Annotated in this window: 60 protein-coding genes, 1 tRNA gene and 1 riboswitch (2 of these 62 running past the window's edge); of the genes, 27 read left to right on the top strand and 34 right to left on the bottom strand. The window is 64.2% G+C overall.

The window, feature by feature from the left end; all coding sequences use genetic code 11:
* The 4 genes from ABIA42_RS20060 to ABIA42_RS20045 form a co-directional block, all read right to left on the bottom strand.
* Positions 1 to 467: the 5' portion of an inner membrane-spanning protein YciB gene (locus ABIA42_RS20060; protein ID WP_028181201.1), read on the bottom strand. The gene continues 88 nt to the left of window position 1, outside the view; 467 of the gene's 555 nt are visible here — the first part of the coding sequence; the start codon lies at positions 465 to 467; its stop codon lies off the left edge, out of view.
* Positions 468 to 479: 12 nt separating this feature from the next.
* On the bottom strand, positions 480 to 1,055 hold the full coding sequence (locus ABIA42_RS20055) for a hypothetical protein (protein ID WP_370122025.1): 576 nt from the start codon (positions 1,053 to 1,055) through the stop codon (positions 480 to 482).
* A 77-nt stretch (positions 1,056 to 1,132) separates the two neighbouring features.
* Positions 1,133 to 1,396, bottom strand: a complete 264-nt coding sequence (locus ABIA42_RS20050; protein ID WP_370122028.1) for a hypothetical protein — start codon at positions 1,394 to 1,396, stop codon at positions 1,133 to 1,135.
* Positions 1,397 to 1,503: 107 nt separating this feature from the next.
* The gene (locus ABIA42_RS20045) at positions 1,504 to 2,895 is read right to left on the bottom strand and encodes a carotenoid oxygenase family protein (RefSeq protein ID WP_370122031.1); all 1,392 of its coding nucleotides are present in this window, start codon (positions 2,893 to 2,895) and stop codon (positions 1,504 to 1,506) included.
* A gap of 105 nt (positions 2,896 to 3,000) precedes the next feature.
* Here ABIA42_RS20045 and ABIA42_RS20040 point away from each other — a divergent pair, with 105 nt between their 5' ends.
* Entirely contained in the window at positions 3,001 to 3,726 is a 726-nt protein-coding gene (locus ABIA42_RS20040; protein ID WP_271533089.1) for a TetR/AcrR family transcriptional regulator, read from the top strand.
* A gap of 55 nt (positions 3,727 to 3,781) precedes the next feature.
* Here the strand turns inward: ABIA42_RS20040 and ABIA42_RS20035 are convergent, their stop codons facing one another.
* Positions 3,782 to 4,387, bottom strand: coding sequence for a hypothetical protein (locus ABIA42_RS20035; RefSeq protein ID WP_370122034.1), 606 nt, complete (start codon positions 4,385 to 4,387; stop codon positions 3,782 to 3,784).
* A gap of 163 nt (positions 4,388 to 4,550) precedes the next feature.
* Between ABIA42_RS20035 and ABIA42_RS20030 the strand changes: the two genes are divergently transcribed.
* Entirely contained in the window at positions 4,551 to 5,117 is a 567-nt protein-coding gene (locus ABIA42_RS20030) for an SET domain-containing protein (RefSeq protein WP_271533719.1), read from the top strand.
* Positions 5,118 to 5,256: 139 nt separating this feature from the next.
* On the opposite strand, the gene ABIA42_RS20025 is transcribed toward ABIA42_RS20030, so the two are convergent.
* Together ABIA42_RS20025 and ABIA42_RS20020 are read right to left on the bottom strand one after the other, a co-directional pair.
* Complete coding sequence (locus ABIA42_RS20025; RefSeq protein ID WP_370122037.1) at positions 5,257 to 5,655, bottom strand: hypothetical protein; 399 nt, start codon at positions 5,653 to 5,655, stop codon at positions 5,257 to 5,259.
* A gap of 37 nt (positions 5,656 to 5,692) precedes the next feature.
* A complete protein-coding gene (locus ABIA42_RS20020; protein WP_271533084.1) occupies positions 5,693 to 5,923 on the bottom strand; it encodes a hypothetical protein in 231 nt (76 codons plus the stop codon).
* Positions 5,924 to 6,024: 101 nt separating this feature from the next.
* Here ABIA42_RS20020 and ABIA42_RS20015 point away from each other — a divergent pair, with 101 nt between their 5' ends.
* Together ABIA42_RS20015 and ABIA42_RS20010 are read left to right on the top strand one after the other, a co-directional pair.
* Positions 6,025 to 6,846 carry a helix-turn-helix domain-containing protein gene (locus ABIA42_RS20015; RefSeq protein WP_370122042.1) on the top strand — a complete coding sequence of 274 codons (822 nt, stop codon included), beginning with the start codon at positions 6,025 to 6,027 and terminating at the stop codon, positions 6,844 to 6,846.
* 144 nt (positions 6,847 to 6,990) lie between these two features.
* Entirely contained in the window at positions 6,991 to 7,656 is a 666-nt protein-coding gene (locus tag ABIA42_RS20010; RefSeq protein ID WP_370122045.1) for a DsbA family oxidoreductase, read from the top strand.
* 5 nt (positions 7,657 to 7,661) lie between these two features.
* Here ABIA42_RS20010 and ABIA42_RS20005 read toward each other — a convergent pair whose 3' ends face one another.
* Complete coding sequence (locus ABIA42_RS20005; RefSeq protein WP_370122048.1) at positions 7,662 to 8,831, bottom strand: GNAT family N-acetyltransferase; 1,170 nt, start codon at positions 8,829 to 8,831, stop codon at positions 7,662 to 7,664.
* 112 nt (positions 8,832 to 8,943) lie between these two features.
* Positions 8,944 to 9,876 (bottom strand): transglutaminase N-terminal domain-containing protein, encoded by a 933-nt coding sequence (locus ABIA42_RS20000; protein WP_370143626.1) that lies wholly within the window; start codon positions 9,874 to 9,876, stop codon positions 8,944 to 8,946.
* 181 nt (positions 9,877 to 10,057) lie between these two features.
* On the opposite strand from ABIA42_RS20000, the gene ABIA42_RS19995 reads away from it, so the two are divergent.
* A complete protein-coding gene (locus tag ABIA42_RS19995) occupies positions 10,058 to 10,921 on the top strand; it encodes a transglutaminase family protein (protein WP_370124028.1) in 864 nt (287 codons plus the stop codon).
* Between the two features lie 87 nt (positions 10,922 to 11,008).
* On the opposite strand, the gene ccoG is transcribed toward ABIA42_RS19995, so the two are convergent.
* From ccoG to ABIA42_RS19975, 4 genes are read right to left on the bottom strand one after another with little or no spacing between them, the layout of a single operon-like run.
* The gene (gene ccoG / locus ABIA42_RS19990; protein WP_370122053.1) at positions 11,009 to 12,448 is read right to left on the bottom strand and encodes a cytochrome c oxidase accessory protein CcoG; all 1,440 of its coding nucleotides are present in this window, start codon (positions 12,446 to 12,448) and stop codon (positions 11,009 to 11,011) included.
* A 36-nt stretch (positions 12,449 to 12,484) separates the two neighbouring features.
* Positions 12,485 to 12,688 carry a DUF2892 domain-containing protein gene (locus ABIA42_RS19985; protein WP_011088520.1) on the bottom strand — a complete coding sequence of 68 codons (204 nt, stop codon included), beginning with the start codon at positions 12,686 to 12,688 and terminating at the stop codon, positions 12,485 to 12,487.
* Positions 12,689 to 12,713: 25 nt separating this feature from the next.
* Complete coding sequence (trxC, locus tag ABIA42_RS19980; protein WP_271533064.1) at positions 12,714 to 13,157, bottom strand: thioredoxin TrxC; 444 nt, start codon at positions 13,155 to 13,157, stop codon at positions 12,714 to 12,716.
* Positions 13,154 to 14,440, bottom strand: a complete 1,287-nt coding sequence (locus ABIA42_RS19975) for an NAD(P)/FAD-dependent oxidoreductase (protein ID WP_370122058.1) — start codon at positions 14,438 to 14,440, stop codon at positions 13,154 to 13,156. Before ABIA42_RS19975 ends, trxC begins: the two co-directional genes overlap by 4 nt.
* A 116-nt stretch (positions 14,441 to 14,556) precedes the next feature.
* Between ABIA42_RS19975 and ABIA42_RS19970 the strand changes: the two genes are divergently transcribed.
* The 4 genes from ABIA42_RS19970 to ABIA42_RS19955 all read left to right on the top strand — a co-directional run bounded on the left by ABIA42_RS19970 (position 14,557) and on the right by ABIA42_RS19955 (position 19,567).
* The gene (locus ABIA42_RS19970) at positions 14,557 to 14,856 is read left to right on the top strand and encodes an ArsR/SmtB family transcription factor (RefSeq protein ID WP_370124031.1); all 300 of its coding nucleotides are present in this window, start codon (positions 14,557 to 14,559) and stop codon (positions 14,854 to 14,856) included.
* 130 nt (positions 14,857 to 14,986) lie between these two features.
* Complete coding sequence (locus tag ABIA42_RS19965) at positions 14,987 to 15,979, top strand: efflux RND transporter periplasmic adaptor subunit (protein ID WP_271533714.1); 993 nt, start codon at positions 14,987 to 14,989, stop codon at positions 15,977 to 15,979.
* A complete protein-coding gene (locus ABIA42_RS19960) occupies positions 15,976 to 19,200 on the top strand; it encodes an efflux RND transporter permease subunit (protein WP_271533058.1) in 3,225 nt (1,074 codons plus the stop codon). Before ABIA42_RS19965 ends, ABIA42_RS19960 begins: the two co-directional genes overlap by 4 nt.
* Before the next feature lie 10 nt (positions 19,201 to 19,210).
* Positions 19,211 to 19,567 (top strand): carboxymuconolactone decarboxylase family protein, encoded by a 357-nt coding sequence (locus ABIA42_RS19955; protein WP_271533056.1) that lies wholly within the window; start codon positions 19,211 to 19,213, stop codon positions 19,565 to 19,567.
* 78 nt (positions 19,568 to 19,645) lie between these two features.
* On the opposite strand, the gene ABIA42_RS19950 is transcribed toward ABIA42_RS19955, so the two are convergent.
* From ABIA42_RS19950 to ABIA42_RS19935, 4 genes are all read right to left on the bottom strand, one after another.
* Positions 19,646 to 19,978 carry a hypothetical protein gene (locus tag ABIA42_RS19950; protein WP_370122063.1) on the bottom strand — a complete coding sequence of 111 codons (333 nt, stop codon included), beginning with the start codon at positions 19,976 to 19,978 and terminating at the stop codon, positions 19,646 to 19,648.
* A 116-nt stretch (positions 19,979 to 20,094) separates the two neighbouring features.
* A complete protein-coding gene (locus tag ABIA42_RS19945; protein WP_370122066.1) occupies positions 20,095 to 20,565 on the bottom strand; it encodes a PaaI family thioesterase in 471 nt (156 codons plus the stop codon).
* Between the two features lie 10 nt (positions 20,566 to 20,575).
* Positions 20,576 to 21,166, bottom strand: a complete 591-nt coding sequence (locus ABIA42_RS19940) for a bifunctional transcriptional activator/DNA repair enzyme AdaA (RefSeq protein WP_370122069.1) — start codon at positions 21,164 to 21,166, stop codon at positions 20,576 to 20,578.
* A 102-nt stretch (positions 21,167 to 21,268) separates the two neighbouring features.
* A complete protein-coding gene (locus tag ABIA42_RS19935) occupies positions 21,269 to 21,673 on the bottom strand; it encodes a hypothetical protein (RefSeq protein WP_370122072.1) in 405 nt (134 codons plus the stop codon).
* Between the two features lie 152 nt (positions 21,674 to 21,825).
* On the opposite strand from ABIA42_RS19935, the gene ABIA42_RS19930 reads away from it, so the two are divergent.
* Entirely contained in the window at positions 21,826 to 22,050 is a 225-nt protein-coding gene (locus ABIA42_RS19930) for a hypothetical protein (protein ID WP_028181098.1), read from the top strand.
* A gap of 121 nt (positions 22,051 to 22,171) precedes the next feature.
* Here the strand turns inward: ABIA42_RS19930 and ABIA42_RS19925 are convergent, their stop codons facing one another.
* Entirely contained in the window at positions 22,172 to 22,411 is a 240-nt protein-coding gene (locus ABIA42_RS19925) for a PilZ domain-containing protein (RefSeq protein WP_271533047.1), read from the bottom strand.
* 122 nt (positions 22,412 to 22,533) lie between these two features.
* A complete protein-coding gene (locus ABIA42_RS19920; RefSeq protein WP_370122077.1) occupies positions 22,534 to 22,998 on the bottom strand; it encodes a PaaI family thioesterase in 465 nt (154 codons plus the stop codon).
* Positions 22,999 to 23,380: 382 nt separating this feature from the next.
* On the opposite strand from ABIA42_RS19920, the gene ABIA42_RS19915 reads away from it, so the two are divergent.
* Complete coding sequence (locus ABIA42_RS19915; RefSeq protein ID WP_061883069.1) at positions 23,381 to 23,677, top strand: hypothetical protein; 297 nt, start codon at positions 23,381 to 23,383, stop codon at positions 23,675 to 23,677.
* Positions 23,678 to 23,785: 108 nt separating this feature from the next.
* Complete coding sequence (locus tag ABIA42_RS19910) at positions 23,786 to 24,040, top strand: hypothetical protein (protein ID WP_271533045.1); 255 nt, start codon at positions 23,786 to 23,788, stop codon at positions 24,038 to 24,040.
* Between the two features lie 12 nt (positions 24,041 to 24,052).
* Here ABIA42_RS19910 and ABIA42_RS19905 read toward each other — a convergent pair whose 3' ends face one another.
* Positions 24,053 to 24,286, bottom strand: a complete 234-nt coding sequence (locus ABIA42_RS19905; protein WP_035680900.1) for a hypothetical protein — start codon at positions 24,284 to 24,286, stop codon at positions 24,053 to 24,055.
* Positions 24,287 to 24,604: 318 nt separating this feature from the next.
* Between ABIA42_RS19905 and ABIA42_RS19900 the strand changes: the two genes are divergently transcribed.
* The gene (locus tag ABIA42_RS19900) at positions 24,605 to 24,862 is read left to right on the top strand and encodes a DUF2798 domain-containing protein (protein WP_239625028.1); all 258 of its coding nucleotides are present in this window, start codon (positions 24,605 to 24,607) and stop codon (positions 24,860 to 24,862) included.
* A gap of 568 nt (positions 24,863 to 25,430) precedes the next feature.
* On the opposite strand, the gene ABIA42_RS19895 is transcribed toward ABIA42_RS19900, so the two are convergent.
* On the bottom strand, positions 25,431 to 25,601 hold the full coding sequence (locus ABIA42_RS19895; protein ID WP_271533041.1) for a hypothetical protein: 171 nt from the start codon (positions 25,599 to 25,601) through the stop codon (positions 25,431 to 25,433).
* A 487-nt stretch (positions 25,602 to 26,088) separates the two neighbouring features.
* Positions 26,089 to 26,289 (bottom strand): hypothetical protein, encoded by a 201-nt coding sequence (locus ABIA42_RS19890; RefSeq protein ID WP_271533039.1) that lies wholly within the window; start codon positions 26,287 to 26,289, stop codon positions 26,089 to 26,091.
* Positions 26,290 to 26,769: 480 nt separating this feature from the next.
* Here ABIA42_RS19890 and ABIA42_RS19885 point away from each other — a divergent pair, with 480 nt between their 5' ends.
* The gene (locus ABIA42_RS19885; protein ID WP_370122083.1) at positions 26,770 to 26,925 is read left to right on the top strand and encodes a hypothetical protein; all 156 of its coding nucleotides are present in this window, start codon (positions 26,770 to 26,772) and stop codon (positions 26,923 to 26,925) included.
* 31 nt (positions 26,926 to 26,956) lie between these two features.
* Here the strand turns inward: ABIA42_RS19885 and ABIA42_RS19880 are convergent, their stop codons facing one another.
* From ABIA42_RS19880 to ABIA42_RS19865, 4 genes are all read right to left on the bottom strand, one after another.
* Positions 26,957 to 27,157 (bottom strand): hypothetical protein, encoded by a 201-nt coding sequence (locus ABIA42_RS19880; protein WP_370122086.1) that lies wholly within the window; start codon positions 27,155 to 27,157, stop codon positions 26,957 to 26,959.
* Between the two features lie 327 nt (positions 27,158 to 27,484).
* The gene (locus tag ABIA42_RS19875; RefSeq protein ID WP_370157155.1) at positions 27,485 to 28,192 is read right to left on the bottom strand and encodes a hypothetical protein; all 708 of its coding nucleotides are present in this window, start codon (positions 28,190 to 28,192) and stop codon (positions 27,485 to 27,487) included.
* 134 nt (positions 28,193 to 28,326) lie between these two features.
* Positions 28,327 to 29,229, bottom strand: coding sequence for a transposase (locus ABIA42_RS19870; protein WP_370122092.1), 903 nt, complete (start codon positions 29,227 to 29,229; stop codon positions 28,327 to 28,329).
* 161 nt (positions 29,230 to 29,390) lie between these two features.
* A tRNA-Val gene (locus tag ABIA42_RS19865) sits at positions 29,391 to 29,490 on the bottom strand.
* A 126-nt stretch (positions 29,491 to 29,616) separates the two neighbouring features.
* On the opposite strand from ABIA42_RS19865, the gene ABIA42_RS19860 reads away from it, so the two are divergent.
* From ABIA42_RS19860 to recA, 4 genes are all read left to right on the top strand, one after another.
* On the top strand, positions 29,617 to 30,006 hold the full coding sequence (locus tag ABIA42_RS19860; protein WP_370122095.1) for a type II toxin-antitoxin system RelE/ParE family toxin: 390 nt from the start codon (positions 29,617 to 29,619) through the stop codon (positions 30,004 to 30,006).
* A complete protein-coding gene (locus ABIA42_RS19855) occupies positions 29,990 to 30,502 on the top strand; it encodes a helix-turn-helix domain-containing protein (protein ID WP_370122098.1) in 513 nt (170 codons plus the stop codon). Before ABIA42_RS19860 ends, ABIA42_RS19855 begins: the two co-directional genes overlap by 17 nt.
* On the top strand, positions 30,489 to 30,842 hold the full coding sequence (locus ABIA42_RS19850; protein WP_370122101.1) for a hypothetical protein: 354 nt from the start codon (positions 30,489 to 30,491) through the stop codon (positions 30,840 to 30,842). Before ABIA42_RS19855 ends, ABIA42_RS19850 begins: the two co-directional genes overlap by 14 nt.
* A 263-nt stretch (positions 30,843 to 31,105) precedes the next feature.
* Complete coding sequence (gene recA / locus ABIA42_RS19845) at positions 31,106 to 32,194, top strand: recombinase RecA (protein WP_100176636.1); 1,089 nt, start codon at positions 31,106 to 31,108, stop codon at positions 32,192 to 32,194.
* Between the two features lie 434 nt (positions 32,195 to 32,628).
* Here the strand turns inward: recA and gcvP are convergent, their stop codons facing one another.
* The 3 genes from gcvP to gcvT form a co-directional block, all read right to left on the bottom strand.
* A complete protein-coding gene (gcvP, locus tag ABIA42_RS19840) occupies positions 32,629 to 35,496 on the bottom strand; it encodes an aminomethyl-transferring glycine dehydrogenase (RefSeq protein ID WP_370124035.1) in 2,868 nt (955 codons plus the stop codon).
* Positions 35,497 to 35,769: 273 nt separating this feature from the next.
* The gene (gene gcvH, locus ABIA42_RS19835) at positions 35,770 to 36,138 is read right to left on the bottom strand and encodes a glycine cleavage system protein GcvH (RefSeq protein ID WP_370122105.1); all 369 of its coding nucleotides are present in this window, start codon (positions 36,136 to 36,138) and stop codon (positions 35,770 to 35,772) included.
* A gap of 10 nt (positions 36,139 to 36,148) precedes the next feature.
* Positions 36,149 to 37,297 (bottom strand): glycine cleavage system aminomethyltransferase GcvT, encoded by a 1,149-nt coding sequence (gene gcvT, locus ABIA42_RS19830; protein WP_370122108.1) that lies wholly within the window; start codon positions 37,295 to 37,297, stop codon positions 36,149 to 36,151.
* Positions 37,298 to 37,443: 146 nt separating this feature from the next.
* A riboswitch (glycine riboswitch) is annotated at positions 37,444 to 37,532 on the bottom strand.
* Positions 37,533 to 37,755: 223 nt separating this feature from the next.
* On the opposite strand from gcvT, the gene alaS reads away from it, so the two are divergent.
* Both alaS and ABIA42_RS19820 read left to right on the top strand, forming a co-directional pair.
* Positions 37,756 to 40,434: an alanine--tRNA ligase gene (gene alaS / locus ABIA42_RS19825; RefSeq protein ID WP_370122111.1), complete on the top strand. Its 2,679-nt coding sequence runs from the start codon at positions 37,756 to 37,758 to the stop codon at positions 40,432 to 40,434.
* A gap of 6 nt (positions 40,435 to 40,440) precedes the next feature.
* A complete protein-coding gene (locus ABIA42_RS19820) occupies positions 40,441 to 41,667 on the top strand; it encodes a cyclic nucleotide-gated ion channel (protein WP_370122114.1) in 1,227 nt (408 codons plus the stop codon).
* Between the two features lie 4 nt (positions 41,668 to 41,671).
* Here ABIA42_RS19820 and ABIA42_RS19815 read toward each other — a convergent pair whose 3' ends face one another.
* The gene (locus tag ABIA42_RS19815; RefSeq protein WP_370122117.1) at positions 41,672 to 42,175 is read right to left on the bottom strand and encodes a DUF3455 domain-containing protein; all 504 of its coding nucleotides are present in this window, start codon (positions 42,173 to 42,175) and stop codon (positions 41,672 to 41,674) included.
* A gap of 100 nt (positions 42,176 to 42,275) precedes the next feature.
* Positions 42,276 to 43,490, bottom strand: a complete 1,215-nt coding sequence (locus tag ABIA42_RS19810; RefSeq protein WP_271533023.1) for an NADP-dependent isocitrate dehydrogenase — start codon at positions 43,488 to 43,490, stop codon at positions 42,276 to 42,278.
* Positions 43,491 to 43,827: 337 nt separating this feature from the next.
* Here ABIA42_RS19810 and ABIA42_RS19805 point away from each other — a divergent pair, with 337 nt between their 5' ends.
* The gene (locus tag ABIA42_RS19805; RefSeq protein ID WP_271533021.1) at positions 43,828 to 45,036 is read left to right on the top strand and encodes a TrmJ/YjtD family RNA methyltransferase; all 1,209 of its coding nucleotides are present in this window, start codon (positions 43,828 to 43,830) and stop codon (positions 45,034 to 45,036) included.
* Positions 45,037 to 45,278: 242 nt separating this feature from the next.
* On the top strand, positions 45,279 to 45,665 hold the full coding sequence (locus ABIA42_RS19800; protein WP_370157154.1) for a DoxX family protein: 387 nt from the start codon (positions 45,279 to 45,281) through the stop codon (positions 45,663 to 45,665).
* Positions 45,666 to 45,671: 6 nt separating this feature from the next.
* Here ABIA42_RS19800 and ABIA42_RS19795 read toward each other — a convergent pair whose 3' ends face one another.
* Both ABIA42_RS19795 and ABIA42_RS19790 read right to left on the bottom strand, forming a co-directional pair.
* Entirely contained in the window at positions 45,672 to 45,821 is a 150-nt protein-coding gene (locus ABIA42_RS19795) for a hypothetical protein (protein ID WP_194393097.1), read from the bottom strand.
* Between the two features lie 285 nt (positions 45,822 to 46,106).
* The gene (locus ABIA42_RS19790; RefSeq protein ID WP_271533016.1) at positions 46,107 to 46,760 is read right to left on the bottom strand and encodes a TetR/AcrR family transcriptional regulator; all 654 of its coding nucleotides are present in this window, start codon (positions 46,758 to 46,760) and stop codon (positions 46,107 to 46,109) included.
* Between the two features lie 247 nt (positions 46,761 to 47,007).
* On the opposite strand from ABIA42_RS19790, the gene ABIA42_RS19785 reads away from it, so the two are divergent.
* From ABIA42_RS19785 to ABIA42_RS19775, 3 genes are read left to right on the top strand one after another with little or no spacing between them, the layout of a single operon-like run.
* Positions 47,008 to 47,550, top strand: a complete 543-nt coding sequence (locus ABIA42_RS19785) for an OsmC family protein (RefSeq protein WP_271533014.1) — start codon at positions 47,008 to 47,010, stop codon at positions 47,548 to 47,550.
* A gap of 35 nt (positions 47,551 to 47,585) precedes the next feature.
* Positions 47,586 to 48,740, top strand: a complete 1,155-nt coding sequence (locus ABIA42_RS19780) for an acyl-CoA dehydrogenase family protein (RefSeq protein ID WP_370122125.1) — start codon at positions 47,586 to 47,588, stop codon at positions 48,738 to 48,740.
* A gap of 52 nt (positions 48,741 to 48,792) precedes the next feature.
* The gene (locus ABIA42_RS19775) at positions 48,793 to 49,671 is read left to right on the top strand and encodes a sulfurtransferase (RefSeq protein WP_271533010.1); all 879 of its coding nucleotides are present in this window, start codon (positions 48,793 to 48,795) and stop codon (positions 49,669 to 49,671) included.
* Between the two features lie 212 nt (positions 49,672 to 49,883).
* Here ABIA42_RS19775 and ABIA42_RS19770 read toward each other — a convergent pair whose 3' ends face one another.
* Positions 49,884 to 51,824, bottom strand: a complete 1,941-nt coding sequence (locus ABIA42_RS19770) for a sigma 54-interacting transcriptional regulator (protein WP_271533009.1) — start codon at positions 51,822 to 51,824, stop codon at positions 49,884 to 49,886.
* Between the two features lie 160 nt (positions 51,825 to 51,984).
* Here ABIA42_RS19770 and ABIA42_RS19765 point away from each other — a divergent pair, with 160 nt between their 5' ends.
* Both ABIA42_RS19765 and ntrB read left to right on the top strand, forming a co-directional pair.
* A complete protein-coding gene (locus tag ABIA42_RS19765; protein WP_370122130.1) occupies positions 51,985 to 53,367 on the top strand; it encodes a CmpA/NrtA family ABC transporter substrate-binding protein in 1,383 nt (460 codons plus the stop codon).
* A gap of 64 nt (positions 53,368 to 53,431) precedes the next feature.
* A protein-coding gene (gene ntrB, locus ABIA42_RS19760; RefSeq protein WP_271533005.1) for a nitrate ABC transporter permease crosses the window boundary here: on the top strand, positions 53,432 to 53,676 show its beginning. Its footprint extends 595 nt past the window's final position; only the first 245 of its 840 coding nucleotides appear in the window; it begins with the start codon at positions 53,432 to 53,434; its stop codon lies beyond the right edge, outside the window.

Genomic DNA, 53,676 nt, shown 5'->3' with positions numbered 1-53,676 from the left:
CCTGCGACCACCGTGAGGTAGAACGCCCACAGCTTCAGATCGCCTGTGGAGGCGACCACGATCACGCCGGCGCCGATCACGAACATTAGCGCCGCCCAGGCATAGCCCGCAGCCGTCACATATTCCGGAACGGTCTCGACGACGATCGGCGGCATGTAGCGCAGCATCCAGCCGCGCTTGAGCATGATGAGGCCGATCGCGAAATGCGCGATCGCGGGCTTTGCCAGCATGAAGCGGGGATCATTGGTCAAGAGCGTGACCGTGCCCAGCACGACGACGAGCGCGAGGCTCGCATAGGTCATGTAGTTGAGCTCTTGTCCCTTGATGCGGGCGTAGACCACTTGCGCGAACGCGCCGGCGATCGCCACCGACGTCGCCAGGATGACGTTGTCGGTGATGAGATAGACGACCAGGAAGACGATGGCGGAGAAGAGGTCGGAGGCGAGGCGGGCGAATACGTCCTTCATCGTCGATCCTGTTCAGCGAGCATTGGGCAATGCGCGGGCAGGCGTACCGTACTTGATCTGGCAATGCTCGGGATACCACTTTGTGAAGTAAATCGCACTGTTGCGGGCGGCAAAAGCAACCGCAAGGCTCGACCAGAGCGGCAGGCCGGGGGCGTAGAGCAGCACGAGATTGGCGGCCGTCATCAACAGGGCGGCTGCCGTCCACGCGGCGGTGATGATGTAATTGGCGCGGAGAAAGCCGGGCATCGCCGTGGTCTCGGTCGGCACAGATTCGAGCGCATATTGCAGCGTGAAGGGACGGCGGATCAGCATCGAGCCCAGCGAGATGACGAAGATGCCGACGTCGACCGACAGCTTGACGCCGAGCGTGCCGAGCGCGGGATCGATCAGCGCAAGGTAAAGGCCGATCGCTGCGAATAAGATCGCCGAGCCCGCGGCGAGGATTTTCACGGAGCGGCCGCGCGCGACATCGATCGCGACCGTGCCGAGGCAGATCGCGGAAGCCGCGAACACGCTTGAAGTGGCCGAGGTCACCAGCATCAGAAAAGTGAAGGCGCCGTAGGGCGCAAGGATCACGAAAATCGTCATGGGTCGCCTCGGTCAAGCCGATCTTTACGATGTAAAGATTAGTAGTTCAAGAACGAGGTTTGGGTCAAGCAAAATCTTTACAGTGTCAAAATGACGTAGGCGACCTCCAAAAAGTGAAGTACAGCAACGACTTGGTCGGACAATTCGTCGGCTAGCTCCGCCCATGGCAGGCGCGACAGGATCGGCAGCGCAGAGACGATGAGAAGGCCGGCGGCGAACAGGATGCCGCCGTTGAAGATTGCGTGGCTGCTCCGCCGCAGCCGGATCATTCGGAGGGCGAGCGTGATGCAGGCGAGGGCGAGGAGGGCGAAGCAGCCCGTGGTGATCGAGGGCATGTGCATGGGAAACTCCTCTTTTCGTCATCCGGGGCGACGCCAAGCGTGAACTAGGTGGCGCAATTGCGCATCATGGTTCGCGACTTCGTCGCGCCCCGGAATGACGATGATGGCTACGCCGCGCCCACCCAATTGCCGTGAAAGCCGTCGGGCACACGGTGCCCGAGCTGGACGAGTGCGACCGGGCCGGCCTCGACATCGGTGGCGTTGAACACGGCGAGGTCGCTGCGGTTCTCACGCGCCCGCCAGATCACCGCCAGCAGCCAGCCGTCGCCCTCGGCCGCATCTTTCGATCGCTCGACGAACACCGGTTCGGAGATGGTGTCGCCGGCCGGCAGCAGGTAATGGCCGAGCCTTCGGCCGTTGCCGTCGACATGCACGATGCCCGACAGCGCGCCGAACATCGGCAGTTTCGGATTGGCGCAGGCGTACCAGCCGTGTCGGTTTTTCAGTCCGGCGCGGCGGTCGTCGATGCGGGGGAATTCGCCGGTGAGATCGTCGAGGTATGTCTGCTGGAAGCGGTCGGTATTGCCTGCGAGATCGAACGTCCAGCGGCAGTGGCGGGCCCGCGATTTCTCCGGATCGGTGGGGCGGCCATCGGGATGCGGAAACAGCGGCGCTTCCTCAAACTGCATGACGTCGGCGACGATGCGGTGACCGTCTTCCCACGCATTCATGACGTGGAAGACGTAACAGGCCTCGCTGCGAAACCAGACGATGTCCTTGGCGGTGCCGCTGCGCTTCATCACGCCGACATAGGCGCCCTTGTCCGGCTCCCAGGCATAGGGCGGCCGTCCGCTCATCGCGCGCTCCATGCTGCCCGTGATCGGGAGGATCGGAAACAGCACATGGTTTTCGGTGACGATGAAATCGTGCACCATGCTGGCATAGGGCGCCTCGAAGCGCTCGAAGCGCGTCGCCTTGCCGGATGCGTCGATCGATCCGTAGGAGAGGGCAGGCGTCAACGGTCCCGCGGCGTTGTAGCCGAAGAACACCAGTTCGCCCGTGACGGGATCGATCTTCGGATGCGCGGTAAAACTGCCGGCGACGCGGCCCTGATAGTTGTGATAGCCGCGCGTCGCCAGCGTGCCCGGCTCGATCTCCGTGGGCAGGTGCGCTTCTTCCAGCGCGAGCAGCTTGCCGGCATGGAAGATGATGTTGGTGTTGGCGACGCCACCATCGGTGAGGTTGGCCGGTGCATCCGGCAGCTTGCGGCCGAAGCCGCCGAACAGGGCCCGGCCGGCATCGTGCTCGGCGAGCCATTTCGGCGTGCGGACCCATCGGTTGCGATAGCTTGCGCGGCCGTTTTCGAGATGGAAGGCGTGCAGCATGCCGTCGCCCACGAACCAGTGCGCGCCGGGCGATTCGAACTGCGGATTGGGACCGTTGCGGTAGAGCGTGCCGTTCAGCTCGCGCGGCAATTCGCCGATGATCTTGAGGAAGGGCGCGTCGGCCTCGAACGGGATCGGTGCGATATTGTTGCGGCGCTCGGCGGCCTGCTGCACGGCGTTGCTCCCTATCTTTACATCGTAAAGATCAGATAATGCCGATTGCCGTTCCGGTCAAGCAAAATCTTTACACTGTCAATATCGCGTCATATAGCTTGTCCCATGGGCAAGAGCGAAACCGCGCGTAACCCGCGCACTCCGAAAAAGACATCGTCGGCAGCGAAGGCGCAGGCGCGTCCCGCACGGCGCCCGGCGGCTGCGAGGACCGAGACACCCTATCATCACGGTGCCCTGCGCGAGGCGCTGCTCAAGGCCGCCGAACGCGTGCTAGAGCGAGATGGGCTCGCCGGCCTGACATTGCGCGCGGTGGCGCGCGAGGCGGGCGTCTCGCATGCCGCGCCCACTCATCATTTCGGCGATCTCACGGGGCTTCTCAGCGAGCTCGCCGCCGTCGGCTTCCGCCAGTTCAACGCCGCGATGGCGTCGGCCTGCGATGCCGCCACAACGCCGCTCGAACGCGCGCTGGCGAGGCCGAAAGCCTATGTTGCCTATGCGCAGGCGCATCCCGGCATGTACGGCATCATGTTCCGCACCGAGCGGCTCGACTATTCGAGACCCTCACTGCACGAGGCCGCCGAGGCGTCCTTCGCGGGGCTTGCCAATGCGATCGGCATGATGCGGCAGGAGCAGATCAGCGAAGACGCGCTGACGCTGACCCAGGGCGCGGCGATCGCGCGCGCCTGGTCGATGGTGCACGGCTTCACGATGCTGCTGCTCGACGGGCGGCTCGAGGACATCCTCGATCGCTTGCCTGAGGGGACGACTGCCGAACGCCTGCTCGAGGCGATGCTGACGGCGCCGATCACTGGCAAGCCGACGGGCCCCTGATCCCAACGCAACTCCCGCCATGGTGAGGCGTCTATCGCCGCGCCAAGGCGAGAGGCTAGCGCATCGTGGCCAGCTCGACGGCGCGCCCGCTTGTGCCGATGATCTTCACCTTGTCCTTGCCGCACGTGAAGCCCCGGGCGAAATCGTCCGCGGCCTTGCGGGCGAGCTCATTGGCAGCCGGGTTGGCGATCGCGTCGACATAGGCGACGTGGCAGACCGGGCCCGGCGGGAGCCGGGTCACCACCAGCATGGCTTTGGTCTTCGGCCGTCCCTGCTTGTCGGGATCGGTGTTGTCCGCGATGTGCCAGCGCTGGATGATCGCAAACGGCTTTTCGCCGGCAGTGCGCCATTCGACGGTGCTTTCCGATGAGTTGAACGGCGCGAACCAGACGTCGGCTGCCGGTTCCTCGGCCGCTTGCTTGCGATTGCGGCCGACGGAGACGATCTCGCGCAGATCATCCTCGGCGATCAGCACCACGAGCCCGTCCTTGCCCGGACACACCCGCGTGGTGCTGCCATCGAGGTCGCTGGGCTTGCCGATCTGGCGGCAGTCCTTCGGCGACGTCGAGGTGTAGCTGCTGCCCACGGATTGGGCGTTGGCGCAGCCGAGGCCGGCGCAGATCAGCAGCGCGGTGAGCGATGGGGCGGTCATACGGATCATGATGACACTTCGAGGCAGCTGGAACTTCGTACCATCAGACGCCTTGACTGTGGGCAAGGTTCAAACAGCGCCGCCAGACACCTGACAGCGGCGCGGAATCGTTCTAGAAGAGCGGCTTCGCTTGGGCTCCTCCAGCCTCATTCGCGCCTTCGTACTCCTGATCATGCCAGCCACATCCTCGAACAAACCCTATCGCGTCGGCCGTTCCAAGACCGGGCTCGGCCTCTTCGCCACCAAACCGATCAAGAAGGGCACCCGGATCATCCGCTATTTCGGACCGATCCTGGATTCCAGGATTCCCGAGCAGGACGAGATCGAGAACAAATATCTGTTCGAGCTCAACGGCCGCTGGACCATCGACGGGTCGGTGCGCAAGAACCTCGCCCGCTACATCAACCATTCCTGCCGGCCCAACGCCGAATCCGACGTCCGGCCGCGCGAGCGCAAGGTCTTCATCCGCGCCATCAAGAACATCGAGCCGGGCGAGGAGATCAACTACGATTACGGCACCGACTATTTCAAAGCCTATCTGAAGCCGATCGGCTGCAAGTGCGACTCCTGCGAGAGGAAGCGCAAGAAGCTGCGCGCCGAGGCGCGAGCCGAACGCGCCACGGTGAAGGCGCGGGCCGAGCGCAAGGCCAAGAAGGCGGATACGAAGAGCGCGACGGCGAAAAAGAAGAAGTTGAACGGCAAGCACTTCGCCGGCAAGGTCGGTCGCGCAAGGGCATAACAAGCTCACGCTTCCTGCTCAGGTGTCACGGAGCCGGGACCGAACCATCCTCACGCCGCAGCTTGTCCGCATGGGTTGATTGTCTCTGGAAATTGTCGTCGCCCGGCCGAGCCGGGCGACGATGGCACGTGGTGAGGCCTCACGCTGCCACCACGCTCCCGCTCTTCCGCAATCCCACATATTGCAGCTCGGCGAACACGCCGGTCGCGATCGCCTGCGCCACGACCATGAGCTCGCCGGCGAGGTTCGGCGACACCGCGCCCGAAAGCAGCAATGCGATGCTGCCGACCGTCCAGGCCGCATTGCCGATCACGATCAATAGAACGAGCGGTTTCGCCACGGTGGCCCGCGAGGTGAGCCAACCCACCAGGGCGGTGTAGGCGATCAGGAACAGGCCGGCTTCGAGCAGCAGCATGTCCGGCAGACTGAACAGCCTCGCGAACGCGCCTGCACCGAAGGTGAAGCCGAGCGCGGCGATGCCGCTGAAGACGGCGTCGGCGAGAAGTGCGCGGCGCAGGAAGGTGGATGCTTCGATCATCTTGGGTCTCCTTGGTTGGGGTGGGGTCGGGGTGAAGTCAGCGCAATCCGCGCCACCAGGCGCGAGCGAGGCGGGCGAGGCGGAACGGGCAGAGGCTCCTGCCGACGCCGTGCTCGAAGGCGATGACCCGGGCGACGACATAGTCGCCGGTCGAATGCACCAGCGGCTCCGGCACGTTGAGGCTGCGCGCCAGCATGCGGGTCGCGAAGGCCGTAGCCCAGGGCAAGACGTGGTCTGCGATGGTCCGATAGAGCAGCAGCGCGATCATGGTCATCTCCTGTTGCGACCAAAGATGCGCGCGTCTGCGCCCCAATTCGATTACCTTGCGGGTAATGGAAGGGCGGAAACCCGCGTGGTAGGTTTCGGGTCATGAACGCACATGCTTCCACGGCACGTACCGAACGCAGCCAGCCGGTCCATATCGGCGACCATTTGCGCGAATGGCGGCAGCGCCGCCGCATGAGCCAGCTCGATCTCGCGGGCGAAGCCGAGATCTCGGCGCGGCATCTGAGCTTCGTCGAGACCGGCCGCGCCGCGCCCTCGCGCGACATGGTGCTGAGGCTCGCCGAGCGCCTCGACGTGCCCTTGCGCGAACGCAACGTGCTGCTGGTCGCCGCCGGTTTCGCGCCGGCGTTCCCGCAGCGCACGCTGGAGGATCCCGCCTTGAAATCAGCCCGCCGGGCGATCGACCTGGTGCTTAAAGCACATGAGCCCAACCCCGCGCTTGCGGTGGACAGGCACTGGAACCTGGTCTCCGCCAATCGCATGGTGGCACCGCTGCTCGCAGGCGTCCCGCCGCATCTGCTCGGCCAGCCCCTCAACGTGCTGCGGCTCGCGTTCCATCCCGAGGCGCTGGCGCCTCGCACGGTCAATCTCGCGGAATGGTGCGGCCATCTGCTGGAGCGGCTGCACCGCCAATGCGAGGCCACGGCCGATCCCGAGTTGATCAAGCTCTACAATGATCTGAAGAGCTATCCCATTCCGGCGCGTTCGGCGCCGCTGTCGAGCGACAATGTCGCCATTCCCTTCAAGCTGCGGCACGAGGGCGAGATACTTAGTTTCTTCTCCACCACCATGGTGTTCGGTACGCCCGTGGACATCACGCTGTCGGAGCTGGCATTGGAGACGTTCTTTCCGGCCGACGAGCGCACGGCCGAACGGCTGAAGCAGATCGCGGCAGCCATGACGTAGCGCCCCGTGCCTCGCGCCTGAGCGCGTGCGTCTCGAAGGATGGCCGCAGGGAAAAGCTCTCATATGCGATAGCCCTGCTTGCCTCGGGGCGGGTTCTGCTTATCTTTGGGCGAACCCCGTGACCTGCCCGAAGGAGGCGCTGACATGAGCACGCTGAAACCGCTCCAGATCGACGTCGTCTCCGACGTGGTGTGCCCCTGGTGCTATATCGGCAAGCACCGGATCGAGAGCGCGCTGGCGCTCGTGCCCGACGTTCCCGTCAAGCTCAATTTCCGTCCCTTCTTCCTCAATCCCTGGGTGCCGCGCGAGGGCATCAGCCGCGAGGCCTATCTCACCCAGAAGTTCGGCTCCGTCGAGGCCTATAAGGGCATTGCGGGGCGCGTCGTCGCCGCGGCGGGCGAGGAGGGCCTCGTCTACAAGCCCGAGCTGGTGGCGCGCCAGCCCAACACGACCGACTGCCATCGCCTCATCCTGTGGGCGGAAGCGATCGGCAAGGCGCCCGAGATGAAGCAGCGCCTGATGGAGCTGTACTTCCGCGACGGCGGCGATCTCACCGATGTGAACGTGCTGGTGCAGGCGGCGGCCGATGTCGGCCTCGATGCCGACGACGTGCGCAAGCGCCTCGCCACCGACGAGGACGTCGCACGCGTTTCGGCGGATGCGCAGGAAGCCGCCGAGAAGGGCATCTCCGGCGTGCCGACCTATGTCTTCGCGCAAAAATACGCCGTGTCCGGCGCGCAGGATCCGAACCTGCTCGCGCGCGCCATCCGCCAGGTCTCGGCGGAGATCAACGCGGAGGCGGCGGAGTAGCTGTTCTATCTACGAAGCAGGCGAACTGCGCGGCGCGCCGTTGCGTACGCGATGCCGTGCGCCGCGACCGCCGCGTGAACCAGCGTCACGACCGGATCGTAACGGCGCAGCGGGATCAGCACATCGCCGATCGCGAAGCGTCCGCGCCAGATCGGATTGATCATGGGGTGATCGGCGCTGGCCGTCGAGTCCGCGCTGGCGATGGCGGGATCGGCGCAGAGGTGGCGGGTGAGCTCGAGGGTGAGCTGCACGCCCGGCGAATATTTCGCGAAGTGTTCGTCGATGCCGAGCTTGAAGAAGAAGGCGCGATCCTGGTGGCGCAGCACGATGCCGGCGGCGACCGGTGTCGTGCCGGCGCGAAGCGTGACGATCTCGCATTGCGCGGTCTCTGCAAGCGCGGGGACGGCGCGGCGGATGAAGGTCGCATCGCCCTCATGCTGGACCAGCGCGGTGCCGCGCTTGCCCTTCCAGCCGCCGGCTTCGAGCTGCAAGAATGTCTCGAGCGCCGGCCCGATCTCGTCGGGCTTGCGCGCGACCTCGAACACGACGGCGCCGTGCTCTTCGAGACGATGGCGCTGGCGCCGCAGCTCCTTGAGCTTCTTGGCGCCGAGCGCCTCGCGCAGCAGCGTTTCGCCATCCTGTGTCGCATCGAGGCTGGCGCGGATGTAGGAGGAGAGGATTCGCGGCTTCAGGCCGGCGCGGCTCAGGACCTGCTTGAGCACGTCCATCGCGGCGCCGTCGAGCGCGACGTCGGTCAGCACGAGCGCATGCGCGCCGGCCTCGCGCGCCTGCTGCAACAGCCGCGTGGCGGCCTCGATCGGCGCATCGCCGTCGATCAGCGGGCTGCACAGCGTGCCGTAGGGATGCGCGCTCGCCAGCGCGGGCAGGGGGATCTTCCAGGCGCGCCAGAGCGAGATGACCGGCATCAGTCCGATCAGCCGCGTCGAAGATTCATCGAATGCCGGCAGTGCCGAGGCATTGCTGCGGCCCCGCGCGGTCGCACTGACAGCCAGCTCCCAGGCGGGCAGGTAATATCCGTTCGGCTCGACCGCGCGCTGCGCGAGTGCGCGCCACTGGCCGGGGTCGATCGCCGTGAGCGGGACGAGCGCGCGCGCGGCTCCGGCATCCCTTGCCGATGCCGGATTGATCGCTGCCTGATGCGCGATGTCGACCACGTCCGTCGTCCCCGTTTACGCGGGCAAAGCCCGTCTCAGGAGGATCATCCTTAGCGCAAAGATTGGAAAATAGCGTTGGGACACAGAACCAATTCGAGCGGTCCCGTTAACGTCACGTTGAGGATACCGCAGCCCGATCGGGCGCCGCCGTGCCCGTCTCCTCGGGCTCCGGCATGGTCTCCGTCTTCACGTTGACCGCGACCTCCATTCCGAGCTCGTCGTCCGCCTCCCCCCAGTAGGACCCCGAGAGCGGAATCGCCTGCGCCGGCGTCCGGGCAACTCCGACCCTGATCAGATCGCGGTTTCCGACAATCCCGTTGGTTGGATCGAACTCGACCCAGCCCGAGCCCGGCACGTAGATCGAGCACCATGCGTGGGTCGAGCCTCCGCCCAGTCGTGCCGGGCCGTCGCGGTCCGGCACGTAGACGTAACCGGTGATGAAGCGGGCCGCAAAACCGAGCGATCGGGCGGCCTCCATCATCAGCAGGGCAAAATCGCGACAAGTTCCCTGCTGCAGGTCGAGCGTTTCGGCGGGCGTTTGCGTGCCATGCGAGGTTCTCCTCCGATAGGAGAAACCTTCGGCGATAGCTTCGTTGAGCGTCATCAGCAGTTGCCCCGTCGGCCGGCTCGCCGAGGGTGCAATGAATTTCGACAACCAGTCGTCGACGGCGACGTCGCCGGGATGATGCCGGAGCATGTACGGTGCAAGATCCGGCAACTCGGTCTCGTCGTAGGCGAACGGATGCTCGCGGGCGTATGGCTCGATCCGGAAATCCGGCGCGTTCTCGGGTGTATGCTCCAGCCGGATCGTGGTCTCGAATTCCAGCACGTCGGTTCGGGCCGCAAAATCGACGAGGGTTACGCAATTGCCGAACACATCGTGGATCCAGCGGATTTCCGACGGCTCGGGGCGCACTGCGAGTTGGCATGCGAGCAAGCGCTGATCGAAGCTGTCGCGGGGACGAAACAGCAACTGGTGCTGCCCAAGCCTGACGGGCTGCCGGTAGTGGTAGGTCGTGCTGTGGTGGACGGAATAGAGGGGCATCTGTTGTACTCAGGCTCGCACCATATGAACCTGCTTCTGCATCGGTTCCAAGAGCCCAATTGTGTGTGCACACCGCACAAATGCCTTGCATTTCAGCAGGTTCGCGGTAGCGCACGCGGAACCAATGATCGCCAGCGGAGCTTGTCGATCGACATCAATGGCGATGCGAGAGGACACGATCTTGAGGATCCGGGCAGGCTACGACATTGCGTTCAACTGTTTTCAGGATGTGCCGATGGTCCTGATGCTGACCGTTCATCCGTCAAGGCAAGGCGACCTTCTGACCGACCATGCCATCCGGGTGTCGCCGAACGTTGCGCTCAGGGACTACGAGGATTGGTTCGGCAACATCTGCACGCGGCTCGTCGCCCCTGTCGGTCAGATCAACATTCGAAACGAGTTCATCATCGAGGATGGCGGGTTGCCCGACGAGGTTGTGCCTCATGCCGAACAGATTCCGTTGGACCGGCTTTGCGACGAAGCGCTGGTGTATCTTCTCGGCAGTCGCTATTGCGACACCCAGCGGCTGACGGATCTGGCGTGGTCGACGTTCGGTCACATCAGCGGCGGCTGGCGCCGCGTCCAGGCGATCTGCGACTACGTTCACGGCCATATCAAGTTTGGCTATCAATTCGCACGAAGCGACCGGACGGCTTCCGAAGGCCACCAGGAGCGTATCGGAGTTTGCAGGGACTTCGCGCACCTGGCCGTCACCTTGTGTCGCTGCATGAACATCCCGGCCCGTTACTGTACCGGTTACCTCGGCGATATCGGCGTGCCGCCGGACCCGGCGCCGATGGATTTCAGCGCCTGGTTCGAAGCCTACATCGGCGGGCGTTGGTACACGTTCGATGCACGGCACAATCATCCCCGCATCGGCCGCGTCGTGATCGCGCGCGGCAGGGATGCAGCCGACGTCGCCATTTCGACTGCCTTTGGCCAAGCGGAACTCGTGCACTTCAAGGTGATCACGAATGAAGTGCGGGACTGTGATGCCATTCCGACCCGACCTGCGATGGCGCTGGATCAGCGGCTGTTCGCTTGAGTTGGCGGAGCGCCTGGCGTCTCCGGTTCCGGTCGTAGCGGCTTGACCCTCCATTCCTCCCCTGTGCCGGCGATGTCCAACCGGTGGCTATTTGTCACCCGGGACGAAATGGTCACGGGCAGCAGCGCGCTCGCCGCTGACCGTGTCGGTGATGGCGATATCGATGTCGCGCGAGGCCTTCGGCAGATCGGCCGGGCCGACCTGCACCGACAGCCGGACTTCGCCGGTCTGATCCTGACCGACCTCGACCACGGACTTGCCGTCGGAACTCGGCGCGATGCCCGCAACGCGAAGGGTCGCGCCGGGCAGGCCCGAGACTTCGATCGCGAACGATCGTTGCGGGCCCTTGTTGAGGATGCGGACGGTGTAGTCGTTGCGGACACCTCCATCCGAGAGCTGGACGAACAGCGGATTGCGCTCGTGCAGCACGTTGACGTCCATCGTCGCGCGCGTGGCGAGCGTGTACAGCATGATGCTGCCGACGATGGCGATGGCTGCGGCGTAGACCAGGGTGCGCGGACGGACGACGCGGTAGATCAGCGGCTTGCCTTCGCGCCGGCGCTGCATGTTGATGTCGGTGTCGTAGCCGATCAGGCCCGCGGGCCGGCCGATCTCGCGCATGACGTTGTCGCAGGCGTCGATGCAAAGGCCGCATTGAATGCAGCCAAGCTGGATGCCATGGCGGATGTCGACGCCGGTCGGACAGACGTTGATACACTGATGGCAGTCGACGCAGTCGCCGGCCAGATCACCATGGGCGCGCGCGGCATCCGCCTTCTTCACCGACATGCGCGGCTCGCCGCGGTCGCGGCGATAGGTGACGTTGAGCGCCCATTCGTCGGTCAGCGCCGCCTGGATCCGCGGCCACGGGCACATATAGATGCACATCTGTTCGCGGGCGTGGCCGGCGAAGACGTAGGTGGTGGCGGTGAGAATGCCGATCCAGAGATACGCGATGAAGGGCGCCTGGAAGGTCGCGAGCTCCTTCACCAGCGTCGGTGCGTCTGCGAAATACAGCACCCAGGCGCCGCCGGTCCACCATGCGATCATGATCCAGAGGAAGTGCTTGAGTGCGACCTTCCGGATGTGATCGAACGTCCAGTAACGCTTGTCGCCCTGCATGCGCTCGCGCCGGTCGCCTTCGACCCAGCGCTCGACCGCATAGAACAGGTCGGTCCATACGGTTTGCGGACACAGGTAGCCGCACCACAGCCGGCCGGCGACTGCGTTCATCAGGAACAGCGTCATGGCCGCGATGATCAGCAGGCCGGTGAAATAGTAGACCTCCTGCGGCCACAGCTCGATGAAGAAGAAGTAGAAGCGCCGATGCGGGAAGTCGATCAGCACGGCCTGGTCGGGCAGGCCAGGTCCGCGATTCCAGCGTACGAACGGCAACAGATAATAGGTCCCGAGCGTGACGCAGAGGATCGCCCATTTGATGCGGCGGAAAGGGCCGTGGACCGACTGTGGATAGACCTTCCTCCGCTTCTCGTAGAGGGGTCCCTCGATGAAGGTGTCGTCGGTCATGGCAAGTTCCCCCGCATCACAGGCTGGATTGTGCGTTCAGGAGAACGCGCAACCGCTGCTCAGGCCCAGCTTCTTGAACACGATCGCTGCCGGGCAGAAGCCGGTGAACGAGGCCTGCAACATGTTCAGCCCGGCAAATGCCGTCAGCAGGTACCAATACGCATTCACATAGGTGCCCAGTGCGAGACCGAGCAGGACGACGAATCCCGCAAAGGCGAGAACGGCTTTATCGACATTCATGGCAGGCTCCTTTTTATCTGGCGACTTAAGAACGGGTCAGGTTGGATTCAGTCCAGGCGACGATGCTGCGTGCATCCATCGCGCCGGAATGGCGGGCGATCTCGCGGCCGCCGCGCATCAACAGCAGGGTCGGGATGCCGCTGATGTCGAGGCGCGACGACAGTGCAGGTGCGTTGTCCGAGTTGAGCTTCAACAGCCGGACGTTCGGCTCCAGTTGCTGGGCGGCGCGCTCGAACATCGGTGCCATGGCGCGGCACGGGCCGCACCACGGTGCCCAGACGTCGACCAGCACGGGAATGTCGCTGTTGGCGACATGGCGGCCGAAGGCGTCCTCGTCCACCTCGATCGGATGACCAGTGAACATCGGCTGGTGACAGGCGCCGCAACGCGCACCTTGCGCCGCGCGTTCGGCAGGCAGGCGATTGATGCGTCCGCAACTGCCGCAGACGATCTGGCGTGTCGTGTTCATGTGCCGGTTCGGACCTCCTTGATCTTGGCGATGTTCAGCCGGTCGAGCAGGAAACGCTCATAGAACGGCTCGCTCTCGCCGCGCCGCATCTTGCGCAGGAAATATTTCTCGAAGGCCACCTTGGCGAGGTGCACCCATTCTCCCTTGGAGGACCAATTGACGTTTCGCGGCGGGATCTGCGGCTGCGCAAGGAAGGCGACGCCGGAGTCGCCAAAGTCGGCGAGACAGATCGCGTTCCAGGTTGGCTGCGCCGTGGGCGCGTTGCCGCGAAGCAGGGCGCCGATGTTCATCGCCGTCGCCGTCACCATGGATTCAATCATGAAGCCCGTCTTGGGGACGCCGACCGGCACCGGCGTCGCGCCGACCGGCGCGATCGCGACGCAGACACCGACCGCGAAAACGTTGGGAAAGGCGGGATTCTGCTGGTGCTTGTCGACGACGACGAAGCCACGTGGGTTGGTCAGTTTCTCGATGCCGCGCACCGCCTCGACGCCGCGGAAGGCGGGCAACATCATCGAATAGGCGAATGGCAACTCGTGGGCCTTGCGAGACGTGCCGTCGTCGGCGAACTCCTCCACCGACATCAGGCCGGGGGCGACGTTGTCGACGCGGGCGTTGGTGATCCACTTGATGTGCTTCTCGCGCATCTCGCTTTCCAGAAGCCCCTTGGTGTCCCCGACGCCGTCGAGACCGAGATGGCCGATATACGGCTCCGAGGTGACGAACGTCATGGGGACCCGGTCGCGCAGCTTCCGCCGGCGCAGCTCCGTCTCCAGGATGAAGAGGAATTCGTAGGCCGGCCCGAAACAGGACGCGCCCTGCACGGCGCCGATCACGACCGGGCCGGGGTTCGCCGCGAGCTTCTCGAAGGCTTCACGGGCATGCGTGGCATGATCGACGTGGCAGATCGACTGGGTATGGCCTTTTGGACCGAGACCCGGAATCTCGTCGAACGCCAGTTCGGGGCCGGTCGCGACGACCAGGTAGTCGTAGTCGATCGAGGTGCCGTCGCCGAGCTCGACACGGTTCTCGGTCGGGTGGACGCGCCTTGCGCCCTGCGTCAGCAGTCGCACGCCCTTGCGCTTCATGACGTCCGCGAGATCGATCTCGATCTCTTCGCGCTTGCGCCAGCCGACTGCGACCCAAGGATTGGATGGGACGAAATGATAGACGGCGCCTTGCGAGACGACGCTGAGGCGATCCTCCTTTCTCAACTGCGGCAGCAATTCATAGGCCATCAGCGTTCCGCTCAGACCAGCTCCGATTACGACAACTTCCGCCATGGGTTACCTCCGTTGGGTCAAGCCGCTCCGCCGGTTCAGTTCCGGCTGTCGTGCAGCGCTTGACTATATATTCGTAATTTCGTATATACGCAAGTATGAAGATGAACGTTGAAGTTATGGAGCGGGCGGCGGATCAGGCGAGCGAGCTGCTGAAGGCGCTCGCCAACCGGCATCGTCTGCTGATCATCTGCCAGCTGATCGATGGCGAGCGGTCGGTCGGCGAACTCGCCGAATTCCTGAACCTCCGGGACTCCACGGTGTCCCAACATCTTGCGCTCCTTCGCAAGGACGGACTGGTGTCTGCCCGGCGCGAGGCGCAGACGATCTTCTATTCGATCGCGAGCGAGCCGGCGCGCGAGGTGCTGAAGACGCTCTATCAGGCGTTCTGCTCGCCGAGGTCCGCAAGGACAAAATAAACTTAGGATAGCTCGGGTGAGGGCGCCTTGAGCAGGATCAACACGCCCCATTCCGATGCAGATGAAATGAGCTGCGCAGTGGCGTGGTGATGCTTTGATCATGACACGGAAAAGTTCCATGCGATGTATGATGAGATATCTAGGCCTGCTGGCCGCCTTCGCGGCGATCGGCTCGTCTGGAACACCGGCCACGGCAGCCGAAACACTCGTGGTCACCCCGCAATCGATCGCCGATCAAAAGGCCGTCTTCGCCACGGTCGAAAGCACCAGCGTGGTGCCGGCGCGTGGACGCATCGGCGGCACGGTGGTTCAGCTCAAGGTCAGGGAGGGGGATCGCGTCGCCGCCGGTCAGGCAATCGCGGCCATCGGCGACGAAAAGCTCGTGTTGCAGATGAAATCGCTCGACGCGCAGATCGAGGCGCTGCAGGCGCAGGCGAACCAGGCGCAGCTCGACTTCACCCGGACCGAAGGGCTGGTCGAACGCGGTATCCTGCCCCGGATCAAGCTCGACGAGCAGCGCACCGCGCTGAACGTCGCCGAGAACGGCCTGCGTGCCAAGACTGCCGAACGCGCGGTGATCAACGAGCAGCTCAACCAGGGGCAGGTGCTGGCGCCGGCGGATGGTCGCGTGCTGAAGCGGTTGATCACGATAGGATCCGTCGTGCTCGCCGGCGATCCGATCGTCACCGTCGCCCAACAGAACTTCAAGCTGCGGCTTCGCGTGCCGGAGCGGCATGCGCGCTTCCTCAAGGCGGGCGACAAGATTCGCATCGACGGCGCGGAGTTCGTTGGAGAAGCCGCCAAGGCGGGCGTCATTGACCTCGTTTATCCTCAAATCGAGGAGGGGCGCGTCATCGCGGATGCGACCGTCGAGGGCCTCGGCGAATATTTCGTCGGCGACCGCTTGCGGGTCTGGATCTCCGGCGGCGCGCGACCGGCCTTTGTCATCCCCTCGAGCTATGTGACGACCAGGTTCGGCATCGACTACGTTCGGCTTCAGAAGGACAGCGGAACGATAGACGTGCCAGTGCAGCGTGGCCGCGAACTGCCGACGCCGGCGCTTCCCGACGGGCTCGAGATCCTGTCCGGCATTTCGGCTGGCGACCAATTGGTGCGGCCGTGAATCTCGGGCTCTCAGGACGGTTGACCAAGTCGACCATCGCATCGCCGCTGACGCCGCTGTTCCTGCTCGCGTCGCTCGTCGTTGGGCTGATCGCCGTCGTGGTGATCCCGCGCGAGGAGGAGCCGCAGATCAGCGTTCCCATGGTGGATATCCGCGTCAATGCCGACGGCTTGCGCGGGCCGGACGCGGTGGAGCTGGTGAGCAAGCCGCTGGAGTCGATCGTCAAGGGCATCGACGGCGTCGAGCACGTCTATAGCCAGACCGAGGACGACCGCGTGATGGTCACTGCGCGCTTCCTGGTCGGCACCAAGTTCGAGGATGCCATCCTGCGGGTGCACGAGAAAATCCGCGCCAATCTCGACCGCATTCCCGTGGGTATTCCCGAGCCGCTGATCGTCGGTCGGGGCATCAATGACGTCGCGGTCACGGTGTTGACGCTGGCGCCGAAGCCGGAAGCTGCCAGCCGCTATACCGACAAGGACCTCTACGAGCTCGCTGACAAGCTGCGCGCTGAGCTGATGAAGGTCGACGATATCGGCCTGACCTACATATCCGGCGGCGCGGCGCAACAGATCCGGGTCGAGCCTGATCCGGAGAAGTTGTCGCTGTTCGGCATCACGCTGCAGCAGCTCGTGGCGAAGGTGAAGGACGCCAATCGCTCGTTCCTGGCGGGACAGGTCCGCGATGCCGGCATCGTGCGGAGCGTCGCTGCGGGGCAGACGCTGTCCGGCATTCCCGATATCGGACTATTGCTCATCACGAGCCGCGACGGCCGGCCGGTCTACGTCAAGGACGTCGCCTCCGTCGTCGTCGGCCCGAGCACCATCGAGCATCGCGTCTGGACGGAATCGCGCGACGCAGCTGGACAGTGGACGCGGACGCCCGCCGTCAGCGTGGCGCTGGCCAAGCGGGCCGGCGCCAATGCGGTCGTCGTGTCCGAGAACATCGCCGAGCGCCTCGAAGGATTGAAGTCGCGCCTGATTCCCGAAGATGTCCAGGTGACGGTGACCCGCGACTACGGCGAGACCGCCAACGAGAAGGCCAACGAGTTGCTGTTCCATCTCGGGCTCGCAACGATCTCGATCGTCGTGCTGATTGCGATCGCGATCGGATGGCGCGAGGCGCTGGTGACCTTCGTCGTGATTCCCACGACGATCCTGCTCACGATGTTCGCCGCCAATTTGATGGGCTACACCATCAACCGCGTCAGCCTGTTCGCGCTGATCTTCTCGATCGGAATTCTCGTCGACGACGCCATCGTCGTGGTCGAGAACATCGCGCGGCACTGGGCCATGCGCGACGGCCGGCCGCGCCTGCAGGCGACCATCGAGGCGGTGGCGGAGGTCGGCAACCCCACCATCGTGGCGACGTTGACTGTGGTCGCGGCGCTGTTGCCGATGCTGTTCGTGTCGGGCCTGATGGGCCCCTATATGGCGCCGATCCCGGCCAATGCGTCGGCTGCCATGCTGTTCTCGTTCTTCGTGGCAATGGTGGTGGCGCCCTGGCTGATGCTCAAGCTCGCGCCGAAGGGCGACATTGCGTCGACGCATGCGGGCCACGATGAAGGCCGGCTCGGCCGGCTCTACCGGCGCTTCGCCACGCCGATCGTGCGGAGCAAGCGGTCTGCCTGGATATTCCTGCTCGGCGTCGGCATCGCGACGCTGCTGTCGATGACGCTGTTTGCGACCAAGTCGGTGACCGTCAAGCTTCTGCCGTTTGACAACAAGTCCGAGATCGCCGTTCTCGTCGACCTGCCGGAAGGGGCGAGCCTGGAGGCGACCGAGCGCACGCTGTTCGGCGCGGCCGAGATTGCGCGGCAATTGCCGGAGGTCACCTCGCTGCAATCCTATGCCGGCACGCCGGCTCCGTTCAACTTCAACGGCCTGGTTCGGCACTATTACTTGCGGGAGAGGCCCGAGTTCGGCGAAGTGCAGATCAACCTGACTGCGCGCGGCGAGCGCAAGCGCGCGAGCCATGAGATCGCGCTCGAGCTGCGCGAGAAGCTGAAAGCGCTCGGTCCGCCCACGGGCACCAGCATCAAGGTGGTCGAAGTGCCGCCCGGCCCGCCGGTGCTGTCGACGCTGCTCGCCGAGGTCTACGGTCCCGATGCGACCACGCGCCGGGCGGTCACGGCCGAGCTCAAGAAGATTTTCGCGGAAGTGCCGTTCATCGTCGACATCGACGATTCCGTCGGCGAGAAGCGGCCGAGGCTGCGGCTCTCGATCGATCAGGACCGGCTCGAATTCTTCGGCGTCGAGCAGCGCGACGTCTATGACACCATCCAGACGCTGTTCGGCGGCACCTCGATCGGCTATTCGCATCGCGGCGAGGACCGCAACCCGATCGAGATCGCGGTGCATCTCGGAAAGCGCGACCTGGTCTGGGACGAAGCTCTGGCCTCCACGCCGGTGCCGGCCAATACCGTGCCCGGCAGCAAGACGGTGGTCGAGCTTGGACAGGTCGTGAAGGCGACCATGGAGGAGGGCTCGCCGACGATCTTCCGCCGCGATGGCCGCTTCGCCGACATGGTGATGGCCGAGCTTGCCGGGCGCTTCGAGGCGCCGCTCTACGGCATGCTCGCGGTCGCCGATCGCGTGGATGCCCATGACTGGGGCAAGCTGCCGAAGCCTGCGATCAGCCTGCACGGCCAGCCGTCGGACGAGTCGCGTCCGACGCTGTTGTGGGACGGCGAATGGGAAATCACCTGGGTGACCTTCCGCGACATGGGGGCGGCCTTCGGCGCAGCCATTCTCGGCATCTACGTGCTGGTCGTCGCCCAGTTCAGGAGCTTCCGTCTGCCGCTCGTGATCCTGACGCCGATCCCGCTGACGCTGATCGGCATCCTGATCGGCCACTGGCTGCTGGGTGCGCCGTTCACCGCGACCTCGATGATCGGCTTCATCGCGCTGGCCGGCATCATCGTGCGCAACTCGATCCTGCTGGTCGACTTCATCCGGCACAGCGGCGCCGAGGGCAAGTCGCTGCGCGATGTAGTGCTGGAAGCCGGCGCCGTCCGCTTCAAGCCGATCCTGCTCACCGCGCTCGCGGCCATGATCGGGGCTGCAACCATCCTGCTCGATCCGATTTTCCAGGGATTGGCGATCTCGCTCCTGTTCGGGCTTGCCTCGTCGACGCTGCTCACCGTGCTGGTGATTCCCGCGATCTACATCGCCTTGCGCGCGCCGCGCGAGGCGGCTCCGACCACAGCCAGATCCAGCTAGCGAGGAACCGATGGACAAGAACTACGTCGACATCACGAGGGACATCTCGGCGAACCTGAAGAAGCTGCGGAGCGACATTCCCGACACCATGAAGGGATTTGCCGTACTTGCCCAGGCCGCTACGCGCGACGGCGCGCTGGACAAGAAGACCAAGGAGCTGATCGCGCTTGCGCTCGGCGTCGCCGCGCATTGCGACGGCTGCATCGGCTTTCACACCGAGGCGCTGGTCAAGCTCGGTACGACGCGCCAAGAGATCGAGGAAACGCTCGGCATGGCCGTCTACATGGGAGGCGGGCCGTCGCTAATGTACGCTGCGGATGCGATCGCGGCCTACGAGCAGTTCCAGCAGCAATCGGCCGCCGTATAGCGCCGGTCACCTGACACGACTGTGCGAACGGGACCGGCGATTCGTCTCCGCCGGTCCCGCCCATTGAGCCTTGATCGACTACCAACGGTCGTCGACACCGACTCCGACGCTCACGCCGGGCGCGCGAATGCCGACTCCGGCGCGCGGGCCGTCGTCCCAATGCCGATGATAGGTCCGGCGCTCGTAATAGCGTTCGCGCGGCATCGAGTTATAAGAATCGCGTACGATCACGCGTGAACCGCCGCGCGTGCGATAGCAGCGGCCGGCGTCGTCGCAGACGAGCCGCACCTGCTGGACGAGATCCGGATTGGCGTATTCGCTAGTCGTGTAGATATCGGAAGCCTTCGCACTCGACACGGCTGCCAAGGCACCGACGCCCGCCAGCAGCGCCATCGTAAACGTCCTCATCATGTCCTCCTCCGAGATTGCCCTCGGCGGTAACAAGAAGGGGAGGCGGTGATCGTTCCCGCCGCGATGCTGGTTTTTCCCGGAACCGGCACCTTGTCGGGCGGCTTGTTCCCTTGATCTCAAGTCGGGAAGATGAGGCACGTGGTCGTGCCGTGAGCGAGCAATCGGCCCTTGGCATCGATCACGCGTCCATCGGCCGTTCCGATGCGGCGGCCGCAATTCAGAACCTTGCCCTCGGCCGTGATCCGGCCGGTCTCCGGCGTAATCGGTCGCAGCAGCGAAACCTTGAACTCAAGCGTGGTCTGGCTGGTGCCCTTGTCGAGGGCCGACTGGATCGCCAGTCCCATGCAACTGTCGAGCAAGGTGGCCGTGAGACCACCATGCACAGTGCCTGCCGGATTGAGGTGAGCGCCGGTGGGGACCATCGCGACGACGACGCGACCAAGTTCAGCCTCCACCACATCATAACCCAGTGTTTGGGCGATCGTGTTGAGAGGCAGGGTTCCGTCGGCAAGGCCTTGGACGAATTCCAACCCACTCATCTGTTTTTGTCGTTCGGCGTCGACCGTTCCATAGCTCTTCGCGGTCATCTGAATCTCCTCATCGCACTCGTCTGTGTTGAAGTCGCGAAGCTTCGGCCTTTCTCCGGAAGGCCGATGGCGGGCTGCCGTAGAGTCGTGTGAATGCGGTGCTCATGCGTCGCGTGCTCGAAAAACCGGAGCGTTCCGCGACGGCTGCCATCGGAAGATCGCTTGAATCAAGCAGCCGCTTGGCACGCTGGACACGGATTGACAGCGCCACTTGCAGTGGAGACGCATCGAGATGTTGGGCGAACAGACGTGCCAGGTGGCGTGCGCCGACTCCCAACCGTTCAGCCAGCCGCTCCACGCCGCCGCGATCGAGCTCCCCCTTCTCGATGAGGGCCAGCGCGCGTTCGACGGTCGTTCTGGAGCCTTTCCATGCAGGACAGAACGGCGCTGTTTCCGGGCGGCATCTCAGGCAAGGACGGAAGCCGGCGTGCTCGGCCGCGGCCGCGCTACGATAAAACGTCACGTTGCGGGCGAGTGGCGTGCGCGCCGGGCAGACGGGACGACAATAGACGCCCGTTGTTCTCACCGCGACGAATATCACGCCGTCCAACGTTGCGTCGCGGCGGCGGAGGGCATCGTAGTGGGCGTCGAAGTCGAGCATGGCGCCCGCTATAGCGTCTCCATTTTTGCAGGGCGAGTCTGATGCGATGACCGTGTCCGAAAACGACCGGGGCGGACGTACATCGTCCAGGGCGCGCCTAGACTAGATCGGCTCGTAAGTCTCGGTCCGGCAGATGTCGTCCTCTTCCGCGCGTCGGCGGTCGACAACGCGTCCGCCTGATATCGTCACGATGTAGGTCTGGGCACCGAGCGGCGTGCCGGTCGCGGAGGTGAGCTGCGCGCGGACGCACGCCGTCCAGCCCGGTCCTCGCGCCTCGCGACGGGGCGGGGCGACGTGCACCTCGCGCGGATAGGACGTTGCGAGAAAGACGACGTCGATCTGCTCGCGCACCACGCGCTTGACGTCGGGAGGCGCTTCGGGTGGCGGCTGCTCCGCCTCCTTCATGCGCATGAATTCCGGCACCGGTGCGCGGCTGTCGGCAAAGCCGCAGGCACCGAGCGCAAGCGCGCCACCGAGCAGCGCTGCATGAGAAATAATCCGCAACATCCGTGAAGGTCCCCTGCGGACCGACAAATAGGCACGAATGCGATCCGACGAAGTCCGCGCCAATCAAAACTTGCTGAAGGCGCAGAACCCTGGGCGTTTGCTATTCCGCGTTTGCGGGCTAGTTTGTACCCCACATGAGGGGGATTGCACCGATGAGGATTTTGGTCATAGCGGCAGCGGTCCTGGCACTGACGGCTGCCTCGGCGCAGGCGCAGGGCCGGCGCCAGCCTAACGATGGAGCCAAGCCCGCGGACAACACGCCCAAGGTCGACGAGAAGGCCTACAAGGCGGCGCTCGAGCGCATTCCCGAGCCCAAGGACAAGTACGACCCGTGGGGCGGCGCCCGCCCGAGCGAACCTGCCAAGAAGCCGAAATGAAGTGAGGCTTGCGGACCTGCCAGCTTGATTTCGGCCGGGCTCGCACTCCGTCGTCGTATCGGGCGAACATGGATCGGCATCGCGCGTACGAAGCGAACGGTCATTCACACCGTGTGCACGACTACACGAAGGCGAGGCCGACGCGCTTGTTGCTGCGCCAGACCGTGCGACAATGCCGTGCGAAACGGTCGCGCGCGATCGAGAGCTTGAACGATTGCGGCAGCATGACGGGGGCGTCCAGATCGATCGCCGCGCCGCCAGCCGACATGTTTCGCACCGTGCAAGCGATGCCGCCGTTTTCGAAGGTGATCGTTCCACCTTTGAAAACACGGTGACGTTGCGATGCGCGCTTCTCGATCATCCGCGTCAGGTCCTGCTGATGATTGTGAATTAGTGCATAGAAATTACATTGAACTAAACTCAATACTGGCGCTACTTGCGTAGCGCTTCAGACTTTGTTTACGACGTCGAAGCGGAGCGCGTTCACCCCGGCAGCATCGCGAACGCGCTCGACACCATCGCGACCGGCTTGCTGTCCGCGGCGGAGAGCAGCGTGACGCGGCCAAAGCTCATGGTGCGCCCGAGCCGCACCACGCGCGCATCCGCCAGCACGTCCATTGAGGAGACCGCGCGCATGAAATGCGTGGTCTGGTCGACCGTGGTCATGGGGCGGTAGCCGCGGTTGGCAGCGAGGATCGCGATCACCATGGCGGTGTCGGCAAGCGCCATCAGGGCCTGGCCGCAGACCACGCCGCCGTTCCGGCACAGCCGCTCCGAAAGCGGCATGCGCAGGAGCGCGCCCGGCTGCCAGTCCGGTACGTCTGCCGGCTGCGCGTACTCGATGCGCTCGACCGCGAGGTTGAGATCCTGGACCCAGGGCGCAAAAACCTCGCCCAGGATGCGGCGGGCGTCGGCGAGGCCGAACTCGGCTTCTGGCTGCATTTGCATTGGCGTCGCGCTCTCCTGTGTTGCCGGATGTTTCGCCTCATTGTGCGCGCATCGGCGCGGCAAAGTCACCCGGTCTCGCGCAGGTCCCGTCGGCTTGAAATTGCCTGACTTGGCCCGGTATGATGCCCTGCTTGGGTACGGGTGGATGATGTTGCGTCGGTGTGTCCTCGTCTTTGGCATGGTCGCGCTCGGTCTCGCGCTGAGCGGGTGCACCAAATGCGGCCCGATCTGGGACGACTGGCTGCATGCCCCCAAATCGTGCAGATCGGATCGGCTCTAGCGGGCCCATACGGCCTTGAGCGGCCCCAGGTTGCGACCAGGCTGAGACAAGGATGACACGGCGCGGGCGATCCGCGCGCCATGGATGATCGAGGAGTAGATGATGAAGCTTTTCCGTTTGGCCGCGGTGCTGGCCGTGCTGGCGGGACCTGCCTACGCGCAAATGCCCAATCTCAATTTGCTGCAGGATGCCCCGAGCAAGACCCCCGAGGAGAAGGCCGCCGAAGCCGAGCGCGATAAGGCCTACAAGGAAACGCTGAAGAAGATTCCGGATTCGAAGGCGTCCAACGATCCCTGGGGCGGCATGCGCTCCGATCCGCCGAAGCAGCCGGCGGGACCGAAGGCATCGGCCGTAACCGGTACGCCGAAGAAGACCAAGAGCGGCACCGCCGCCAACTGACCGCAGCCCCGTTCGGGGGCGACACGATGCCTTTCGGACAGGACTCCTCTTGATCCGGCCCGCGCCCTACATTTGGCTGAGAGCGTAGCGCGCAGAGGAGGGCAGGACATGGCCGATCGTCCGCGGGATCTCGCCGAGCGGATGGCGCGTCGGCGCAGGATGGCCGGCAAGCCGGGCCAGGCGGCCGGCGACGGCTATCTGCGCGAGACCTTCACGCTGCCGCGCGCGGCGGCGCGGGAAAGGGCGCAGGCCTTCTTCGCCCGCTACCCCAAGGCCGGCTACATGAGTGCGGTCGAGACCTGGCGCGAACTGCCCGGCGGCGACATCGAGTTCACCATGCGGCGGCTGCCCAGCGCGGACTGATCCGAAAGACTGCTAGTCGAAGGTTTCGGCAACGATGCGGATCCGGAACACCGGCTCCTTGGCCTCGTCCAGCAGCTCCATCTGCCATTCGGAATTTTCCTGGAGCTTGCGGGCAATGCCGGCGGTCATGTCGGCGCAGACGCTGGTCATCTCCTTCCAGGCCGCATCGCGATTGGCAAATTCCGTCGCCTGGTCGGCGCAGCCGGAATAACGGCCGTTGCGGATTCGAAAGAAATAGAGCGGCATGGCAGGCACCGATCGCGCGCATGGTGCCTCGCCCCCCAAGGCCCTGGGCGCGCGCAGTCCAATCCCAAACCATCGTGAGATCAATCCCGGGCGGCTACGGACTACACGGGACCGTTGGCGGGCTGCGGCGCGCAAATGGGCGATCGCGCTCCGTGGTTCTCCGACCATGAACAGAGTTCCTGAACTCCGTTCAGGTTGCACCTGGGGCACGGGGTCAAGGCGCGGCTGCACGCTGGTTCCTGCCGAGGCTTCCAGATCCCGACCAGGTGACGGCATGTGCCTTGCTTGCCTGTGGAGGCAGGCACCCACGGATACCCCATGCTCGGCATTCCCCGCCGCTATTCTCATTTCGTCTTCGGCATCATCCAGTCCGGACTGACCTCGCTGGTCGCGGCGGGAATCGCCAGCTTGCCCGCAGGCAGCCCGATGATCTTCGTTCGGCACTGGATGGTGTCGTGGCTGATCGCATGGGCTGCGATGTTGCCCATCGTGCTGCTGGCGGCACCCGCGATCCGCGCCTTCTCGCTGCGCCTGACCCGGGAGGAGAGGGACCCGCGAGCCAGCCGGCAGGCTTGAAAAAGCCCCGTAGGCTCGGCACGTGAAGGTCGCGCTCGAACGGCCGCAGACTGACCGCGCACCCGTCCCAATTTCGACATCCGTTCGCACCACTGCCGACACACCCGTCGGCAAGATTTTATCCGTTCGGCGTGGCCATGGGGGAAACGTGGCCCGCCGACAACGGGGTGGCATCATGGATAACGTAGAGCGGTCATTTGCCGCCGCGACGGCGGCTGGCTTCGTCGTGCTGGTGATTGGGCTGGTGCTGCTGGCGCTGCTGTAGACGGGGTTGGGTGCCGGGGACGGCGGCAAGTGCCCATCCGGGGGATGGTGCCGGGCACGCCTCGACATTCAAAAAGTCGAAAACAACCCCATGCACAGTAGGCTGCTTTGAAATTTCATTGGTCGGCCAACAGGTTATGAGTAGTATTTAGATACCTTGAAGCTGCGCGCAGCGCCTTCGCGGGGCCATGCAGCCCCGGCGCGCGATGCCGGATCGAGATCGCGATGGCTCCGGGCCGAGGGACCAGCGACCGCTGCCGCATCGAGGACGGCCTCGACCCACGCCGGAGCCGGCCTTAGGCGCCTAGTGGATCTTGATCTCGTTCAAGGGCAGGCGGAGCTCGGCGGCGCGCTCTTCACGGTCCTTCTTGCGGAACTCGTTTTCCTTGCGCTCGAACTTCACCATCTCCTTCTGCGCTGCCTCCAGCAGCGGATTGCGTCTGATCGCACCGTGCTGCGTGTCGTTGTCCGTCATGACTGAGGTCCCCGGAGTTGCGGTCCCATCCCCAGAGAAGGCCGGAGACCGCAAAAAGGTTCGGTGCCGCAGGATTGCGGAAACATGACGGCGCAGCGGCCGCGTTCTTGATGCGCGGCAGCCTTCGCGCTCGAAGAGCAACACGGCGTATGCCCGCTATTTCGGTGGTTGAAGCCCGATCTCGTTCAAGGGCAGGCGCGGCGGCGCGCTCTTCACGGTCCTTCTTGCGGAACTCGTTTTCCTTGCGCTCGAACTTCACCATCTCCTTCTGCGCTGCCTCCAGCAGCGGATTGCGTCTGATCGCACCGTGCTGCGTGTCGTTGTCCGTCATGACTGAGGTCCCCGGAGTTGCGGTCCCATCCCCAGAGAAGGCCGGAGACCGCAAAAAGGTTCGGTGCCGCAGGATTGCGGAAACATGACGGCGCAGCGGCCGCGTTCTTGATGCGCGGCAGCCTTCGCGCTCGAAGAGCAACACGGCGTATGCCCGCTATTTCGGTGGTTGAAGCCCGGGCGATTTGACCCAGTCGTGCAGATGATTGGCGACGTCGGCCTGGCGGGCCTTCTTGAGGAGGGCGTCTCGCTCGGCACCCGGTGGAAGCCGGGAAGCCTGCTGCTGGACCTGCTTCACCCATGCGGAAAGCCGGTCTTGAAGGGTCAGCTGCTGCTTGAAACGTCGCCGATTGAACATGGCGCTCTCATATCCATGCGAGGAAGGCGGGAGCGCGATCGGCGACCTCGTCACCGATAGTGCCAAGGATCCGCGCGGTGATGAATCTATTAGGATCCATAAACGGATCCGCGTCTGTTCAGTTGTGCGCACAAGGCGAATTGGGCAGCCGAAATGAATCTCGGCAATTGACGAGCAGCCTTTCGGCCTGCATCCAATCGTCCGAACCAGGAGCGAATGAATCCACCAATCGCCGTTGCCGGTCCGCGCGCGCACGGCATGTTGCAGCCCTGCGATTTTCGGCGCGCAGTATGAAACAGATCTCTGAAAGAGGCCGCTGGCGGAGGCGGCGTCCCTTTCTTCAAAAAACGCTGAAAATGAGCGTGTATGCGAAGACTGTAGAAAGGACGCCCAAGGCAACGGTGGTGATTTTAAAAACGAGGACCGCGGTCAAGCTGCACCCTCCTATGATTCAAATCACTTGAATCCTACGCCTAAAGCATGATCGGGGAAAGTGCGCAGCGGCTTTCCGAAAAGATCAGCGTTCTTCAGGCAGGAAACCGTCTCGAGATAACGGCCAAGGTGGATGCCGCCGGTCTGGCGAAGCTCAAGGAAGCCCTTGGGCGTGACGAGGAGATTTTGAAGCTCCTGCGATGAAAGAGGCCGCCCACTGAGGTGGCCTTACCTTTTACGTCGGTGCCTTTAGACCGGGCGACCGCAGCCACTCACTGATGTGCGAGCCGGTTTCAGCCAGCCGGGCTTTGCGGATTGCACGCTCCCGCTCAATGCCTGGTGGAAGCAGTTTGGCTTGCTCGCGCAGGCGCAGGGCCTCGGTGACAAGGCGTTCTTCAAGGGATGTGGTTTGTTTGATGCGGCGTCGCAGGTGCATGGCGCTAGCTTCCGTCCAGAGGCATGAGGCGGGATCGCCGCGATGGCGTTCTCGTCACCGATCAATGCCCAGGGCCGCGCGGTGACGGTTTCTTGTTAACACCTGTGGCAGACCGAATCTGAGCAAGTTTGACCACTCGCCCCCAAGACGAATTGAGCCCCTCCAAATCCAACTTGGGACGCGGGGGTCAAATACGGTCAGTACCCGCATCCGGGTACTGGCCGAATCAGGCCACTCGCAAATTCAAAACCGGCCACTCACAATGAGTGAGAGGTTAAGGCTACACAGGAAGAGAGCGCTCGCGGCTTGGGCCGCAGTTTTCCTTGGTTACGGCCTTTGCTTTACGCCAACCATGATTGAGGCTGCGTACTGCACTCCTGTAGTCATGGGGGAACTTAAATACATACTTCCGCCGGATCGAACAGCAAACGCGCCAGAGTTTTTTACGAGAGCAGGTGGCAAAGCGGAGACGATTGCATTTACAAGCTTGGCATCCGAGCCATTTACTGTGATGCCGAAGTACAGATTAGGTCCTGGTCCAACTGAGCTTATTCCGTTGCCAACGACGATCTTGGCGGCAGTCAGCCCCTCAATCAGTTGTGCTGCTAGGATAGCTCCATCAGGGTCTGATTGGTATGAGGACACGGCCACCCTAGAATCCGCGAAGCTAGAAAGCGCTGCCGTCAATGCGGCCACTTCATGCTTCGTAAGCCTCCGTGGCGCAATTTGTGCCTCCAGCGCCAAGTTTGCGGCTCTTAGCTCCTCAATGCGCTGGTTTGCCCTTGCGGTGCCTTCCTTGGCGGAAGCAGTCTCGGCTTCGTTTGCCGAAACACGCTCGTCTGAAAAGCGTTCTTTGACGTTTGATGACCAAAACTGGATAATGAGAAATACTACCGTGGCGCAAGCGGCCAAAGCGGTTATGCCGCCAGCGATCATTAGCCCCCACCAAGACCGGCCAAACCAAGTATTGGCGGTATCAAGTAGCGCAGGATCGAGCGACACGGACTTTAGAACAGGTTCAACGTTAGTCACCATTGTGGTTATCGCCCTGGCCCCGATCTCAGCTATCATCGCTCTCGCGCTGTTCTTTTGGCAGGCCTATCGAAAACGCTAAATATTTTGCAATGCTACTCCTTGTAGTTCCAAACCCGCAAGTAGAGTGACTGCGCCTAGGCGCGGCCACCCTGAATTACCGTGAACTTCCGGCGCCGATCTGGCGGGGTCTCAGTGGGCAGCGCGGGGGCCACGGAGAGCGCGGCGTTCACAAGCTCCGCAATTGTCCAAGTCTTAGACGAAACGCCCAGCGCCTTCGCTGGCGTCGTGCGCAGCGCTTCGTGCACACGGCAAAGATTGTAGTGCGCGACGTACAGCGCGACCGCTGCAACGTGGTTGTCCAGTTTCTTGCTAAAGCCGTTGGTCAACCGGGTGAACCGGCGTGATGCCATGCGGAGTGTAAGGTTCTGGCGCTCAACATATGAGGTCGAAACGTACTGATCTGGATCGCCCGACACTACGTCACGGCTTACAGCTACTACGGCGGCCGGGGAGTAGCGGCCCTGCGCTTCCTTTACGAGGTGCGTTACTGAGTAGGTCTTTACGATCACGCCGTGCGAGGCTTCCGGCCCGAAGGCGTCGCGGATTGCCATGCGGTAAGGGTGGAAGCCGTCCGTGCTGATCTCCGGCTGACCGATGACGCGGCTACGGAGGTCATGAAGGAAGTCCATCGTGCTTTCGGTATTCCTCTTGCCGACGCCCCAGCTAATGATCGCCTTCTGCGTCCCGGCCATGCCGATGAAAACGTACTGATCGCCCTTGGCGTTGATCTCGTGGCGCTTGACGTTCTTCTGCTTCTTGCCGACGAAGCTCCACAGCTCGTCCAGCTCAAGACGCTCGGTGCGCACGCCGACCATGATGCGGTCGTGCAGCTCCATGCAGCCCATGCCGACGCGCAGAGCCAGGCTGGCGACGGTGCCACGGTTGACGCCGGTAAGGCGGGAAGCGGTGCGGATGCCGACGCCTTCGCAGAGCGCAGCAATGACTTCGACTTGTTTATCTCGGGACAGGACGTTCATGAGGGCGCAATCCTCTGGTTTGAAGAATTGGCCTGTCAGCGACTCTAGAAATGACGCCCGCCAAGGCGTATATTCTGATTTGGTTATCGCTTCGGGGCGCAATCCCGGGGTTGGTAGCTAGGGATCGGCAGCGCGCCAACGCGGTCGGTCCCACTGGTTTGCGGAGGTGGTGGGATTCGAACCCACGGGGCCCAGAACCGCCAAGCTCGCGGGCCCACTGGAGTGTAAACCCAGCGCAATCAGCCGCTCTGCCACACCTCCGGCTGGCCTTCCCGGAAGCCCCGAATTGACCTACCGTAGGTTGATCGGGGCTTTCGTTTTGGTGATTCTCTTTTAGCAAAATTGCGAAAGCGCGGTCAATTACTTTTTCGCAATTTTGAGAAATTGATGCTGGCGGTCTGGACTTTCAGGTGTTATGTTTCGGCTAGCGGCCGTGACATGTTCAAAGACTGGTATGATGACCAGTCTGAGCAGGTACAAGCTGCAGTAGATGTCGCATTGGAATTCTTGGCCCAACGGCCGAGACATGACTGGCGGAGACCAGAGTTTGACTTGCTGTCAGGGAAGATGCGCGAGGTGGGTGAAATCCGCTTCAAGGTGGATAAGCAGTATCGAATTCTCGGTTTTTTTGGCCCGAATACCTCTGAATTCACGATGCTAATAGGTGCAAGCAAGAAGGGTAGCAATTACGACCCAAGGAATGCGCTCGAAACCGCCTTAGATCGAATGGATCAAGTGAAAAAAGATAAGGGCCGCAGCCATGTTTTCGATTTTTGATATCAGCAAAAAACTTTGGGACCGCCTTCAAAAGAAGGCTTATCGACAAGCTTACCTGGCCGAGCATGTTCGGCGAGGCATCGCTTATCAAATCCGCGCTCTTCGCGATCAGCGCGGATGGAAGCAAGGAAAGTTTGCCGCCGAGCTTGGAAAACCTCAAAGCGTGGTCAGCCGCCTAGAAGACCCCGATTATGGCAAGGTGACAGTCCAAACCTTGCTTGAAGTCGCAGCCGTCTTTGACGTGGCTCTACAGATTAGATTCGTTCCGTTCTCAACCTTTATTAGGAGCTCGCGCGATGTCTCTCCATCATCGATGCAAGTCCCTGAGTTTAAGGATGATCATGGCTTTAAGCCTATAAATGTCCTCGTGAGATCTGGGGCTGCTCGATCAATCGCAACAGGCTGGATTAATTCTCTCGGTCGCAGAGAGAGAACGCCAATAATGGTGCTGCCAAATCCGGTCCATACTGATGGTGCTGTAAATGTCGTCCACTGATGAAGCCGCCGCCACATTTGTTTCTGAGAAGAACATTGAGCGCGCCCCAGATTGGAAGGTTGTCTATTGCAATATTCTCGGCATCGGGTGGGGCGAGGTTGAAGCAAGGCTGAATGTCGCGTTCGATTTAGATCTTTCGAAGCCAGGGACGGCTGTTCGCGAGGAATTAGTTGTGGTGATGCCTCATCGGGCAGCGAAGATTTTGGCGCATTCGCTGACGTCGATCATCGCGAACTATGAAGCTGCTAACGGACCCATTCCATTCCCGGTCGAAAAAATGCAAGAAATCGACAGTTCAATTCGAGAGCAGGCTTTGCGAGGACGCCAAACCGAGAAATGAAAGAGGCCGCCCACTGAGGCGGCCTCTACTTCCTTGCCTAACAATTAATCACATAACTTATAGCTGACATATGCTGCCACTTCGGCAAATCAGGCCACTAGCAAAATCAAACTAGGCCACCGCGCTCGGAAACAGGCCAGCGCCCGCATCCGCAAAAGAACATATTGCGAACCGGGAACAAATGGGGTACATTGCTTTTATCGCCGAGCTGCCTCGCAACGTTTGTCCCTCACGCGAATCCTCGCCATAAGGAGCACGACCCAATGTCCGCAACTGCCTTGCGTATCGTCGAAGGATCTTCCATGGACAAGAGTAAAGCTCTGGCCGCCGCGCTCTCCCAGATCGAGCGCCAGTTCGGCAAGGGCTCGGTGATGAAGCTCGGCAAGAACGACCGGTCCATGGACATCGAGGCGGTGTCCTCCGGCTCGCTCGGGCTCGACATCGCGCTCGGCATCGGCGGCCTGCCCAAGGGGCGTATCGTCGAGATCTACGGGCCGGAATCCTCGGGCAAGACCACGCTGGCGCTGCATACGGTGGCGGAAGCGCAGAAGAAGGGCGGCATCTGCGCCTTCATCGACGCCGAGCACGCGCTCGACCCGGTCTATGCCCGCAAGCTCGGCGTCAACATCGACGAGCTCCTGATCTCGCAGCCCGACACCGGCGAGCAGGCGCTGGAGATCTGCGACACGCTGGTGCGCTCGGGCGCTGTCGATGTGCTGGTGATCGATTCGGTTGCGGCGCTGGTGCCGAAGGCCGAGCTCGAAGGCGAGATGGGCGATGCGCTGCCGGGCTTGCAGGCCCGTCTGATGAGCCAGGCGCTGCGCAAGCTGACGGCCTCCATCAACAAGTCCAACACCATGGTGATCTTCATCAACCAGATCCGCATGAAGATCGGTGTGATGTACGGCTCGCCGGAAACGACGACCGGCGGCAATGCGTTGAAATTCTACGCCTCCGTCCGCCTCGACATCCGCCGCATCGGCGCGATCAAGGAGCGCGACGAGGTGGTCGGCAACACCACGCGTGTCAAGGTGGTGAAGAACAAGCTGGCGCCGCCCTTCAAGCAGGTCGAGTTCGACATCATGTACGGCGAGGGCGTCTCCAAGATGGGCGAGATCCTCGATCTCGGCGTCAAGGCCGGCATCGTCGAAAAGTCCGGCGCCTGGTTCTCCTATGACAGCCAGCGCCTCGGCCAGGGCCGCGAGAACTCGAAGGCATTCCTGAAGGCCAATCCCGACATCACCGCCAAGATCGAGACCTCGATCCGCCAGAACTCCGGCCTGATCGCCGAGCAGATTCTCGCCGGCACACCGGAGCGCGACGCCGACGGCGAGGAGCCAGCGGAAGAGTAAGACTAACGCGAAGAGTTTTCGCGAGGAGCGGGCGCTGAGGACGTTGAGTTGCCGACGTCATCGGTGCCCGTTTCGTTTTGCGCGAGGGGGGCGCGCGCCGCTACCTCAAAGGTGCACTCCCTCTCCCGCTTGCGGGAGAGGGCCGGGGAGAGGGTGTTTCTGCAATGGGACACTCCCCAAGAGGAAAAAGCCCTCACCCGGCGCAATGCGCCGACCTCTCCCGCAAGCGGGAGAGGTGAACGGCCGCCGCGGTCATCGATTCAACCTAAGGCCATTCCGTTTTAGGTCGAAGCCGTAGAGCGGATTGGCCGTGCGATGCGCGAAGCCATTGCCCGGTGCAATCCACCACTGTTCGTCTCTGCGGAAGCTGAAGCGGTGGGTTGCGCCGGCGGACCGTGCTTCGCACAGCCGCCTGCCCACCACCCACCGATTCCTTATTCCGCCGCTTCCGCGTAGTCGCTCACCGGCGGGCACGAGCACACCAGGTTGCGGTCGCCATAGACGTTGTCGACACGGCCCACCGGGCTCCAGTACTTGTCGGTGCGCGAGCTGCCCGCGGGGAAGCAGCCTTCGCTGCGGCTGTAGGCGCGCTTCCAATCGTCGTCGGCGATGTCGTGCACGGTGTGCGGGGCGTGACGCAGCGGGGATGCCTCGATCTTGAAGCGGCCGGCCTCCACCTCGGCGATCTCCTTTCGGATCGCGATCATGGCGTCGCAGAATCGGTCCAGCTCAGCCCTGGATTCCGACTCGGTCGGCTCGATCATCAGCGTGCCCGGCACCGGGAAGCTCATGGTTGGAGCGTGGAAGCCATAGTCGATCAGGCGCTTCGCGATGTCGTCGACGGTGACGCCGCTTGTCGTCTTCAGCGGACGCGGGTCGACGATGCACTCGTGTGCGACGCGTCCCCTGGCGTTCTTGTAGAGCACCGGGAAGTGTGGATCGAGCCGCGCTGCGATGTAGTTGGCGTTGAGGATCGCGATCTCGGTGGCACGCTTCAGGCCGTCGCCGCCCATCATCAGGATGTAGATGTAGGAGATAGTCAGGATCGACGCTGAGCCGAACGGCGCGGCCGAGACCGGCCCGACCGGAGCGTCGCCTTGTGTTGCCGGGTGACCGGGCAGGAACGGGGCGAGATGCGCCTTGACGCCGATCGGGCCCATGCCGGGGCCGCCGCCGCCATGCGGGATGCAGAAGGTCTTGTGCAGGTTGAGATGGCTGACGTCGGCACCGTAATCTCCGGGCCTGCTGAGGCCGACCTGCGCGTTGAGGTTGGCGCCGTCCAGATACACCTGGCCGCCATGGCCGTGCACGATGTCGCAGATCTCGCGGATATGCTCCTCGAACACGCCGTGGGTCGAGGGATAGGTGATCATGACTGCGGCGAGGTCGTTCGAATGCTTCTCGGCCTTGGCGCGGAGGTCGTTGACGTCGACGTCGCCGTTCTTCTCGCAGGCGACCACCACCACGTCCATGCCGGCCATCGCGGCCGAGGCCGGGTTGGTGCCGTGGGCGGAGGAGGGGATCAGGCAGATCTTGCGATGCGCTTCGCCGCGCGCGAGATGATAGCCGCGGATCGCGAGCAGCCCGGCATATTCGCCCTGCGCGCCCGAGTTCGGCTGCAGCGAGATCGCGTCATAGCCGGTGATGTCGCACAGCCACTTCTCCAGCCGCGCGAACAGCGCGTGATAGCCGGCGGCCTGCTCGCGCGGCACGAACGGGTGCAGCGTCGCGAACTCCGGCCAGGTCAGCGGCATCATCTCCGTGGTCGCGTTCAGCTTCATGGTGCAGGAGCCGAGCGGGATCATGGCGCGGTCGAGCGCGAGGTCGCGATCGCTGAGCTTGCGCATGTAGCGCAGCATCTCGGTCTCCGAGCGATGCGCGTGGAAGACCGGATGGGTGAGGAACGGGGTGGTGCGCTTCAGCGTCTCCGGCAGCGCCTCGCGCGTCCCGGCGTCGATCTCGGCATAGGCGAAGGTGCCGCCGAAGGCGCGCCAGACCGCTTCCACCGTCGCAGGCGTCGTGGTCTCGTCGAGCGCGATGCGCAGAGCCGCATCACCGATGCCGAGATTGATCCTTTCGGCCGCGGCGCGCGCGACGATCTCGGCGCGCCTGGCGCCGGCATCGACGCTGAGCGTGTCGAAGAAGTTTTCGGACTGCGGCGCAAAGCCGAGCTTGCGCAGGCCGCTCGCGAGCACGGCGGTGCGGCGGTGGACGTTGCGCGCGATCTGCGAGAGCCCCTCGGGGCCGTGATAGACCGCATACATCGAGGCGATCACGGCGAGCAGCACCTGCGCGGTGCAGATGTTGGAGGTTGCCTTCTCGCGGCGGATGTGCTGCTCGCGGGTCTGCAGCGCGAGGCGGTAGGCAGGCATGCCGCGGGAATCGACGGAGAGGCCGACGATGCGGCCGGGCAGCGAGCGCTTCAGCGCATCGCGCACCGCCATATAGGCCGCGTGCGGCCCGCCATAGCCCATCGGCACGCCGAAGCGCTGCGCCGAGCCGATCGCGATGTCGGCGCCCAACTCGCCGGGTGAGGCCAGCAGCGTCAGCGCCAGCAGGTCAGCGGCAACGATCGCAAGCGCGCCCTTGGCCTTCAGCGCCGCAATCGCAGGCCTGAGGTCGCGCAATGCGCCCGACGTTCCCGGATATTGCAGCAGCGCACCAAGCACGTCAGTCTCAGCGAGATCGGTGAGGGGATCGCCGACGATCAGGGTCCAGCCCAGCGGCTCGGCGCGGGTCCGCATCACGGCCAGCGTCTGCGGATGGACGTCCTTGTCGACGAAGAAAGCCTTCGCCTTCACCTGCGAGTGCCGCTCCGCGAGCGCCATCGCTTCGGCCGCCGCGGTGGCTTCGTCGAGCAGCGAGGCGTTGGCGACGTCGAGCCCGGTGAGGTCGCAGATCATGGTCTGGAAGTTGAACAGCGCCTCCAGCCGGCCCTGGCTGATCTCGGGCTGGTAGGGCGTATAGGCCGTGTACCAGGCCGGATTCTCCAGAATGTTGCGCTGGATCACCGCGGGCAGGATCGTGCCGGAATAGCCTTGACCGATCAGCGAGGTGAAGACCTGGTTCTGACGCGCGAGCTCGCCCATATGCGCGATCGCCTCGGTCTCGCTGAGCGGCTTGCCGAGATCGAGCGGGGCGGTCTGCCGGATCGAAGCCGGCAGCGTCTCCGCCATCAGCGCGTCCACGCTTTTGGCGCCCACGGTCTCCAACATTGCGGTGACGTCGCGCGCCGAGGGGCCGATGTGGCGGCGGACGAAAGAGGCGGCGGTTTCGCCGTTGGATTTGCGGTGCGCGGTCATCATGGGTCCTCGCTTCAGGTCATCTGTCGTCGTCACGCCCCTCAGTTCAGGGGCAATCGCATAAGCGGATCACGTTCCTTCGGCACCACCGTGCCACAAACTCGTCATGCCCGGGCTTGTCCCGGGCATCCACGTTCTTCGTGCCGCGAGGAGGCCGTGGATGGCCGGGACAAGCCCGGCCATGACGATGTGGAGACATCGCGCGTACGCCCTCATCTGCGATACTCCTGCGCCTTCGCGGGCCATGGCGATGTGGAAAGATCGCGCTTCATCTCACGCCGTATGGGCCTTGTAGGCGGCTTCATCCATGAGGCCGCCGAGTTCGCTCTTGTCGGCAATCTTGATCTTGAAGAACCAGGCCGCACCCTGCGCATCCGAGTTCACCAGCGCCGGCTCGGCGGCAAGCGCCTCGTTGGCCTCGAGCACTTCGCCTGTAACAGGCGCGTAGACGTCGGAGGCGGCCTTCACCGATTCCACGACGGCGGCGGCTTCGGCCTTCTTCAAGCTCCGGCCGACCTTGGGCAATTCGACGAACACGACGTCGCCGAGCTGCTGCTGGGCGTAGTCGGTGATGCCGACCGTGGCGGTATCGCCGTCGATCGCGAGCCATTCATGGTCGGAGGTGTACAGCGTCGTGGTCATTGTCTTGTCCTCAGCGTTTGTAGGTGTTTTTCACGAAGGGCATGGCGGCGACTGCGAGCGGCAGGCGCTGGCCGCGCACCTCGGCGAAGAGTTTCGTGCCGAGCGCGCTCAGGTTCGTGGGCACGTAGCCCATCGCGACCGGCGCATTCAGGCTCGGGCCGAAACCGCCCGAGGTGACCTTTCCGATCGGCTCGCCACCGGCCTGATCCGCAAACAGCAGCGCACCCTCGCGAACCGGCGCGCGGCCTTCGGCGCGCAGGCCGACACGGCGGCGGGATGCGCCGTTATCGAAATGCGCAAGGATCCTCTCGGCGCCGGGAAAGCCGCCGGCGCGCATCCCGCCGTTGCGGCGGCTCTTCTGCACCGACCATTCCAGCGCGGCCTCGACCGGCGTGGTCGCGGTGTCGATGTCGTGGCCGTACAGGCAAAGCCCGGCTTCGAGCCGCAGGCTGTCGCGGGCGCCCAGGCCGATCGGCAGCACGTCCGGGTTTTCGAGCAGTGTCTTGGTCAGACGCTCCGCGTCGGCCACGGGGACCGAGATCTCGAACCCGTCCTCGCCGGTATAGCCGGAGCGCGAGACGAAGCACTTGATGCCGGCGACCTCATGCGGGCCGGCATCCATGAATGTCATGGACGGCGCCTCTGCACACAATTTCGCCAGCGCCGCTTCCGCCTTCGGGCCCTGCAGCGCGATCAGCGCGCGGTCGGCCAGAGAATCGATGACGCAATCGTCCGCGAGATGCGCGCGCAGATGCGCCTCGTCCGCTTCCTTGCAGGCGGCGTTGACGACCAGGAACAGGTGGTCGCCGAAATTGGCGACCATGAGATCGTCGAGAATCCCGCCTTCCGCGTTGGTGAACTGGGCGTAGCGCTGCCGGCCCGGTGCAATCGCCACGATGTCCTGCGGCACCAGCCGTTCCAGCGCGCGGGCGGCGTCCTCGACCTTGCCCGACTTCGGGCGAAGCGCAAGCTGCCCCATATGGGAGACGTCGAACAGGCCGGCCGCGGCTCGCGTATGGAGGTGCTCCTTCAGCACCCCCGCGGGGTACTGCACGGGCATATCATAGCCAGCGAACGGCACCATCTTGCCGCCAAGGGACACATGCAGGGCGTGGAGGGGCGTATGTCGGAGAGATTTCTGGTCGGCGGGTACTGGCATCACAGGGGTCCTCGGCGGTTCCCCGGGGACGATTCCCCGGGCCAACCAGTCGAAGCCCCATCTGTCGCTGTGCCTGAGAGTATTATCCCGTCGGCGGGTGCCACCCGGGTTCTTAGGCCCGTCGGCGCCTCTTTCCAGATGCTGTCAAAGCCACGCGGTCCTTTTGCCTGAGAGTTTCCGGGGCGGTTGCTCCTTCGGCGCCGGCAGTAAAGCCGGTCTCTCCCGACGTGGCCGTACGATATAGATGGTTACAGACCACAGGGCGGCCAAGCCTGTCAACGCGGCGGTTTCGCCTTTTCAACCGGGATTGCGCGCCTGCGGCAACCCTCTGATCTCCTTGCACAGTTTCTGGACACTGAAGCAGGCCTTGTCTAAAAGCGCTTTGGCCCGCAGATATCAGCCCTAACCTCCGGTTTGGATGGCAGGAAGCGGGTCCAAGCACACCCGATTGGATGAACATGAGCGGCGTCAACGAGATCAGGTCGACCTTTCTGAACTTCTTTGCCGAGAACGGCCACGAGATCGTGCCGTCCTCGCCATTGGTGCCGCGCAACGACCCCACGTTGATGTTCACCAATGCCGGCATGGTGCAGTTCAAGAACGTCTTCACCGGCGTGGAGAAGCGGCCCTATCAGCGCGCCACCACCTCGCAGAAATGCGTACGCGCCGGCGGCAAGCACAACGACCTCGACAATGTCGGCTACACCGCGCGCCATCTCACCTTCTTCGAGATGCTCGGCAACTTCTCGTTCGGCGACTATTTCAAGGAACGCGCGATCGAGCTCGCCTGGAAGCTGATCACCGCCGAGTTCGGGCTGAAGAAGGACAAGCTGCTGGTCACGGTCTATCACACCGACGACGAGGCGGCGGGCCTGTGGAAGAAGATCGCCGGCTTCTCCGACGACCGCATCATCCGCATCCCGACCTCGGACAATTTCTGGGCGATGGGCGACACCGGCCCGTGCGGCCCGTGCTCGGAGATCTTCATCGACCGCGGCGAGCACATCTGGGGCGGGCCTCCGGGCTCGCCGGAGGAGGACGGCGATCGCTTCCTCGAATTCTGGAATCTCGTGTTCATGCAGTTCGAGCAGGTGACGAAGGAGGAGCGCCAGCCGCTGCCGCGTCCCTCGATCGACACCGGCATGGGCCTGGAGCGCATGGCCTGCATCCTCCAGGGCGTCGAGAGCGTGTTCGAGACCGACCTGTTCCGCAACCTGATCGATGCGACGGCGTCCGCGCTCGGCACCGGGCCGAGCGAGCAGACCGTGGCCTCGTTCCGCGTCATCGCCGACCATCTGCGCTCCTCGGCTTTCCTCGTCTCCGACGGCGTGCTGCCCTCGAACGAGGGCCGCGGCTACGTGCTGCGCCGGATCATGCGCCGCGCCATGCGCCATGCGCAGCTGCTGGGCGCCAAGGAGCCGCTGATGCATCGGCTGGTCTGGGCGCTGGTCCGCGAGATGGGCCAGGCCTACCCCGAGCTGATGCGCGCCGAAAAGCTGATCGAGGAAACGCTGCGGCTGGAAGAGACCCGCTTCCGCAAGACGCTGTCGCGCGGCCTCGCCATTCTCGACGAGAAGAGCGCGGGCCTGAAGAAGGGCGACATGTTCGACGGCGACGTCGCCTTCACGCTCTACGACACCTACGGCTTCCCGCTGGACCTGACGCAGGACGCGCTGAAGTCGCGCGGCATCGGCGTCGACCAGGCGGCGTTCACGGATGCGATGGAGCGGCAGAAAGTGAAGGCGCGCGAGTCCTGGAAGGGCTCGGGCGAGGCGGCTTCCGAGGCGATCTGGTTCCCGCTGCGCGAGAAGCTGGGTGCGACCGAATTCCTGGGCTACGAGACCGAGAGCGCCGAAGGCGTGGTGTCCGCGCTGGTGAAGGACGGCCACGAAGTCGCCAGCCTCAAGGCCGGCGAGACGGGCGCGATCGTGCTCAACCAGACGCCGTTCTACGCCGAGTCCGGCGGCCAGGTCGGCGACACCGGCGTGCTGACGGGTGAGGGCGGCATCAAGTTCCGCGTCACCGACACGCAGAAGAAGCTCGGCGATCTCTTCGTCCATGTCGGCACGGTCGAGAGCGGCGAAATCAGGCTCGGCACCGCGCTGCAGCTCGAGGTCGATCATAGCAGGCGCTCCTCGATCCGCGCCCATCACTCGGCCACGCATCTCATCCACGAGGCGCTGCGCCAGGTGCTCGGCGATCACATTGCCCAGCGCGGCTCGATGGTCGCGCCCGACCGCCTGCGCTTCGACTTCGTGCATCCGAAGCCGATCACGGCGGAGGAGCTCGCCCGCGTCGAGGACATCGCCAACGACGTTGTGCTGGAGAACGACGAGGTCACCACGCGGATCATGGGCGTCGATGAGGCCCGTGAGGCCGGTGCACGCGCGCTGTTCGGCGAGAAATACGGCGACGAGGTCCGCGTCGTCTCGATGGGCAGGACCGCGCGCGAGCGCGGCGCCAACGCGCTCGGCTGGTCGGTCGAGCTCTGCGGCGGCACCCACGTCAAGCGCACCGGCGATATCGGCCTGATCACGCTGACGGGCGAGAGCGCGGTCGCCTCGGGCGTGCGCCGCATCGAGGCGCTGACCGGCAATTACGCGCGCAGGCACGCCAACGACACCATGGCGCTGGCGAAGACCGCGGCGAACGAGCTGCGTACCTCGATCGAAGAAGTGCCGGCCCGCATCGCCGCGCTGATGGAGGAGCGCAAGAAGCTCGAGCGCGAGCTGTCCGACGCCCGCAAGAAGCTCGCGATGGGCGGCGGCGCCGCAGCCAGCAACGGCGCCGCGGCCGGCGTGCGCGAGGTCGGTGACGTCAAGCTGATGGCACGTGCCGTGGAGGGCATCGAGATGAAGGATCTCAAGAGCCTCGCCGACGACGGCAAGAAGCAGATCGGCTCGGGCGTCGTCGCCATCGTCGGCGTCACCGAGGACGGCAAGGCCGGTGTGGTGGTCGGCGTCACGCAGGACCTCACCGCGCGCTTCAACGCCGTGAACCTCGTGCGCATCGCCTCCGAAACGCTCGGCGGCAAGGGCGGCGGCGGCCGGCCCGACATGGCCCAGGCCGGCGGTCCCGATGGCGCCAAGGCGGCGGCCGCGCTCACCGCGATCGAAAAAGCGATGGCGGGCGCTTAAGTCGCCATGGCCCCCGTTCCGCGAGGACGTGGGCTTCGCGATCCCGAATTTCGGGATCGCCTCTACGATTTGCTGGAGCACGATCCGCTGGCCTATTCGGTCGGGTCGCGCTTCATCCAGCTGATCATCGGGGTCATCGTGCTCAATGTGGCCGCGATGATCCTCGCCTCGCTGCCGGAGCTCGATGCGCAGTTCGGCACGCTGTTCGCGGGCATCACCGTCCTGTCCGTGATCGTGTTCGCGCTGGAATACGCGGCGCGGCTGTGGACGGTGGCGGGGCACACCCAGCGCAAGGGCTCCGCGCTGGCCGACCGGCTCAGCTACGCCTTTTCCGCGCTCGGCATCATCGATCTGATGGCGTTCCTGCCCGCGGCAATCGTGCTCGCCACCGGCGGGCATGCGACGCTGGCCGCGCTCGGCGTGCTGCCGTTCTTCAAGCTGATCCGCTATTCGCCGGCGATGCGCTCGCTGCTCGCCGCCGTGCATGCCGAGCGGCGGGCGCTGATTGGCTGCATCGTCATCCTGATCGGCGCGGTGCTGACCTTTGCCTCGCTGCTCTACGCCATCGAGCGCGACGTGCAGCCCGACAAGCTCGGCACCATTCCACAGGCGATGTGGTGGGCGATCGTCACGCTCGGCACGGTTGGCTATGGCGACGTCGTGCCGGTGACGCCGCTCGGCAAGTTCGTCTCCACCTTCGCCATCGTCGCCGGCTTTGCCATGATCGCGCTGCCGGTCGCGATCATCTCGACCGCATTCGCCGAAGAGGTGAAGCGGCGCGATTTCGTCGTCACCTGGGGCATGCTTGCGCGGGTGCCGCTGTTCTCGCATCTGTCGGCCGCGGAGATCGCCGACATCATGCGGCTGCTCCGCGCGCGCACCGTCGAGCAGGGCGAGATCCTGGTGCGGCGGGGCGATGTCGCCTCGTCGATGTATTTCATCACCGCCGGCGAGGTCGAGATCGCGCTGCCGAGCCAGCATGTGCGGCTCGCCGACGGCACCTTCTTCGGCGAGATCGCGCTGCTGCACAAGACAAAACGCAGCGGCACGGTGACGGCGACCCGCAAGACCCGGCTGCTCGTGCTCGACGCCCAGGATTTTCACGCGCTGATCGAGCGCATGCCGACGCTCGCCGACCACGTCCATACCACCGCCAAGGCAAGGCTCGCCGACACCGGCGATCTCGCGCTCGCCGAGCTCGCGCAGGCGGAGAAGAACGACGCCGACCGCTGAGCGGTCAGCCTTTCTTCAGGAAAACATAGTCGGCCGCGTACGGCGCGCTTTTGAACTCGCCGGCCTTCTCGCATGCACCGTCGAGCTTGCCGCCGTGGGTGTTGATGCGCTGGACGGTGGTCACGGGCGTGAGCACGCCGCTGCCGCGGCGGGAGGCGACCTCCAGCTTCAGCCAGGGGATGTCGGCGGCGGTGGCGCCTGGTGCGTTGCCGATGGCCTTGCCGACGACGGCGCTGCCGTCGGCATGCTCCCAGGTCGGGCCGGCATAGTGCCGCCCGATCGTCTTGCCCTCGGACAGCAGCGTCGCGATCGGCTCGCGGAAGGCCCAGGCGAGCTTGCCGTCAGCGCCGGCCTTGCACTCATAGACCTGCGCGCCCTCGGCGTGGACGCTGAGCACGACGGTCTCGCCCGGCGCCGCGATGGCGTCGGGGAGAGGATCGGCGGCTCTGGCTTGCCCGGCCATGGCGGCGAGCAACAGCAGGCTGGGGACGGCAGGCTTGATCCGCATGGTCGCATCTCCGCGCGAGGGCCACAAAAATAAAAAGGGCCACGCTTTGGCGCGGCCCTTGATGATGTCTGGTCCAGTCGGGCGAAATTGCGGATGGCGGCTAGGACGCCAGCGCCTTCGTGAGGTTTTCCGCGACCTTGTCGAGGAAGCCGGTGGTCGAGAGCCAGCGCTGGTCGGCGCCGACCAGGAGCGCGAGGTCCTTGGTCATGTAGCCGGCCTCGACGGTGTCGACGCAGACCTTCTCCAGCGTGTTGGCGAACTTCGCCAGCTCGGCATTGTTGTCGAGCTTGGCACGGTGGGCGAGGCCGCGTGTCCAGGCGAAGATCGAGGCGATCGAGTTGGTCGAGGTCTCCTTGCCCTTCTGGTGCTCGCGGTAGTGCCGGGTCACCGTGCCGTGGGCGGCTTCGGCTTCCACGGTCTTGCCGTCGGGCGTGAGCAGCACCGAGGTCATCAGGCCGAGCGAGCCGTAGCCCTGCGCGACGGTGTCGGACTGCACGTCGCCGTCGTAGTTCTTGCAGGCCCAGACATAGCCGCCGGACCATTTCAGCGCCGAGGCGACCATGTCGTCGATCAGGCGGTGCTCGTAGGTCAGGCCCTTGGCGTCGAACTCCTTCTTGAACTCGCGGTCGAAGATGTCCTGGAAGATGTCCTTGAAGCGGCCGTCATAGACCTTGAGGATCGTGTTCTTGGTCGACAGGTACACCGGGTAATTACGGAGCAGGCCGTAATTGAACGAGGCGCGGGCGAAGTCGACGATGGAGTCGTCGAGATTGTACATCTCCATGGCGACGCCGGCGCCGGGCGCCTTGAACACTTCCTTCTCGATCACGGTGCCGTCCTCGCCGACGAACTTCATCGAGAGGGTGCCCTTGCCCGGGAACTTGATGTCGGTGGCACGGTACTGGTCGCCATAGGCATGGCGGCCGATGATGATCGGCTTGGTCCAGCCGGGAACCAGGCGCGGCACGTTCTTGCAGATGATCGGCTCGCGGAAGATCACGCCGCCAAGGATGTTGCGGATGGTGCCGTTCGGCGACTTCCACATCTGCTTGAGGTTGAACTCCTTCACCCGGGCTTCATCCGGGGTGATGGTGGCGCACTTGACGCCGACGCCGACCTTCTTGATCGCCTCGGCGGCGTCGATGGTGACCTGATCGTTGGTGTGGTCGCGGTATTCCATCCCCAGGTCGAAATAGAGCAGCTCGACATCCAGGAACGGGGTGATCAGCTTGTCCTTGATGTACTGCCAGATGATCCGGGTCATCTCGTCGCCATCGAGCTCGACGACGGGATTGGATACCTTGATTTTTGCCATGATCGGGGAAGCCTCTTGGGAACGGCGCTTTTGGCGCGCCACGGGAATATCCGCCGCCTCTTAGCATCGCCGCGCGGCTGGCGAAAGCCAAGGGATTATGCACTTTTAGCTCATCCAGCTTCCGCAGATGGGGAGCGGGAAGCGGCCCTGCCCCAGGGCCGGACCTGAGGATTCGGAAGAGAATCAAAAGTCGAATCCAACCCGTTATTTCCCTTGAGAATTTCGTCAGGACAGGCAAACGACAGGCGGCGGTGCGGCCCGCCCGGCGGGCCGGCTTGAATCAACTCCTGAAGTGGCCTCCGCAAGGCCTTGAAAGACAGCGTGAAAGCGAACCGAGATGTCGGGGACTGACAAGAGCAAGGCGGGTCTATCCCTCGACGGTCCCATCGTGATCCTGGTCGAGCCGCAGCTCGGCGAGAACATCGGCATGGCCGCGCGCGCCATGGGCAACTTTGCTCTCGGCCGGCTGCGCATCGTCAACCCCAGGGACGGCTGGCCCAACATCGCCGCCCAGCGCGCCGCGGCCGGCGCCGACCACATTCTGGAAAAGGTCGAATTGTTCGACACGGTGGAGCAGGCGGTCGCAGACCTCGACCTCTTGTTCGCCACCACGGCGCGCCCCCACGACCAGGCCAAGCCCGTGGTCGGGCCGGAAGCCGCAGCCAGCGAGATCGCCGGGCACGTCGCGACCGGCGGCAGGTGCGGCATCCTGTTCGGCCGCGAGCGCTGGGGGCTGACCAACGAGGAGGTCGGGCTTTCCAACCGCATCATCACCTTCCCGGTCAATCCGGGCTTTGCCTCGCTCAACCTCGCCCAGGCCGTGCTGCTGGTCGGCTACGAATGGTTCAAGCGCGCGACCTCGGGCGCGCTGCCCCACGCCATGCCGGAGCGCTCCGAGCGCGCTTCGCAGCACCAGATGCAGGCCTTCTTCGACAATCTCGTGCGCGAGCTCGACAAGGTCGAATTCCTGCGCCCGGCCGAGAAGCGCGACACCATGCTGGTGAACCTGCGCAACATCTTCACCCGCATGGAGCCGACCAAGCAGGACATGCACACCCTCCACGGTGTGGTGATGGCGATCGCCGAGGGGCGCAAGGGCCCGGCCAAGGGCGGCGTGCTCGACGGCGAGCAGGCGACGCGCCTGCGCGCGCTGCTCGCCGAGCACGGGCAGGGCGGCGGCGTCTCCGACAGCGGCTCCACCGTCCGCGGCCTCGCCCGCCTGCTCCGCCGCAACCCGACCGACGCCGAGCGTCTGCTGTGGCAGGCGCTGACGCGCGACCGCCGCTTCGCCGGCCAGTTCAAGCGCCAGACCCCGGTCGGCCGCCACATCCCGGACTTCGTCTCGTTCCCGCACCGGATCGCGATCGAGCTGGTGAACCCGGGCGAGGGCGAGGCGATAGCGGCCGACCGCGCGGGCCGGCGGACCTGGCTGGAGGCGCGGGACTATCGGGTGCTCGACGTCCGCGCAGCTGATGTGGAGCGCGATCTCGAGGCGGAGCTCGTGCGGCTTGCGGGGATGATGGCCGACGGATCGAGCGCTCCGTAGCAGCAGGCTCAAGGCGCGTCGTACTCCACTACGTCCCACGAATATGCGTCAACTCCGCTGACACTCGTGAGCGGCAGCTCGGCCTGCGCGCGGTCTGAGCGCTTCGTGCGATCCGCCAATCATGATAAGGCTGGCTCTCGCCGTGGACGTGTTCAGCCGGTCGTGGACAGCAGGGGATTCTTTCAGTGATATCCCATTTGGAGTCGCGGGCGCTCGACGAGTTCGCCACAAGGAAAGCGGGCGTGCTGATCTTGATCGGCCGCATTCTGCTTGCGTGGGTATTCGTCGGAAGCGCGTACGGAGCGCTATCCAATTTCGGCGGCTCGGTGGGCTATTTCAGGTCGCTGAACCTTCCGGCACCTGAGCTGTTCACCATCATGAACATAGCAGTCGAGGTCCTCATATCCCTCGGCCTGATATTCGGTCTCGGCACGCGCTACTGCGCAGTTCTGATGTTCGTGTTCGTGCTGACGGCGACAGTGATCGCACACCGCTATTGGGAATATCCCGCCGGCGCGCAGCAGATTGGTCAATACAACCATTTCCTGAAGAACATCTCGATCATGGGAGGCGCGATGTTGATCTTCGTCACCGGGCCGGGCCGTTTCAGCTTGGACCGGGCAACGTAGACGGCATCACTTCACGTGGGGCTTGAATGCGTCCTCGATCGCTCGACGGATGCTCCTTGTGAGCGGCTTCAAGGCATCGCCCAGGAACGCGAAGAGAAGCATCAGCCACGTCGCAAGCGCGGCACACCACAGCATCACTTCCAGTATCTCGGGCATGCGCCCTCTCGAAAAATACGTTCTCTGAAATACGGCCAGTGTCGCCCAAAGGAGCCGACACGGCAAGTCGTCTTCTGAGCAGCGCGCCGGAACACTCGCAATATGCAAGTTGCGGGCACCCCTTGTCTCAATGGAAGAAGGCCGCCTCTGTGGCCACGACGAGTGCGCAGGTCGGAGAGCCGGTAAGCCTGGCTGACCCACTGGACGCGGACACCCTCATTCGAATACCCGCGTGACCGCTGAAGGGGCGGGATCGGTTGCGTTTCCCTAACCGTCCCTGCGGATTCACACCGCCTCGAGCTGCTCCGCCGCCCGCTTCTTCTTCGCCTTGGACTGGCCGAGCAGGGGGCCTGCCGTGAGTGCCGCCGTATCGGCCACGCCCGGGTCGCGCGAGATCATCGCCGCGACGATCGCGCCGTCGATGATCAGGCCGAGCTGATGGGCCAGCACCGCAGGCTCGGTCGAGCCGAGCTCGCCGGCGAGCTTCTCGATATGGCCGAGCACGATCTTCTTGTGCTTCAGCGCGATGTTGCGAAACTGCTTGGCGTCCTTGTCGTGCTCGCCGACCGCATTGATGAAGGGGCAGCCGTAGAAGCGCTCCTCCGCGAACCAGCTCTTCAGCGCGGGAAAGATGCGCGTGAGCTTCGCCTGCGCATCGCCGCCGCCTTGCTCCATGGCGCCGATGAACCATTCGCGCCACTGCTTGCCTTCGCTTTCCAGCACGGCGTTGACGAGATTGGTCTTAGAGCCGAACAATTTGTAGAGTGTGGTCTTCGCGGTGCCGGCTTCCTCGATGATCGCATCGATGCCGGTGGCATTGATGCCGTTCTTGCAGAACAGGTGCGTCGCGGCACTGAGCAGGCGCCCACGCGCGGATTCGTCGTCGCCTGCGCCAGCGTGGGGCGAGTTCGCGTTCTTCTTCGATGACGTCTTTGCCATGGGCTGCAACTTAATCGCAGCTGCATCACATCAGCAAGCCGCATCTGTCCAGCGCTGAAAAGATTCGCATCCGCTCATTCATCTGCTCCGCCTTTGAGCAAGAGGGGGCTGATCAATCGGCAGGCAGCGACGCCTAAGCGGCTCCAATGCTTCGCATTTCGCTTTTGGCCGCTTCTGGCACGCTCCATGCAAGGAAACAGACCGTTCGGTATCCTACCGATTTCCACTTCTGCCAGGGAGAAGACTGATGACTGCCGTCGTTCAAAAGACAGTGCTGACGGGGTGCCTCGCGCCCATCGACAAGAATGGGCTCGAGCAGCTGATCGCCAACGGCAAGGCGAATCCGAAGGTCATCAAGACCTTGAAGTGCAAGACGGTCGCGGAAGGTAAATTCCGCCACGCCAACTACATCCGCAACCTGCAGCCCTACATCGTCGACGAGCCGCCGGGGCTGCTGGGTGACGACACCGCGCCCAATCCGTCCGAAGCCTCGCTCGCCGCGCTCGGCTCCTGCCTTGCGGTCGGCCTGCACGCCAATGCCGTGCATCGCGGCTGGATCGTCAACAAGCTCGAGCTGGAGCTCGAAGGCGATCTCAACATCACGGCGGTCTGGGGCACGGGCGACACCTCCGACAAGCCGGTCGGATTCACCGATGTCCGCGTCAAGGTCGACATGGAATGCGAGGGCATCTCACAGGACGAGATCAATGCGCTGGTTGCCCATGTGAAGAAATGGTCGCCGGTCGCCAACACCTTCACCCGGCCGGTCAATCTCGAGGTCAGCATCTAGCAGACGGCAATCAGGACAAGGTGCGGGAGACGATCATGGGTTCACTGGCTTTATCGCGGGCCGAAGTTATCGATCAGCCCGCACCGTCCATTGCGGGCGAGGTAGCGCGGATCGCGCGCGAGCAGCTCGCGCCGCTCGCCGCCGGCATCGACGACGGTACGGTCTATCCGGCCGAGGTGCTGCGCAAGTTCGGTGCGGTTGGGGCGTGGGGCAGTCACGTGCCTCACGACGGCCCCGCCGATCTGCGCTGTGCCATCCAGGCGATGGCCGCGATCGGGGAAGTCTGCGGGGCCACGGCCTTCATGGCCTGGTGCCAGGACACCCTGGTCTGGTATGCGGCGAACTCGACCAACCTGAAGCTCGCCAAACGCTTCGGCGATGCCTTCTCGACCGGGCGCGTGCTCGGCGGCACCGGGCTCTCCAACCCCATGAAGAGCTTCTTCGGCATCGAGAAATTGAAGCTGAAGGGGCGCAAGGTCGAGGGCGGCTATATCGTGCGCGGCGCGCTGCCCTGGGTCTCCAATCTCGGTCCCGACCATTATTTCGGCACCATCTTCGAGCGTGAGGATGATCAGGGCACCGCAAGTGGCGAGCCCGGCATCGCAAGTGGCGAGCCCGCCACGGTGATGTTCCTGGCCGACTGCTCGGACCCTGCGATCACGCTGACGCCGTGCAAGCCGTTCCTCGCCATGGACGGCACCGGCACCTACGGAGTGCAGTTCCGCGACGTGTTCGTGCCGGACGAGCTGATCCTGGCCGATCCGGCCGGGCCCTTCGTCAAGAAGATCCGCGCCGGCTTTATCCTGCTCCAGGCCGGCATGGCGCTCGGCCTCATCAAGGATTGCATCAACATCATGGACGAGGTCGGCAGCCCCCTCGGCCATATCAACCGATATCTGCCGCAGCAGCCGGTGCACTTCCGCGATCTCGCCGCCGAGCTCGAGGCCGAGACCATGGCGCTGGCGCGCGATCCCTACAACGAAGAGGAGACCTACTGGCGCAAGGTGATCGCGCTACGGCTTCGCGCCGGCGAGGCCAGCGTCGCGGCGGCGCATGCGGCGATGCTGCATTGTGGCGCGCGCGGCTACCTGAAGAGCCACCGCGCGCAGCGGCGCATGCGCGAGGCCTATTTCGTCGCGATCGTCACGCCTGCCACCAAGCAGCTGCGCAAGATGCTCGCCGACACCTGAGCTTCACGAGTCCACCCCGAAGACCACCTAACCTCAACGGAGAGGCTGCCAAATGACGGACGTTCTGATCTCTGCCAGCGAACTTGCCGATCTCTTGAAGACCGAACCGTGTGTCGTGATCGACACCCGCAATCCCGACGCCTACGGCGCCGGGCACCTGCCCAATGCCGTGAACGTGCACGACATCTTCACGTTCCTTGCGACCTCGACGCCCGAGGGCATCAGCGAGCTGAAGAGCAAATTCGCCGACGCCTTCGGCGCGGCCGGCCTCTCCGGCAAGGAAACAGCCGTGGTCTACGAGCAGTCGATGAATTCCGGCTTCGGCCAGTCCTGCCGCGGCTATTATCTGCTCACCATGCTCGGTTATCCCAAGGTGAAGGTGCTTCACGGCGGCTTCGATGCCTGGGCTGCCGCGGGCTTGCCGGTGACCAAGGACGTTCCGACCCCGGTGAAGGCCTCGTTCCCGATCGTGCCTGAAGCGGGCGACATCCTGATCGATGCGAAGACCATGCTCGCCGCCGTCGGCAAGCCCGGCATCGCGATCCTCGACGTGCGCGACGTCGACGAGTGGATCGGCGACAGCTCTTCTCCCTATGGAAAGGATTTCTGCCCGCGCAAGGGCCGCATTCCCGGCGCCGTGTGGCTGGAATGGTACCGCATGATGAAGCCGACCGCCGAGGGCCCGCGCTTCAAGTCCAAGGACGAGATCCTGGCCGAATGCGCCACCGTCGGCATCTCGCAGACCACGCCGGTCTACCTCTACTGCTTTAAGGGCGCGCGCGCCTCGAACACGTTCCTGGCGCTCAAGAATGCCGGCGTGAAGGACGTGCGGATGTATTTCGGCTCCTGGAACGAATGGTCGCGCGATCCGTCGCTGCCGATCGAGCAGGGATTGCCGATTGCAGCTGATGTCACGACCAAGGCGGCGTGAGTGCGCGGTTCGATCCAGCCAGACTAGATCAGACCGTGTTGCCACGAAGGAAGTGCACTCCCTCTCCCGCTTGCGGGGGAGGGCTGGGGTGGGGGTGTTTCCTCAGCGGGATTCCCTGTGTGGAGAGAGCCCCCACCCGGCGCTTCGCGCCGACCTCCCCCGCAAGCGGGAGAGGTGAAGTGAGCCCGTGGCCAGCATCGAACCGGATCGCATCATGCTCTAGCCGTTGAGGCAGACCCACGGACGGGCGCAATTCCCAGCGCCTTGATCCGCGAGGCCAAGGTGGTCGGCTTGACGTCGAGCATTTCGGCCGCGCCACCGGGACCAAAGACTTTTCCCGCGCAGGCATCGAGTGCGGCGAGAATGTTGGCGCGCTCGTGGTCGCGCATCTCGGATGAGGTCATGACCGCCGGGCGCGCATCGGCCTTCGGGCGAGCGGCGCCGGACAGAACCTGCGCGCCGGAGCCGTCGGGCAGATCGATGCGCAGGCGGCCGTTCTGGGACAGGATCGCAGCGCGCTCGATCACATTCTGCAATTCGCGGACATTGCCGGGCCAGTCGTAGCGGGTCAGTCGCCGCGCATCGCCCTCGGACAGACGGAGGTTCGACTTCAGCGCCTTGCCCTCGCGCGTCAGGAAGTGCTGGGCGAGCAACGGAATATCCTCGCGCCGTTCGCGCAAGGGGACGGTCTCGATCGGGAACACGTTGAGGCGGAAATAGAGGTCCTCGCGGAAACGGCCGCGCTGGACTTCCTGCTTGAGGTCGCGATTGGTCGCGGCGATGACGCGGACGTCGACCGCGCGCGTGCGTGCCTCGCCCACGCGCTCGAAATGGCCTTCCTGCAACACGCGCAGCAGCTTGCCCTGGAGCTCGATCGGAATTTCGCCGACCTCGTCGAGAAACAGCGTGCCGCCGTCGGCCAGTTCGAAGCGGCCGATGCGGTCGCGCATTGCGCCGGTGAAGGCACCGCGCACATGGCCGAAGAACTCGCTCTCGAACAATTCGCGCGGGATCGCGGCGCAGTTGACACGGATCAGCGGCCGGTCGCTGCGGGTCGAGTCCTCGTGGATGGCGCGCGCGATCAGCTCCTTGCCGGTGCCGGATTCGCCGGTGATCATCACGGCCGCCGCGGTCGGCGCCACCAGCTTGACCTGGCGCAGCGTCTTCTGGATCGCCTCGCTTCCACCGATGATGCCGCGCGGATTGGTCTCGATGCGGATCTCCTCCTGCAGATAGGCGTTTTCCAGTTCGAGCCGCTCGCGCAGACGGTCGACTTCGGCAAGCGCCGCATGCAGCTTCTCGTCGGCCTCGCGGCGCTGGCTGACGTCGCGAAACACGACGACCGCGCCGACCACGACACCGCGGTCGCGGATGGGCGTGGAGGTGTATTCGACCCAGGCCGGCGAGCCGTCCTTGCGCCAGAACACCTCGCCATCGACCTGATGCACGGCGCCGTCACGGAACGCCGCATAGATCGGGCAGTCGTGATCGGGGTAGTGGCGGCCGTCGTGGTGGGTGTGGTGCACGATCGGGTGGATCTCCTTGCCGACCAGCTCTTCGGCGGTCCAGCCCAGCATCCGCTCCGCCGCCGGGTTCACGAAGGTGGTCTTTCCTTCCGCGTTCACGCCATAGATGCCTTCGCCGGCGGCGCGCAGGATCAGCTGGTTCTCGCGCTCGATGTCCTGAAAGACGCGCTCGACCCGCTGCCAGGTCGAGATGCCGCTGCGCATGTGATCCTCGGCGGCGGCATCGACATTGCGCCGGCGGCGCGCGTCGAGATCGGTCAGCGTGAGCAGCAGCAGCGTGCGGCCGTCATGCGGCAGCACGCAGCCTGCATATTCGAGCTGGAGATCTTGCCCCGTTGCGTGGCGGGGAGTGAGCGCCGTGGTCCAGTAGGCGCCCTTGTGCAGCACGGCCTGGGTGAAGACGGTGAGGGCCGGAAGCTCGCCGGCGTGGAGTGTGCTGGGTCTGGTCTGCCGCAGCAGCGCGCGGTCATAGCCGAGCAGGGCGCAGGCGGCAGGATTGGCATCGACGATCTGGTCGCTGAAGGGATCGACTAGCAGTGTCGCCTCGACCGAGGATTCGAACGCTGCGACGCGCGGATCGATGGAGGGAGCCACATCGTCGTGGACGGGCATTGGCGTCGTTGCCATTGCGAAATCTCGTAATTGAACTACGAAATCTCGTTTATCACGAATTTTCGTGGCGACCAAGCTCGATCGAAAGTGCTGCGTCGCCAAGGCGCTGGCCGATCTGGAGGCCGTGGCATGCTCCTTGCGTAATTCTTCCTCGCAACGACGCGCAGGAGGGCCGATGTCCACGTTCGACAATCCGTTTGATCCCGACCGCAACCTTCGGGCCGGCTGCGCCTGTGGCCGGCACCGATCCGCGGCAGAGCATGACCAGGCAGCCTCGGCGCTGCGTTGCGAGCCCGTCGAGGGCGAGGAGAAGCGCTACGAGGGCGTCGTCGCCTCTGCCGTGATGCGCGCGATGTTTCCGCAGGATGTGGCGCGCCGCGCCTTCCTGAAATCGGTCGGTGCGTCGACCGCGCTCGCGGCGCTGTCGCAATTCTTCCCGCTCAAGACGGCGACGGAGGTCTTCGCCGCGACCGGCGCGCCCGAGAAGAAGGACCTCAAGGTCGGCTTCATTCCGATCACATGCGCCACGCCGATCATCATGGCGGCGCCGATGGGCTTCTATGCCAAGCACGGCCTCAATGTCGAAGTGGTCAAGACCGCCGGCTGGGCGGTGATCCGCGACAAGACCATCAACAAGGAATACGACGCCGCGCACATGCTGGCGCCGATGCCGATCGCGATCTCGCTCGGCCTGGGTGCCAATGCCATTCCGTTCGCGGTGCCTGCGATCGAGAACATCAACGGGCAGGGCATCGTGCTCGCGACCAAGCACAAGGACAAGCGTGATCCGAAGGACTGGAAGGGCCTGAAATTCGCCATTCCCTTCGACTATTCTATGCACAATTACCTGCTGCGCTATTATCTCGCCGAGCACGGCATCGATCCTGATACCGACGTGCAGCTGCGCTCGGTGCCGCCGCCGGAAATGGTCGCGAACCTGCGCGCCGACAACATCGACGGCTTCCTCGCGCCCGACAACATCTGCCAGCGCGCGATCTATGACGGCGTCGGCTTCATGCACCTGTTGTCCAAGGAGATCTGGGACGGCCATCCCTGCTGCAGCTTCGCCGCCAGCCGCGAGTTCATCACGACGGCGCCGAACAGCTTTGCGGCGCTGACGCGGGCCATCGTCGATGCCACCGCCTATGCGTCGAAGGCGGAGAACCGCAAGCAGATCGCGGAGGCGATCGCGCCGGCGAACTACATCAACGCGCCAGTCACGGTGCTGGAGCAGGTCCTGACCGGCACCTATGCCGACGGCCTCGGTGGGGTGAAGACCGATCCCAAGCGGGTCGATTTCGATCCGTTCCCCTGGCAGTCCTTCGCGGTCTGGATGCTGACGCAGATGAAGCGCTGGGGCCAGATCAAGGGCGAGGTCGACTACAAGGCGATCGCCGAGCAGGTGTACCTCGCCACCGACACCAAGAAGCTGATGACCGAGATGGGGCTGTCGCCGCCTGCAAGCGCGTACAAGTCCTTCGCGGTGATGGGCAAGAATTTCGATCCGGCCAAGCCGGAAGACTATGTGGCGAGCTTCAAGATCAGGAAGGCGTCGTGAGCACGCCACTCTCGCCATCGTCGTCCCGGCGAACGCCGGGACCCATACCGCGAGGGCTTGCAAAATGAGCACCTCCCTCCGCCTACGTGCCGGCCTCGTCTCCATCGTGCTGCTCGCCGCGTTCCTCGGCATCTGGCATCTGGCCACGCGCTCCACCGCGCCGGTCGCCACGATGAGCCCCGAATACGCCAAGCTCATGGGCCTGACCGCGACGCAGGGCAAATCGGCAATGCCCGGACCACTCGATGTCGGGGCCAAGCTCTGGGACCATCTGAAGCGGCCGTTCTACGACAACGGGCCGAACGACAA

Origin of the sequence: Bradyrhizobium sp. USDA 327, assembly GCF_041262065.1 — a bacterium.
Taxonomy (GTDB): Bacteria; Pseudomonadota; Alphaproteobacteria; order Rhizobiales; family Xanthobacteraceae; genus Bradyrhizobium; species Bradyrhizobium liaoningense.
Note: the sequence above shows the minus strand (reverse complement) of the source record. Positions and strands in the feature narration are given on the sequence as shown.

Coding starts and splice junctions, on each gene's coding strand:
- ABIA42_RS19900 (WP_239625028.1), top strand. CDS start 24,605: ATGCTCGGCATTCCCCGCCGCTATTCTCATTTCGTCTTCGGCATCATC.
- ABIA42_RS19975 (WP_370122058.1), bottom strand. CDS start 14,440: ATGGCGGAAGTTGTCGTAATCGGAGCTGGTCTGAGCGGAACGCTGATG.
- ABIA42_RS19955 (WP_271533056.1), top strand. CDS start 19,211: ATGGACAAGAACTACGTCGACATCACGAGGGACATCTCGGCGAACCTG.
- ABIA42_RS19930 (WP_028181098.1), top strand. CDS start 21,826: ATGAGGATTTTGGTCATAGCGGCAGCGGTCCTGGCACTGACGGCTGCC.
- ABIA42_RS19970 (WP_370124031.1), top strand. CDS start 14,557: ATGGAGCGGGCGGCGGATCAGGCGAGCGAGCTGCTGAAGGCGCTCGCC.
- ABIA42_RS20050 (WP_370122028.1), bottom strand. CDS start 1,396: ATGCACATGCCCTCGATCACCACGGGCTGCTTCGCCCTCCTCGCCCTC.
- ccoG (WP_370122053.1), bottom strand. CDS start 12,448: ATGACCGACGACACCTTCATCGAGGGACCCCTCTACGAGAAGCGGAGG.
- ABIA42_RS19785 (WP_271533014.1), top strand. CDS start 47,008: ATGACTGCCGTCGTTCAAAAGACAGTGCTGACGGGGTGCCTCGCGCCC.
- ABIA42_RS19895 (WP_271533041.1), bottom strand. CDS start 25,601: ATGACGGACAACGACACGCAGCACGGTGCGATCAGACGCAATCCGCTG.
- ABIA42_RS19925 (WP_271533047.1), bottom strand. CDS start 22,411: ATGATCGAGAAGCGCGCATCGCAACGTCACCGTGTTTTCAAAGGTGGA.
- trxC (WP_271533064.1), bottom strand. CDS start 13,157: ATGAACACGACACGCCAGATCGTCTGCGGCAGTTGCGGACGCATCAAT.
- ABIA42_RS19920 (WP_370122077.1), bottom strand. CDS start 22,998: ATGCAAATGCAGCCAGAAGCCGAGTTCGGCCTCGCCGACGCCCGCCGC.
- ABIA42_RS20020 (WP_271533084.1), bottom strand. CDS start 5,923: ATGATCGCGCTGCTGCTCTATCGGACCATCGCAGACCACGTCTTGCCC.
- alaS (WP_370122111.1), top strand. CDS start 37,756: ATGAGCGGCGTCAACGAGATCAGGTCGACCTTTCTGAACTTCTTTGCC.
- ABIA42_RS20055 (WP_370122025.1), bottom strand. CDS start 1,055: ATGACGATTTTCGTGATCCTTGCGCCCTACGGCGCCTTCACTTTTCTG.
- ABIA42_RS19885 (WP_370122083.1), top strand. CDS start 26,770: ATGATCGGGGAAAGTGCGCAGCGGCTTTCCGAAAAGATCAGCGTTCTT.
- ABIA42_RS19950 (WP_370122063.1), bottom strand. CDS start 19,978: ATGATGAGGACGTTTACGATGGCGCTGCTGGCGGGCGTCGGTGCCTTG.
- ABIA42_RS20000 (WP_370143626.1), bottom strand. CDS start 9,876: ATGCCCCTCTATTCCGTCCACCACAGCACGACCTACCACTACCGGCAG.
- ABIA42_RS20035 (WP_370122034.1), bottom strand. CDS start 4,387: ATGATCCGTATGACCGCCCCATCGCTCACCGCGCTGCTGATCTGCGCC.
- ABIA42_RS20010 (WP_370122045.1), top strand. CDS start 6,991: ATGAGCACGCTGAAACCGCTCCAGATCGACGTCGTCTCCGACGTGGTG.
- ABIA42_RS19875 (WP_370157155.1), bottom strand. CDS start 28,192: ATGGTGACTAACGTTGAACCTGTTCTAAAGTCCGTGTCGCTCGATCCT.
- ABIA42_RS19770 (WP_271533009.1), bottom strand. CDS start 51,824: ATGGCAACGACGCCAATGCCCGTCCACGACGATGTGGCTCCCTCCATC.
- ABIA42_RS19915 (WP_061883069.1), top strand. CDS start 23,381: ATGAAGCTTTTCCGTTTGGCCGCGGTGCTGGCCGTGCTGGCGGGACCT.
- ABIA42_RS19945 (WP_370122066.1), bottom strand. CDS start 20,565: ATGACCGCGAAGAGCTATGGAACGGTCGACGCCGAACGACAAAAACAG.
- ABIA42_RS20015 (WP_370122042.1), top strand. CDS start 6,025: ATGAACGCACATGCTTCCACGGCACGTACCGAACGCAGCCAGCCGGTC.
- ABIA42_RS19940 (WP_370122069.1), bottom strand. CDS start 21,166: ATGCTCGACTTCGACGCCCACTACGATGCCCTCCGCCGCCGCGACGCA.
- ABIA42_RS19815 (WP_370122117.1), bottom strand. CDS start 42,175: ATGCGGATCAAGCCTGCCGTCCCCAGCCTGCTGTTGCTCGCCGCCATG.
- ABIA42_RS19850 (WP_370122101.1), top strand. CDS start 30,489: ATGTCGTCCACTGATGAAGCCGCCGCCACATTTGTTTCTGAGAAGAAC.
- ABIA42_RS19780 (WP_370122125.1), top strand. CDS start 47,586: ATGGGTTCACTGGCTTTATCGCGGGCCGAAGTTATCGATCAGCCCGCA.
- recA (WP_100176636.1), top strand. CDS start 31,106: ATGTCCGCAACTGCCTTGCGTATCGTCGAAGGATCTTCCATGGACAAG.
- ABIA42_RS19820 (WP_370122114.1), top strand. CDS start 40,441: ATGGCCCCCGTTCCGCGAGGACGTGGGCTTCGCGATCCCGAATTTCGG.
- ABIA42_RS19965 (WP_271533714.1), top strand. CDS start 14,987: ATGAGATATCTAGGCCTGCTGGCCGCCTTCGCGGCGATCGGCTCGTCT.
- ABIA42_RS19985 (WP_011088520.1), bottom strand. CDS start 12,688: ATGAATGTCGATAAAGCCGTTCTCGCCTTTGCGGGATTCGTCGTCCTG.
- gcvP (WP_370124035.1), bottom strand. CDS start 35,496: ATGACCGCGCACCGCAAATCCAACGGCGAAACCGCCGCCTCTTTCGTC.
- ABIA42_RS19805 (WP_271533021.1), top strand. CDS start 43,828: ATGTCGGGGACTGACAAGAGCAAGGCGGGTCTATCCCTCGACGGTCCC.
- ABIA42_RS19905 (WP_035680900.1), bottom strand. CDS start 24,286: ATGCCGCTCTATTTCTTTCGAATCCGCAACGGCCGTTATTCCGGCTGC.
- ABIA42_RS19795 (WP_194393097.1), bottom strand. CDS start 45,821: ATGCCCGAGATACTGGAAGTGATGCTGTGGTGTGCCGCGCTTGCGACG.
- ABIA42_RS19880 (WP_370122086.1), bottom strand. CDS start 27,157: ATGCACCTGCGACGCCGCATCAAACAAACCACATCCCTTGAAGAACGC.
- ABIA42_RS19860 (WP_370122095.1), top strand. CDS start 29,617: ATGCTGGCGGTCTGGACTTTCAGGTGTTATGTTTCGGCTAGCGGCCGT.
- ABIA42_RS19790 (WP_271533016.1), bottom strand. CDS start 46,760: ATGGCAAAGACGTCATCGAAGAAGAACGCGAACTCGCCCCACGCTGGC.
- ABIA42_RS19765 (WP_370122130.1), top strand. CDS start 51,985: ATGTCCACGTTCGACAATCCGTTTGATCCCGACCGCAACCTTCGGGCC.
- ABIA42_RS19890 (WP_271533039.1), bottom strand. CDS start 26,289: ATGTTCAATCGGCGACGTTTCAAGCAGCAGCTGACCCTTCAAGACCGG.
- ABIA42_RS19775 (WP_271533010.1), top strand. CDS start 48,793: ATGACGGACGTTCTGATCTCTGCCAGCGAACTTGCCGATCTCTTGAAG.
- ABIA42_RS19810 (WP_271533023.1), bottom strand. CDS start 43,490: ATGGCAAAAATCAAGGTATCCAATCCCGTCGTCGAGCTCGATGGCGAC.
- gcvH (WP_370122105.1), bottom strand. CDS start 36,138: ATGACCACGACGCTGTACACCTCCGACCATGAATGGCTCGCGATCGAC.
- gcvT (WP_370122108.1), bottom strand. CDS start 37,297: ATGCCAGTACCCGCCGACCAGAAATCTCTCCGACATACGCCCCTCCAC.
- ABIA42_RS19910 (WP_271533045.1), top strand. CDS start 23,786: ATGGCCGATCGTCCGCGGGATCTCGCCGAGCGGATGGCGCGTCGGCGC.
- ABIA42_RS20025 (WP_370122037.1), bottom strand. CDS start 5,655: ATGATCGAAGCATCCACCTTCCTGCGCCGCGCACTTCTCGCCGACGCC.
- ABIA42_RS20040 (WP_271533089.1), top strand. CDS start 3,001: ATGGGCAAGAGCGAAACCGCGCGTAACCCGCGCACTCCGAAAAAGACA.
- ABIA42_RS20030 (WP_271533719.1), top strand. CDS start 4,551: ATGCCAGCCACATCCTCGAACAAACCCTATCGCGTCGGCCGTTCCAAG.
- ABIA42_RS19870 (WP_370122092.1), bottom strand. CDS start 29,229: ATGAACGTCCTGTCCCGAGATAAACAAGTCGAAGTCATTGCTGCGCTC.
- ABIA42_RS19855 (WP_370122098.1), top strand. CDS start 29,990: ATGTTTTCGATTTTTGATATCAGCAAAAAACTTTGGGACCGCCTTCAA.
- ABIA42_RS19935 (WP_370122072.1), bottom strand. CDS start 21,673: ATGTTGCGGATTATTTCTCATGCAGCGCTGCTCGGTGGCGCGCTTGCG.